Source organism: Candidatus Dormiibacterota bacterium (assembly GCA_035635555.1).
Classification (GTDB): Bacteria; Acidobacteriota; Polarisedimenticolia; order Gp22-AA2; family Gp22-AA2; genus Gp22-AA3.
Window position 1 is genome coordinate 1 of record DASQAT010000048.1, and the last position, 57,671, is coordinate 57,671.

Sequence of the window (57,671 nt, forward strand, 5' to 3'; positions counted from 1 at the left end):
GACGGCGACGTCGCGCTGGGCCAGGGCACGCCGCAGCCCCTGCAGGTCATTGAACTGGGCGATCCGGACCTTGCCCGGGGTCGCCTTCGCCAGCCCGCGCTGCGCGGGAACGAGCTGGCCGTCCTGCAGATCGATGAGACCCTCGTCGAAGTGGCCATGATAGTGGCCATCGAACAGCAGCACGACCTCGCGCCCGGTGGCCGCGCGCGCCACCCGGATGGCCTCGACATTCGCCTGGCTCGCCGACAGGGTGAACTGCCAGAACGGGACCGGATAGCGTCCCGCCAGCTCCTCGGCGACTTCGACCGCCTCGCGGGTCGGCAGCAGGAACTGCGTCCCCTCCCGGACGCGGCGCGCGACCGCCTCCACGATCGCGGGGTTGGCGTAGCCGCAGAACATCGACATGTCGGCGACGTTGACGTCGAGGTAGCGGTGCCCGTCGACGTCGGTGAAGCCCGCCCCTTCGCCGACATCGATGTAGACGGGGACGTCGTTGTCGGTCGCCATCCACGCCATCGGCACGCCGTTCGGCATGTGGGCCCGGGCGCGCTCGAGCAGCCCCATCGTGCGCGGCCGCCCTTCCACGAGCCTCTTGAGCTCATGGTCGTGGACGTGACTCACCTTCGCCGGGTCAACTCCGGGTGCGGGCATGATCGAGTCGTCCCCTCATCGCAGTGGGATCTCTCGAACCTGCGGTCAGGATCACCTTCCCGTGGAGCTCGTCCTCGATCATGTGCCGGAAAGCCTCGCGAACCTCGCTCAAGAGGTAGGTCCTGTCGATGATGGGTGTGATCGTCCCGGCTTCGAGGAGCTTCCTCAAGAGGGCCATCACGTCCTTCTTGGCCGGGATCGGCAGCCCCGGACCCCGCAGTTGCTTCACGAAGCGTGAGAGGACCATCAGCGTGAGGAAGCAGGGGATGAGTCCGAAGAGACGCTTGCCCGACGCTCCAAAACGCTCGTGCCCGATGAGTACGTATCGTCCGTCGGGTTCGAGCGCGCGCCTGCACGCGAAGAAAGAGTGGTTCCCCGGGACGTCGAAGATGAGATCGTAGCGCACGCCACGTCGTGTGAAGTCTTCCCGCGTGTAATCGATGACCTCATCCGCCCCGAGTGAACGGAGCAGGTCCAGCTTGCTCGTGCTGTCCACGGCGGTCACGTGCGCGCCGTGGGCCTTCGTGATCTGCAAGGCGAGAGCGCCCACGCCGCCCCCGCCACCATTGATCAACACCTTCTGTCCCGGCCGGAACTGATCCAGGCCTCGGAGGTTCATGAGCGCGATGTACCCGGAGGAGGGAACGGAGGCGGCCTGCTCGAAGGTGATGTTGTCCGGCTTGAGCGCCAGCAGGTCCTGGTGTACGGACACGTATTCGGCGAAGGCGCCGCCGTTGACCCACTGGTGTGTGACGAGGGTTTCGCCGAAGACCGGGTCACCCGGCCGGAACCGTGTCACCTTTCCGCCGACGGTTTCGACGATCCCCGCCATGTCCGTGCCGGGGATCCGGTTCCTGGGTCTGGAGAACCCGGATCCCGCCAGGCGGAGGACGTAGGGCCTGCCGGTCACGACATGCCACACATCCGGATGGAGGGAGGCCGCCCGCACCCGAACCAGGACCTCATCGTCGCCGGCAACCGGCTTGTCGACTTCCCGGAGCTCCAGATGATCGGGGGATCCGTATCTCTCCTGGACGATCGCCTTCATCGCGTCATCAGGACCGTATCACCTGGTCTCGAAGTCGATGACCATATAGGCGAAGCAGCGGACCGGCTCGCCGTCCAGCCTCGCCGGCTCGTTGTACCGCATTTCCGCGACAGCACTCCGGGCCACCTCGTCAAAGGCAGGATAACCCGATGAACCGACAACTTTCGCGTGGCTGACTGTAGCGTCGCGCTCGACCACGCCCGCTACGATGACACGACCGTGAGCGTGCTGGCGACGAAGATCCGCCGGGACCTCTGGCCCCTTCATCTGACGATGCGATGACCTCTGAATTCGGTCTCGTACTGCCGGGTCCTCTCCGTCGATGATGGCGTCCGAGCCGGCAGTGGCCTTCAATTCTGCGTAGTAGTCGTTGATCGCCGAACGCTCTGCCGGAGTCAACACCGGCGCCGCGTAGGACGGGGTGGCGGCCGGCTGGGCCGAAGTCTTCGCAGGCTGGTTGACGCAGGCCACCAAGGCAAGGGCGAGTGCCACGATGAGCGCGGTCACCTGATACACCGTGAACCTTTCGCCAGAACCGCACCAGTTCGCTTTGCCAGCCAGACGATGAAGTATGCAAGCACTACGTAAAAATAGCCGAAAGCGAGTGTGTACCCTGAGTAGGCCAGCCATGCGGTGTAGACGTCAGTATCGAAGGAAGAACCCTCCATCACGGTCACGCACAGGATAATGAGACCCAGCAGCGCCACCATCAGAAGCGGAGCAATGCACATGGCCACTCGAATCTGTGGCTCGGGCCTCCTCCGCATCCACCACAGCAGGCCGAGGGCGATCAGCACATACGGAACACCGCCCACCATCGCTGAGAGACCGGCGAGACTGATGAACGTCTCGACCATGGGGGGCACGATATGGAACCATGCGAGAGGCAGGAGAAGGAATGGAACCAGAAGCGGCAGGGAAAGCAACGATCGGTAGAGCGTCCTGATCTGCACCTTCGCCCCCGGCTGTTGACTAACGCTCCGGCCCAGCGCCCCATAGCGCTACGCGTCGATAGTGCGTCGACTCGCCGTACAGGGTGCCTTCGTGGATGTGCACCTGCATGAACCGGAGGAATTCGTCCGTTGACCCCACACCGCGCTTGTTCGAGCCGTCGTCCTCGATCGGGGTCAGGACCAATCCGTCTGGAGCCTCGAGCTGGTACCGAAACAAGACATAGCCGGAGACTTGGGGCTCCTGTCGCTTCACGTCGTGGGCGTTCAAGACCCGCACGCCACCGACCTCGACCACGAACCCGGTCAGCTCAAATGCCGTGTCGTCGCCCCCCTCGCGCATCGCGATCTTGTATATCCGGCCGTCGGGTGAGCTGATGGTGAGCTCGGCAGGCTCTTCACCGGCTGTCGGTATCGATCGCCACACGCCGATGAGCCCCGCATCGAACAGCGCCTGACTCTCGGTACCGACCGGGAAGGGCCAGGCCTCAAGAGTGAAGTCGACCCCTTCACACCCGAGGGGGACGACAAGAAGCATGACCGCTGCGGCGACGATCAAAGGGACAGATCTCGCGTCAGCCCCCACTTGCAACCACGTTCGGAGCCGGAATCGGAGGCGGTGAAACCTGGAACAGCCTGACAACAGATGGCCGCGTCAGAACCACAAAGGTGAAAATGCCAAGCAACGTGCCGTACGGGACGCCCAGGCAACACACACCGGCAACCACCATGCACAGAATTCGCGATCGGCGTTGCTTCAAGCGACGGTACGCCAGGAACTTGAGCCCCCCGATCGTGAGCACGAATACAAACATACCGAGACCTATGAGGCCAAACAACCATCCCATAATCGCCGGTGGAGGGGCCTGGCCGGGCGTGGCCGGCATTCGAGCAATCGCGGCCGCAAAGAATGCACCCATGAACGCGTACACAAGACCGAGCAGCGAGAAACACGCACTCATGGCAGCCGACACCAGGTAGGCAATCGATAGAAGGTTGAGATGTTCCTGGTCAACGATGGTCTGCCGGATTTGATCTTCAGGCATTCTCAATGCCTCTCGAAGGGTGCCAGTGGTGGCTATCGCCCCGGCTAAGCTGCGGCGCGCGTGCGCCGCAGCGACTCCGCCCCCGACGTCATTTTCGGTAAGCCTCGAGTTCCCAGTGCATCTCGCGGTTGAGCCGTTCGGCAACCTGTGCCCAACTGTCCCCCGAGCAGTGCGAGATCAAGTTGCGAACGGCTGCTTCGACGCCCGCCCACGAGACATGGTTCAGAATCAGATAGCCGCGACCCCAACGAGTACCGTGGTCCCGAGCCAGTGCACGCGGGGTGATAGCCACGAATGAGAACGCCTCCGTGCCCTCTTGACCTTTCGGGCCAATGCTCGCTTCGAACAGCACCGACGCGTCAGCTGGGTCCACCGGCTCCTGGTCTTGAGTCAGATCGGGACTGGTCAATGATTTCAGCTCTGGGAAAACTGTTGCCATCGTTCCCTTCATTCGCTGTACGTCTAACGCTCGCGCTCAGCGGCGCGCGCCACGTGACCGCTTTACTTTAGCGCGCGGGCCTGGCGCGCGGCCGTTGCAGCGCGTTGTTGGGCGGCACCTGCAGCGAGCGTCCCCCGTCGGGCGACGCGCTCGCCTCGAGTGACATCACTGTCGCGCTCCCAGCACTTGGCGGAGCTTTCGCACTACCACGGCTCTCAGCCGCGCCCATGCACTGCTGCCAGACCTCGAAGCTAAGGCCGGCCCCCGAATTTGCTGTCGCAACTCAGAGAGCGAAAGGCTACCGTCGGCATGCCAGCGGCCGAGGTTCGAGAGCGAGACGCACAGCGGTAGACTGCCGTCGTGCGCCTTGACAAAGAGAGCAGCTTCGTCCGGCATGGGAAAGAACACATCGGCCTCAGAGTTCTGGGGGCCCCAGATGGCCTGAACCTCGTTTAGGACCAACCGCTCTTCGTCGGTGAGCGATCGACGCTGACTACTCATCGTGACTTCTACCCTCTGTCCGCCCAACGCAAATTAGACTGATCCGTCTAATCTAATAGGAGTAGCGACAATGCTGGAGAACATAGATATGACTGCAAGGGCCGTCACTTCCGCATAGCACAATAAGAGTAGCGAAGGCGTCGGATGATTAACGGGATGGCTCCGGAGTTCGTTGTTCACGGCTGTCTCGAGCGAGATCGCTGCCTCGGACTATACGCGCAGGCCCCTCGATCGGCAAGGGAAACGAAGGACTGAGTGCTGCATCTCATGCCGCACTTCGGGTGGATATCGCCCGATGGCGGGCTCAGGTCGTGTAATGGGCGTTGATCTCGATGTACCGGCGTGTGAGGTCGCAGGTCCAGAGGACGGCGCGGCCGAGGCCGGAGGCGAGGTCGAGACGGATGGAGACGCGCGGGGTGGTGAAGAGAGAGCGCAGGTCGTGACCGTTCTGGACGCCCTGGCCGCGGCGGACGACGGGGACATCGCCGATGCTCAGGGTGACGCGGCCGGGTGCAAATGGGACGCCGGCGGCGGAGAGGATGCGCCCCCAGTTGGGGTCGCCGCCGGCGAGGGCGGTCTTGACCAGGGGGAGTTGGCGATGGAGCGGGCGACGCGATCGGCCGCGGCTTCGCTGACGGCACCGCTCACCTCGACCTCCATGATGCGGCGGGCGCCTTCCTCGTCGGTGACGATGTCGAGGGCGAGGGCGCGGCAGACGACGCGCAGGGCGCGGATGAACGAGCGCTCGCGGCGGCCGGCCTGCAGGAGGGCGTGATGCCCGCGACGAGAACCTAAAAGCGGAAATTCGTGCGTTGCTTCACATGCTGCAAAGGGGCGGGGCTGCCGGGGGTGAGTCGCCCCTCCGTCTCCGCACCCGGTCACTCCGGTGCCGAATAACCCGACGGTGTGACATTCACCCGTGGATCCCGGGGCGGTCTGCCGGAGCGCTTCGCGCGTGTCGTGCGGTTTCTGCCGAAGAGGGCCCGGGTGCCCTGAACGATCCAATAGAGGAGGGTCATATAGATCAGGAGCGGCACGGCGACGATCGCCAGGACGACGAGCCAGACGAGGCCGATCGGCGCCCGCACGAAGCGATCGAAAGGACTCAGATTTCTGCGCGGCCGCGGCCGCGGCACCGGGGGGCCGCTCATGACGACGGCGATCTTATCATCGACGTCGCTTGACGGCCCCCCGCGGCCGATGCTACGCTCCCGCCCCTTCCGTGAAGACATGCCGTGGAGGCGACGCGTGGGCACATCCGTCCGGTTGAAGTCGAAGGTCGACAGGCTCAAGAAGAAGCTCGCGGAGAAGGGCTCGACCCTGGCCGCGGACAAGAAGCGGATCCTGACGAAGAAGCTCAAGAGGTTCCAGAGAGCGAGGCGCACCGCCCTGGCGCTCGAGAAGAGGGCGATGGACAAGAAGAAGGCCGGGAAGGACGCGACCCCGGAGAAGCCGCCCGGCGCCGCGCCCGAGGTCCCGGTCCCGGCAGGCTAGGCGCCCGATCAGTCATCGGAAGGAGGAGGCAGGAGCATGCAGGCTGCGCGCAGGGTGACAGTCGCCATCGGCACAGCGCTCGTCGCCGTGGTCCTCGCGGGGTGCGCGAAGAGCATCGACGAGGTCATCATGAACCCCAGCGACAAGGACGAGGTGATCGCGAAACTGCTCGCCGATGACGTGGCGAAGCGCGACATCATGGCCAAGCTGGCCGCCAAGGACGACACCAAGAAGGAGATGGCCGAGACGCTGCTCGGCGACACCTCCATCAAGGCGATGGCTGTCGAGAAAATGGCGGCTGACGCGACCCAGAAGACGGCCCTGATCCAGAAGCTCCTGGCGGACGCCGCGACGCGCGCCGAGATCATCACCGCCCTCACGAGCGACGAGGCCTCCCGCAAGGAGCTTCAGGAAACCCTCAAGAAGCCGCTCCCCAAGAAGTAGGCGGGATCCGCTACAGCGCGTTGACCTGGACGGTGTTCGACATCACGCGGTGCCCGCTCGCGTCCGCCATGCTCAATCGGACCCGATAGGTCCCGGGCCGGTCGAAGCGCATCTCGTGAGAGTAGTCGAACCCGTCGCGCGTGCGCACCAGCGTGCCCGTGGCGCAGAGCGGATCCTGGTGCGCAGGCGGGCCGGTGTTCCGATCGGGACGCTCCGCCATCGGGTCGTCCATGCCGCCGCGCGACCCCGCGACGTCCGCCTGCATCGCCAGCTCCCGGCAGAGCTCGAGCCGCGCCGGCTCGGCGCTTCCGAGCACTTTTCCGTAAAGCGAGACCGTGAACGGCACGAAGCCGACCACGCGATCGGCCGCGATCCAGAGCGCGGGCGGGCCGTCCTTGGCGCGCGAGCCCTTCGACCAGACCGGTCCAATTCCCAGTATCATCGCGGCGACGACGCCCCCGGCCAGCACCGACCGGCACCTCCGCCTCTCACGCATCGGCCCCCCCTCCTGTTCCATCGGCGAGACGCACGAGTCCCGTCAATTGCTTATATGTAACCACATTTAATTACATATGAAACAGTGTGCTAATCTACCAAATTATCAGTTGATGTCAATGCTAATTTTCGTAATCTTGACTGTGGTTTACGACAAACTTATATTCCCAATCCGGCTGTCAGGATGGCCAACCGGTTCGACTGGCGCGACGGGGTCCCTTGCGCACAAGTGCTGGTTCCGAACGACTTGCGGGTTCCGCGGCCAGCGATGCCGGCCGCCGCCGTGCCGCTCGCGCTCAATCCGGGGAACAGGCTTCGAATAAATCGCTGGCGGCCCAGGCCGTGGCCGCCACGGAGCGCGGCTCCCGTTCGAGCGGTGGGGAGGGGGCCGGGGCGGCAGGGGGGAACGGCTCCGGCGACCGTCCCGGATCACGGCGCGACCTGCTTCAAGAGATGGTCGCACTGGGCGACGCCTCGAACCGAATCCTCCGGGAAAACGATTTCGATTCGATCTGTCGGCTGTTCCTGGATGCGATCCGTGAGCACACCGGTTACCGGCGTGCGGTCCTGTCGCTGTTCGGCGAAGACGGGCGGGACGTGCAGACCTTCTTCACCGGCTTCACCGACGAGGAGATCGACTACTTCCACCGCCACAAGCCGACCCTGAACGAGCGGACGGCGATCATCCAGGAACGTTTCCGGATCGGACACGCGTACCTGGCCCCCGCGGCCGAATGCGACGGCGGCGGCCTGCGCCCGGGGTTGGCGCGCGACCTCCTGTTCATCCCGCTGCCGGGCTCCGGGTCCGCGCAGGTCGGCGCCGTGCTGCTGTTCGCCGCGGACGATACGGCCCGGCCCGCAGCCGAGGATCTGGCTCCGCTGGAGCTGTTCGCGGCCCAGGTGGCGCACGCCATCCAGAAGAAGCTGCTCGATCAGAAGATCACCGCCATGCAGGCGCGCCTCCTGACGGTGCAATCGCAGCTCATGCAGGCGGAAAAGATGTCGGCCATCGGCCTGTTGATCTCCAGCGTGACGCACGAGCTCAACAACCCCCTGAGCGGCGTCATGGGATTCGCGCAGCTCCTGCTGCAGGGCGAGCTCAATCCGAAAGTACGCAAGCACCTGGAGCGGATCTACAACGAGGCGGTGCGCTCGCAGAAGATCGTGCAGAACCTCCTGTCCTTCTCCCGCCGCCACAAGCCGGAGAAGACGCAGCAGAACCTCAACGACGTGATCGACGGGGTCATCGAGCTGCGCGCCTACCAGCTCCAGGTGGACAACGTCGAGGTGGTCCGGCACTACGACCCGAGACTGCCGAAGACGATGCTCGACTTCCATCAGCTCCAGCAGGTCATCCTGAACGTGGTGAACAACGCGCACCAGGCGATGATGGAGGTCGCCGACCGCCCCAGGCGTCTCGTGATCACGACCGAAAGGCGGGAAGAGTCGCTGCGGGCCAGCTTCGGCGACAGCGGCACCGGCATCGGCTCCGACCGGCTCGAGTCGATATTCGACCCGTTCTTCACGACCAAGAAGAGCGGCAAAGGGACCGGTCTCGGCCTGAGCGTGTCCCGCGCGATCATCAAGGACCACCAGGGATCGATGAACGCCGAGAGCGTGGTCGGCGAGGGGACGACGATCCACGTGGACCTGCCGCTGCTGCGGGATCCCGGCGCGGCGGCCGGGACGGAGGGGGACGGGAAGAAGGCCGCGTCGCCCTTGCGGCCGATGCGCCTGCTGGTCGTCGACGACGAGTCGATCCTGGTCGAGCTTCTCGTCGAGTTCCTCAAGACCGTGGGTCACAAGGTCGACGACGCCCGCAACGGTCAGAAGGCGCTCGAGCTCGCGACCGCGAACGACTACGACGCCATCCTGACCGATCTGAAGATGCCCGGTCTCGACGGCCAGGGCCTCTACGAGAGACTCTGCAAGATCAAGCCGCAGATGGCCCGCCGGTTCATCTTCTCGACCGGAGACCTGGCGAATCCCCGCACGCAGACCTTCTTCCAGACCGCCGGCTGCCCCTACCTCAGCAAGCCGTTCAAGCTCGAAGCGGTCCTGAAACTGCTCGAGCAGATCAGTCGCTCCACGCGCGCTGCCTGACGATAGCCACGTTGACAGAGGATGCGTCCCGCCGTACTTTAGGGGCTCCGTGACGGATCCTGTCGAACGAACCGGCGCTCTCGGCGCGGGCGGACACACGCGGCGCTGGACCGCTCTCCTCATGACGGGCGCGCTCCTGCAGGGGTGCGCGGTCCTCGCCCTGCCTGTGGATCTGCGCGCGCAGGAGCAGCAGGACGGCGAGCCGCCGGCGGCCGCTCCGGCGCTCGATGCGATGTCGCTCGAGGACCTGGTGAAGCGCGGGAACGAGGCGCGGCACGCCGGTCGGATGCGCGAGGCGATCGCATTGTTCCAGAAGGCTCGCGATCGCGCGCCGCACTCCTACGAGATCCGGGTGCTGCTGGCCGACACGTTACGCCGCGTCGCGGAGTCGGAGCGGGCGCTGCCGGAGTACGAAGCGGCGCAGCGGATCGACCCCGCGCGCCCCGAGGGGTACACGGGCAAGGCGCTCATTCTGAGAACGCGGTACGACGACGAGGCCGCGGCGGCGCTGTTGCAGGACGGGCTGGCCAGGGTGGGGGCAGGGCACCGGTCCGAGCTTCTTCTCGTCCTGGCGGAGACCCGCCGCCGCGAGAGGCGTCTCGACGAAGCCGCGCGGTTGTTCGGAGAGATCCTCGAGGCGCACACTCAAGACGCGCCGGCTCGCGCCGGGCTGGCGCGTGTCGCTGAGGATCGCGGCGACCTGGACGGCGCAATCCAGGACTGGGACGCCTACCTGGGAACCAAGGCGGACGACGAGGCGGCGGCCCTGCGGCGGCAGGAGCTGCGCGAGCTGCGCGCCTCGATCGAGGCGTTGCGCCGGACCGCCGCGCGGCGGGGCGCAGACGCGAACGTCTTGATCGAGCTGGGGCGGCTCTTGTTCGTGGCCGGCGACGCGCAGGGAGCGGCCGGGTCGTATCGTAAGGCCCTGAGCATCGATCCGGAGAAGGTCGAGGCGCGGCGCGGGCTGGCGGTCGCCCTGCGCGAGACCGGTTCCGACGGCGCGCTCGAGGCGGCGCGCGAGTTCAGGCGCCTGTTGAAGCGGCGGCCGGCCGACGGCGTGGCGCTGTACAGCCTGCTGGGGCTCGCCGTCGCCGGGGGAAGCGACGATGACGAGGAGGCCGCCTGGCGGGCCCTCGTGGTGGCCCGGCCGGACGACCTGTTCGCGCTGCGCGGCTGGACGACATCCCTGGAGCGCCGGGGACCGGAGGTCCTCGCCCGCGCGATCGAGGAGGCGCGGGCCGGCGACGACGGACCGGCGGCGCCGATCAGGCTGCGACGCCTGACCCTCCTCCTGGCGACGGCGGGACGCTTTCCGGAGGCGGCCGACGCGCTGTACCGGATGCTCCTCCTCGACCCGACCGATCCCTGGAGCCTCGAGATCGCCAACGACGTCCTGTTTCTCGACCCGGGACTCCAGACCGCGCTGGCCGATCGGCTGGGCGCCGACCTGAAGAAGGATACGACGGCGAACGGACCATCCGTTCCGCCGGACTCGGCCGCGCCGCAGGTCCTCCTGGCGCGGTTGGCGTGGTGGGCCGGGCGCGGCGAAGAGGCGGTCGTGATCCTGCGGCAGGCGGTCGCGGCGCACCCCGGATCGGCCCTCGTGCACTCGGCGCTCGGCGAGGCGTACCAGGGGATCGCCGGCCGGTCCGACCTGGCGGTCACCGAGCTGCAGCACGCGGTGACGCTCGATCCGGCGCGTCCGGCCGCCCATGTCGATCTGGCGCTGACCCTCCTGCGCATGGGGCGGTCGAAGCAGTCCGAGGCGGCCGCGCGGCGCTGCCTGGAACGCGCGCCCGACCTCTCACCGGCGCTGTCGGTGCTGGGCGCCGCGCTCGCGGATCAAGGGAAATTCGAGTCGGCGGCGTCGGCCTATGCTTCGGCGCTCCTGGCCGATCCCGCGGACAACTTCGGCCTGGCGCGCGGTCAGCTCCCGATCGTGCTCGCGGCCTTGGGCCGCAACGTCGAGGCCCGCAGGAATCTGCGGGGAGCGGTGCCGCCGATCCCCGAGATGCTGTACCGCGAGGCGTGGGCCTTCGCGCGCGACTCGTGCCGCGATCGCGCCTTCAACGGCCAGAACTGGCTGGCCTGGAGGACACGCTATCGGGGGGCGCTGCGGACCGAAAACGACGCGTATCGCGCCATCACCGCGATGCTGTCCTCGCTGGGCGATCCGTACACGCGGCTGCGCGACCCGGAGGAGACCGCGGCGCTGTTCCTGACGCGGCGCGGTTCTTCGGTCGGAACCGACCCGCTCGGTCGCGTCTCCGCGCAGAGCAAGACGGTGACCACCGGGGAGCTGCCCGGCGGTCTCGGCTACATCCGGCTGGGCAACTTCACCGACCCGAACCTCGTCGCCGAGGTGCGCGCGGCGCTCGAATCGATGCGCCGGAAGGAAGGGATCGTCCTGGACCTGCGCGGCAACAGCGGCGGCCTGTCGCGCTCGGCGGACGAGATCGGCAACCTCCTGGTCGGTCCCGGCAAGGAGGCGGGCCGGGACGCATCGGACGCCGGGGAGATCTCGCAGGTCACCGGGGGAGACGGAGCCCTGACCGACAGCCCGCTCACGGTTCTGGTGGACGGGCAGACCGGCAGCGCGGCCGAAAGGCTGGCGCGCACTCTGACGAACACCGGCCGCGCCTCGCTCGCGGGAGACCCGACGTTCGGCAAGGGCCGGGCGCAGATGTCGCGCGTGCTCCCGGGCGGGACGACCGTCCTGGTCTCCAACAGCGAGATGCTCGGGCCCGACGGGCGGCCGCTGCAGGGGAAAGGACTGGTCCCCACGCGCCGGTCGCCCCTTCCGGCGCCGCCGGGCGCCGCACCGGCACCGAATCCGGCGCCGACACCCTGAGAACGCACGCGACGACCGGCGCGCCGCGGCCGGGCCGCCGCGTGCCCGTGGAGCCGCGTGATAGACTACGCGGCCCATGAGCGAACCGACGACGCATCCTCCGGCGCCGGGACGCACTTCCGATGGAGCACGAGCCCGGGTCCGGAGGCGCGCCCAGGCATTCCTGGCCGCCCTCGTTCCGGGAGCCGCGCCGGCCGGTTCCGGGGGCATCTGGGCGAACGCCTGGCCCTTTCCGGCCGTGGTCGTCTCCGCCTTCCTGATCTCCTGGGGCGCCGAGTGCGCCCAGTTCCTCGTGTCGCAGGGAATGGCGCTGGCGATCCTCGCGTGGCTGCAGGCGCTGCCCGAGTTCGCGGTCGAGGCGGTCATCGCCTGGTCTCAGCAGATCCACTTCATGACGGCCAATTTCACCGGCTCCCTGCGCCTGCTGGTCGGTCTCGGCTGGCCGCTGATCTTCGGCGTCGCCGCCTTCGGGAACTGGAGGCGCGAGCACCGGCTCCTGAGGCGGATCCACCTCGATGAAGAGCACTCGGTCGAGGTCCTGGCCCTCGGGTTTCCGATCCTCTACTTCCTGGTCATCTACCTCAAGGGAACGCTGACCCTTCTCGACGCCGCCGTGCTGATGGTGATCTACGTCCTGTACCTGTGGGTGCTGAAGAAGATCCCGCCGCGGGAGGTGGAGGAGACCGCCGACCTTGAGGCGGTCCCCCGCCGCATCATGAGCCTGCCGCGTCGCGGCCAGATCGCGGCGATCGTCGTCCTGTTCGCCGGCGGCGGGCTGCTGCTGTACGTCGCGGCGGCGCCGTTCCTTCACAGCATGCTGCGCTTCGCGAAGCGTCTCGGGGTGTCGGAGTACCTGTTCATCCAGTGGGTCGCGCCGTTCCTGTCGGAGTTCCCCGAGAAGCTCAGCGCCATGTACTGGGCGCGCCGGCCGGGGAAGTCGTCGATGGCTCTGATGAACATGGTTTCGGCGAACATCAACCAGTGGACGATGCTCGCCGCGATGATCCCGATCGTCTATAGTTTCAGCGTCGGGTCGCCGACGCATATCCCCTTCGACGAATTCCAGCGGGCGGAGATCCTGCTGACGGTGGCCCAGTCGATGCTCGGTATGCTGCTCCTGTCCAACATGTCGTTCCACATCGTCGAGGCGGGAGGGATCTTCGTGCTCTGGGGGGCGCAGTTCGCGCAGCCCCACCTGCACAAGGAGATCACGATCGTCTATTTCGCCTGGGTCGCCTACGAGCTGTTCATGACGATCGTCGTCCGCCGTCGCCTGGCCGCTCTGGATGCCTTCGGGCGCGTCTGGCGCGCGCACGCGGCGCGGAGCCGCAGCGTTCCAGCAGCCTAGGCAAGATTCCGGTGACGCGTGGTCGTTTCGCAACGCTCTCCCTGACGGTCGTCGCGGTCGCGGCGGCGGCCGTGTTCGGCCTGCCGCGCGCCCGGCGCTGGGGCGAGGAGAGGCTGCGCCGCTCGATCGAGACGCGGGCCACGGCCCTGTTCGGCGGACCGGTGCGCATCGAGCGGCTGCGCACCGAGTTCGTGCCGCCGGGCGTCCATCTCGAGTCGGTGCAGGCGGAGCGCGAGGGAAACCGCGGGTCGCAGGCGCGTGTCTCGGCGGACGAGGTCTCCGTGCGGGCCTCTCTGCTCACGTTCCTGCGGGCGCGGAGCGGCCCCTTCGCCGTCAGGATGAAGCGGCCGCGGATCGCGCTGCGCCTCGCCGAAGGACGTCCCCTGTCCGCCGGCACCGGCCCGTCGGACCCGGCGACGGCACCCCTCGCGGCCGTCCCGGCCGGATCGAAGTTCGAGATCCAGGACGGCAAGGTCGAGATCGATCTCGCCGGCGGTCCGGCCGTCAGGCTGGACGGAGTGCAGATCGAGGCGAGCCCGCAGCCGGGCGGGGGTGTGAGCGGCGACGGCCAGTTCGCCTCCGGCTCCTACGAGGGGCCCGGAGGAGAGTGGCAGGGACTGTCGGGCGACGCGACGTTCGTCGCCGGGGACACGGGCGTGCGACTCGATCCCGTGGCGATCCGCGGAGAAGGGCTGAGTCTCTCCGGGCACGTCACGGCGCGCGACGGCGACGCGCTCGTGCTCGAAGGGGCGCTCGACGTCGGCCTGGACGTGGGGAAGCTCGCGCGGTTCTTCCCGGAGGGGGCGGCGCCGCAGGGCCAGCTCAAGTCCTCGCTCACAGGGAGCGTGCGCGACGGCACACCCGCGGCGACCGGGAGTCTCGAGGTCGAGAACTGCTTCCTGTGGGGCGTGTCGATCGGCACGCTGCGCAGCGACCTGGCGGTGGACGGCGGCGTCCACTTCAAGGGGATTCGCGCGCACCTCCTGGGCGGCGAGGCGACCGGCACGACGGAGGTCCGTTTCACCAAGGACGGCTTCGAGGCGACGACCGATCTGCGGCTCGACGGTGTCGACGCGGCGCAGGTGCTCGAGCACGCCGGCTGGACCGGCCCGCCGCTCACAGGGACCATCCACTACAGCGGCACCCACCGGATCGACAGCACGGGACTGAAGAGCCTGCGCGGCACGGGGGTGGTCGACGCTGTCGGGCACTATCGTTCGACCCGGGGCGAGGACCTTCCCCTCGAGGTCACGGTCGAAGTCTCGGCGGAAGGGGAGACGGTCCATCTCCTGAACGGTGCCCTGCGCGCCGGATCGACACGCGCCAGCTTCTCCGGCCGTGCGGGTCCCGGCGAGGGGATCACTCTGAAGATGAGCGGGGGCACCGGAAACCTGTCGGAGATCCTGCCGCTGTTCGCGCCCCCCGCGAAGAAGGCACCGCGCCCGTCTCCGGAACCGGCTTCCGGTCCCACGCGGAGTCCTCCGTCCCGGGCAGGTCCCACGCCCGCCCCTTCACCCGGTCCGCCGCACCGCTCCCGACCCGCCGCCCGGCGACAGTCGAAAGCCCGTCCAGCGATTCTCTTCGCTTCCTGGCCGCCGCGGCGGTGGGGAGGGGCCGTGGACGGGGCGGGGGCGCCGTCCGTTGCCGGCCGCTCCGCCGCCGGCCCGCCCGCGATCGCGCCGGCCGCGGGCCCGGAGAGTCCCCTGGAGAGGATCGTGCATTCCCTCGGGGGGCGCTGGGAGTGGGACGGTGATCTGTCCTACGCCAGGACCGGTCTCAATTTCTCCGGGACTCTGAAAGGGAGCGACCTGACCTACCGGGGCACCCCGGTCGGCTCGCTGAGTGCCCGGGTCGTCTACCGTGACGACGCGCTTCTCATCGAAGAGGCCGCCGTCGAGGCCGGGAAGGACGCCGCGGCGCGGTGGAGCGGCCGCGTCGATTTCCGCGGCGAGGGATCGGTTCGCATCGAGGGAACCGCGACGCACTTTCCTCTCGCGCCGGTCCTCGCGGTGGCCGGCCTGAAGGCGCCGCTCACGGGCTGGGTGAGCGGCAGCATCGACCTGGCCGGCCGGCCGGATGCACTCACCGGGCACGCGCGCGTCGAGATCGCCCCGGGCACGGTCGCGGGGCTGGAGTTCGATGCTCTACGGGGCGACCTGATCTTCACCCCCGATCTGGTGGAGATGAAGCCGCTGACGATCGTGCAGGGCTCCGGAACGATGACCTTCGAGGGGAGGATCCCGTACCACGGCGCCGACTGGGTGCCGCAGGAAGGGGCCGGTCTGCCGCGCGTCGACGTTCGGGGCTCCGGAATCGACCTGTCGCTTCTGTCCAGGATGGCGGCCGGTCTCCCGCTGGAAGGCACGGCGTCGATCGAGGGCATGGTCGAAGGAACGCTCTTCGAGCCGCACGGGACGATCACGCTGGGCGCGACGTCCCTGAAGGTGCGCGGCTTTCCCCTGGGGGACGTGACCGCGCGCGTCGACCTGTCGGGGGACGCTGCCGACATCGTCCTGAAGGCGCCCGGCCAGGGAGCCGCGCTGACCGGGCGGATCGGATTGCAGGACGGCGCTCCCGCGGACCTGCGCGTCGTCCTCGAGGACACCCGGCTGCGGGGCGGGACGTTCCTCAACGGATCGTCCGAGGACGTGCAGGTGACGGTGGGAGGGGACGTGCGGATCCATGGGCGTCTGGCCGATCCCACGACTGTGGAGGCGAAGGCGACGCTGCAGCGCTTCGAGGCGTCCGTGGCGGGGTTGCAGGTGAGACCCGAGGCCCCGATCGAGCTGAGCCTCGAGTCGGGGAGAATGCGTCTTGCGCCGGTCGTCCTGTCGGGGCCCGGCACGCGCATCGAGGCGCGCGGCGAGCTCGATCCGGGGGCCGCCGGAACGATCGACCTCTCCGCCAGCGGACGGTTCGATCTGAAACTGGTGCGTCTGTTCCTGAAGACCCTGCAGGCGACGGGCGAGGGGACGGTGGTCCTGCACGTCGGCGGTCCGCTGGCGAGCCCCGCCTTCGAGGGACGGCTGGTCGTCGAGGCGGGGGCGATTCGCCATCCCGGCCTGCCGTTCCCGATCGATGACCTGCTCGGCAAGGCCCAGTTCGAAGGGATGCGCCTCAAGATCGAGAGTCTCGAGTTCCTGGCGGGCGGTGGCCCGGTGATCGGGACCGGCGAGATCCGGTTCGGCGATCTGCAGCGTTCGGAATCGCCGTTCCTCGTGAACACCGCCGAGGTCCATGTCCTCGGCACCAGCGTCAAGGGGGAGTTCCCGGAGGGGTTCCGATCGGTGTCGGACATGGACCTGACCGTGCGCTGCGAGCACGGACAGACCTCGCTCACAGGAACGGTCGACCTGGTGCGCGGCGTGTACGTTCGGGACTTCAGGCTGGATTCGTCGATCGGAAGGCCGCGGTCGAGCGAGACGTTCCGCGTCCCGTCCGGCGGCGGCTTCGCGGGGATCGACCTCGACCTGGTCATCCGCGCCACGCAGGACGTCTGGCTGCGCAACGACTTCGGGAAGCTCGAAGGGCAGGGCGACCTGCAGGTGCGCGGCACGACCGACCACCCGTCGATCGCCGGGAGAATCACCGCCGTCGAGGGGGGGACGATCCGCTTCCGCAACGTCGAGTACCGCGTGCTCGGTGGAACGATGGACTTCGCCGACCCGGAGGCGATCAATCCGAGCTTCGACATGCAGGCCGAGACGCGCGTCTCGGCGTACCAGGTGACGCTGCACTTCGAGGGGACGCTGGACGATTTCCACTACGACCTGACCAGCACGCCGCCCCTGCCCGAGCAGGACATCGTGGCGCTCCTGCTCACCGGTCGCACGCTCGGGTCGCTGACGCCCGAGTCGGGCGGCCTGGCGGAGGAGACGGCCACGTCCTACCTGTCCGGCCTGACCGGGGAGCTGACCGGGAAGGTCGCGGGGAAGGCCGGGTTCGACGTGCTCAGCATAGATCCCCTTCAAGTGAACGCGCAGGGGGACCCGACGACCCGCATCACCGTCGGCAAGCAGGTCACCCCGGATCTCTTCGTCGCCTATTCCAACGACGTGGGTTCGACGCAGGGCTCGATCTACCAGCTCGACTACGCCCTCGAGCGCGACTTCCACTTCACGAGCCTGCGCGACCGGGACGGCTCGATCGGCGGCGACTTCAATTACATCCTGCGCGGCAGGCCTCCCGTCCTGCCGGGAGCGGGAGATATCGTCTTCGTCGCCCCGATCGTGGGCAGCCTCAAGATCGAAGGGGACCTGCGCCTCAAGGAGAAGGCGGTGCGCCGCCGTCTGCGGGTCAAGGAGGGCAGGCCGCGCAACCGCGCCGCGGTGAACGACGGCATCGACCGGGTCCTCAAGTTCTACCACGACCGCGGCTACCTCATGGCCGACGTGGACTCCCGCGAGACGCGCGCACCCGGAGGAAAGGTGGATCTGGTGTTCCGCGTCCGCGCCGGGCCGCGCGTGCGGATCGAAATCGACGGGACCCGCGGCCAGGCCGCCCTGCGCCAGGAGGTCAGGCCGTTCTGGGAGAAGGGGCTGTTCCTCGAGGATATCGTCGACCAGGCGCGCGAGCGCATCGAGACGATCTACAAGGACCGCGGCTATCTTCAAGTGGAGGTCCACCCCGAGGTGCTGCACGACGATCCCGGGCAGTTCCGGGTGCGCTTCACGGTCCGGCGCGGCCCGCGGGCCCGGGCCGGCGAGGTGCGTCTGGACGGGGTCCATCACCTTCCCGAAAGGGAGGTCCGGAAGGTCCTGCGCACGTCCCCGGACGGGGTGTTCACGCGCGGCCTGGTCCGGCAGGCGACTCTTCAGGAGGACGCGGCGGCCCTCCGGGCCCTGTACCTGTCACGCGGCTTTCCGGGTGTTACGGTCGAGGAGCCGGAGGTCACGCTCGACTCCAGCGGCCGGCGGGCGGTCGTCAAGTTCGTGGTGCGGGAGGGGCCGCTCGTGAAGTTCGGATCGCCGCGCTTCGAGGGGAATCGTGCCTTCACTTCGGCCGCTCTTGCCAAGACGGCCCGGATCCGTGAAGGCGAGCCTTACACCGCCGCCGCGGTCGACGCCGCCCTGGTCACCCTGCGCCGCCGCTACGACGATGCGGGGTACCCGGACGTGCGGGTCACCTGCCGGCCGCTCGAACCCGGGCCCGATGCCGAGGCGCGGGTCGAGAACCCGTCGTTCACCATCGACGAAGGACAGCCGCAGAGAGTGCGGGACATCCACGTCACCGGCCACGTCCTGACTCACGAGGACGTGATCCGCAAGGCGCTGACCATCGAGCCCGGAAGCGCCTTGAGCCGCAGCGATCTGCTGGCAAGCCAGACCCGCCTCTACGGGCGCGGGATCTTCAGCTCGGTGTCGATCGAGGCGGAGCCACCGGCGGCCGACGGCGCCGCGTCCGGGCCGGGCCCCGCGAGCCCCGGTGTCGTCGTCGAGCACGACGTCCGCGTGTCGGTGCGCGAGATGGCTCCGATCACGCAGGTCTTCGGCGTCGGGTATTCCAGCGACGAGAAGCTGCGCGGACAGTACGAGATCTCCAATCGAAACATCTTCGGCAGCGGGCGCTACGTGGGCCTGCAGACGCGCGCCAGCAACCTGATGCAGCGCGGCACGCTGTCGTACCGGGAGAAGGGCCTGTTCGGAGGAAGCTACGACCTCCTGGCGTCGGCCTTCGGAGAGAACGAGGTGCATCCGGGGTTCGACGTGCGGACCATCGGCTCCTCGATCCAGCTCAGCCGCCGGTTCACGCGCGCCACCCGCACCCTCTACCGCTACTCGCTCAAGGACGTGAACCTCTCCGACACCACGGCGACATTCGAAGGATCGACGCTCAGACTCTCGAGCTTCGCCGCCTCCGCCATCCACGACACGCGCGACGCGCCGTTCGATCCGAGCCGCGGCCACTACCTCGGCGGCGAGGTGCAGTACTTCGACAGCGCCATCGGGTCGGAGGCGGACTTCGTGAAGATGTTCGCCCAGATCTACCGCTTCAGGCAGGTCTTCCCGCGAACCGTCTGGGCCCAGGCCCTGCGAGCGGGCGCCGCCGTTCCGTTCGGCGTGTCGAAGACGGGCCCCCCCCTGACGTGCGTCGAGGGGACGTTCACGGATTCCGGCGTGCCCCCCTCCGAGCGTTTCTTCGCCGGCGGGGACACGACGGTGCGCGGCTTCGCGCGCGACCGCCTGGGCGCCGAGTGCAACGGCGATCCGCTGGGCGGCGAGGGATTGTTCATCCTGAACGAGGAGCTGCGCTTCCCGATCGTCCACTCCCTGGGAGGCGTGCTCTTCTACGACGCCGGCAACGTCTATCGCACGCTAGGCGACTACGACCTCGGCCATCTGCGCCAGGTCGCCGGCGCCGGCCTGCGTTTCGCCACCCCGATCGGTCCCTTCCGGCTGGAGTACGGCGCCCTCCTCGATCGCAAGGAAGGGGAGCCGCGCGGCGCGCTGTTCTTCTCGATCGGCCAGGCGTTCTGAACAGGCCGCCGTCGACCGCCCCGCGGCCCCCACAGCACCTCCGGCTCAGTGCCGGCTGAGACGCTCCGCGAGCGTGCGGCCGCCCGGGGCGCGGCCGGTGCGCTCGCCGGTGTCGTCCATCCGGCTGAAGGCACGCTGCACGTAGCGCACTCCGAGGAAGCGCAAGGGCTCCGGCTCCCAGAGGGGCGAGCGGTGCCCGACGAGCGGCAGGGCGGTCAGCCCGGTCGTCCGACCGGTGACCAGATCCGCGAGAATGCGTCCGGCCAGGTTCGAAGCGCCGACGCCGTGCCCGGTGTAGCCGCGCGCCCAGGCTATGCCCGCGGCCCGGTCGTGGTCGACGCTGGGCATCCAGTCGCGCGGCATCCCGAGCGGTCCACCCCAGGCGTGAGTGAAGCGCGCGTTCTGCAGGGCGGGGAACCAGTCGCGCGTCATGCGCCGCAGCATGTCGTGCGTCGGCTCGTCGCGATCGTAGGCGTCGGCGATGGCCGAGCCGAAGCGGTACGGCGCGCCCCGGCCGCCGAACAGGATACGGCCATCCTGCGTGCGTGAGAGATAGTCGATCGAGAGGCGGAACGAGGCCAGGCACTCCCCGCCACGCCAGCCGATCTCCTTCCAGACCTCCTCGCCGAGCGGCTCGGTCAGGACGATCAGGGAGTAGACCGGCAGGAGGCTGCGGCGCGTCTTCTTGAGGCGGGCCAGGTACGCCTCGCCCGCCAGGACGACGACCCTCGCCCGGACGTCGCCGCGCGCCGTGCGCAGCACCGGCGCCTTTCCCGCCACGACATCGGCGACCTCGGTCTCCTCGTAGATCCTCCCGCCCAGCCGCTCGACGACCCGGGCGAGCCCGCGCGCCAGCCGGGCCGGGTGGACGCGGCCGTACTGCGGGCAGAACCAGGCGCCCCGCGTTCCACGGACCCTGACTCTCCGATCCGTCTCCGCGGCCGTCAGCAGCGACTGCTGGTCGCCGAAGCCGAAGCGCTCGAACATCGAGGCGTACTCGCGCATCATCGGCTCCTGGTAGGGATGACGCGCCACGAACAGGGCGCCGACCTTCTCGAACCCGGCGTCGATGCGTTCCGCGGCGCAGACCCGCGCGATCTCGTCCACGGTGTCGTATAGCGCCCGCTGCAGCGCCTGCGCCTTGTCACGGCCGTACATGCGGGCGACGGCGTCCAGGCCGATGTTCAGCTTGCTCGAGACCCATCCGCCGTTCCGGCCCGACGCGCCGAACCCGGCGATCCTCCGCTCGAGAATCGCGACGCGCAGCGAGGGCTCACGCTTCAGGAGGTAGTAGGCGGTCCAGAGCCCCGTGTACCCGGCACCCAGGATCGCGATGTCGACATCAATCGATCCATCCACCCCCGTCCGCGGCGCCAGTTCATCCCCGCAAGTCTCCAGCCAGTAGGAGTACTTTGAATATTCGGACGTCGCACCCCGCGCAACAGCAGTGTTGTTCATGGGAGCGGAAGTATCGCACACACATCACCCGCGGAAGGCTGTGGCTGTTCGTCGAGGCCGACGGGACGGGGGGCGCAGCCAGGCCGCGCGGTCGTCTGAGACCTCGCGCCGGGGCCCCGCCGCGCGCACCCCAGCGCGGTGGGCGGCGCGAGGCGAAGCGAGGGGAGGGTCGCGCAGCAAGCCGGACCCGTGCCGCGCGGCCTGGCTGCGCCCCCCGCCCCGTCCTCGGGCGGAGGAGGAGCACCGGTTTCTAGGAGGAGGGCTTCCGAACGACGACCACGGTCTGGTCATCATGCGGCCGCAAGCGGCGCGAGAACGCCTCGACCCTCTGAAAGATGAGATCGACCAGCCCCCTGGCGGGAAGCGACTGGTTCTCCGCGACGATGCGCTGCAGCCGCGCCACACCGAAGTCCTCGTCGTCCGGATTGGTGGCCTCGGTGATGCCGTCGCTGTAGATGACGACGACGTCCGACGGCCGCAGTAGCACATAGCCTCGTTCGTAGCGCGCATCAGGATCCGGGCCTAGGACCAGACCGCCGTGGTCGAGCTCCTGGAAGCGCCCGTCCTGGTAGAGGAGCGCGGGCGGGTGGCCGGCGTTGCAGTAGATGAAGTTGCCGTTCCTCTCGAGCTCGCCGTAGAACAGCGAGACGAAGCGGGTGCTGAGCGTCGAGCGGTTGATCACCTTGTTGAGCCGCTCGATCGTGCTGACAATCTTGAGGTGCTCGGCCATCCCCATGCGCAGACCGGTGATCGCGTCGCGCACCTGGAGCGCGGCCGGCAGCCCGTGACCCGAGGAGTCGGCGACCGCGATTCCCAGGACACGATCGGAAATCGGGATGAAATCGTACAGATCGCCGCCGAGCGCCTCGGCCGCCACGGCGCGCCCGTGGACGTCGAAACCCTGGAAGGTCGGCGAGGCCTTCGGCAGGATCGACATCTGGATCTGACGCGCCTCCTCCATGATGTTGTGGAAGCGCTGCTGGCGGATCTTCTGGCCGATGACATGCTGGATGGCCGATAACAGATAAAGCGTCTTCTCGCGGTCGAATTCCCCCTCGATGCTGAACGACAGGAGGTACTCGTTCCCCTGACCGATGGTCATCGCGGCGAACACGGTAACGCCGAGGGGGTCCTCGATGGTGTGATCGAAGCCAGGGTCGCTCTCTCTCATGATGATGAGGCCGCGCTCGATGAGCTGCTGCACCGCGGCGTAGGTGATCGGCACGGTGTAGCCCAGCTTGTCGGGAGGGTTGTCGCCGTACCAGCGGCGCAGGACGTAGCGATCGCCCGCCTTCTCGTACAGGCGGCCCGCCACGAAGCCGAGCTCCTGGCCGAACTCCTTTAACAAGATACGCAGCATCTCGTCGAGCGAGGAGGTCAGCGCCTGCTCCTCCTCGACGGAGTTCAACGCCTGGTCGAGCTTGCGCCAGAAAGAGCGGTAGACGGCGGAGCGCTCGGCGACCGCGGGCCTCTCCGGGCGGGCCTCAGCGCCGGTTTCCGGCTTGATCGCTTCCATGATGAAAGAAATCGTATCACACGCGGTGGAGCCGCCCGCAGGCGCCGCGCGCGCCCGGCCCCACGATCCGGAGACGCTCCTAGCCGCCGAGGCGGCCGAGACCGGTGCGGGCGGACGTGTCCTCCGGGTCCAGGGCGAGCGCCTTGCGGAACTCCTCGCGCGCCGCGTCGCTCTCGCCGAGACCCGCATGAATCTCGCCCAGGCGGGTGTGCGCCCTGGCATAGGTCGGGTTGAGCCGGATCGCCGCCTCGAGGGCGCGTTTCGCCTCGTCGATGCGGTTCTGGTTCTTCAGGGCGATCCCGAGGAGGTAGTAGGCCTCCTCGCCGTCCGTCTTCAGTCCCCGGCGGTAGACCGCCTCTTCCTCGTCATAGCGCTTGCTCCGGTGCAGGATGATCCCCTGCGCCTTGTAGGCCCTCCAGGAGCTGGGGTTCGCCTCCTCGGCGCGCTGGTAGGAAGCGAGCGCCTCGTCCGGGCGCCCGAGCTTGTCCAGGCTGTTGCCTCGATTGATCCAGGCATAGTCGTTGCCGGGCCACTGGGCGAGGGAACGGTCGAAGGAGGCGATCGCCTCCTCGTAACGCTTCTGCTCCATCAACAAGTTGCCGATGTTGTAATGCACGTTCGCCTCCGCCGGGACGACCGGGCGGCCCAGGGGGAAGAACGACACGAGCGCCAGCCCCAGCGCCAGCGCCGCGGCTCTCGTCACGCCGGGTGAGAGCGCGCCGGTGGCGCGCAGCTCCGACCACAGTCGGTCGCCGAACGCGGCGCCGTAGATCAGAAGGGGGGGCACCAGCGGCAGGCGGTAGCGTCCCGAGACATAGAAGATCAGGGGGATGGCGGCGGCGTGCGCGCCGTACAGGAGCAGGGCCGCGGCGGGCGGACGTGGACGCCCGGCCAGGATCATCCCGGCCACTCCCGTCGCGACGATCGCCGCGAAGGGGAGACACAGAATGCGGAGCCAGGGGATCTGCTGGCGCTCGAAGTACAGGCTGTACTCCGTGGAGGCCTCGTAGTCGCCGAACAGCGCGAGCAGCTTCTTCCCCTCGAGCTTGAGCCAGGCGAAGGGGGACGAGGCGATGAAGGCCAGTCCCTTGCGCAGAAAATGGGCGCTGACCTCCGACCGGCGCATGATGCGACCGGTCTCGTGCTCGGCTATCGACTGCTCCTCTACGGCCTGGCTCTCGGGCGAGCCGCTGAAACCCGGTGGCACGCTGTAGAGCCCCGAGGCGCCCGGGTTGTTCCCCTGGTAGAACGTGAGGCCGCCCTGTCCCGACAGCGGCAGCGGGTCCGAGGCCACGTACAGGTTGTGCGACAGAACCGGCACGGTCGCCAGGAACGTCCCGGCCAGGAGGACGAGGGCCGCGCGGGAGCGAGTGAGCCCCAGGCAGGCGGCGTAGATCGGGGCGAGCAGGATCGTCCCCGGAACACACTCGGCCGCGAGGCCGATGACGACGCCGGCCAGGAACCACCGGCCCAGGACGGTCCGCCCCGCCAGGGAAGCCCGCTCGGCGCCGACCAGGAGGACCAGGGCCAGTAGACTGAGCGTCAGACCGAGGGTCGTCCCGAGCACTTTCATCTCGAAGAAGGGGAACGGGGCGTACAGCGCCGCGGCGCCCGCCGCCAGGAGGCCGACCCTCTCGTTGAAGGCGGCCATGCCGATCCGGTGGATCAGGAGGAGATTGACGAGTCCCAGGAGCGCCTGGAGCAGGTAGACGGGGGCCAGCGAGTGGCCGACCTCCCTGAACAGGACCGCCAGCAGGTAGGGATAGAGCGGCGGGAAGTAGAACGCCTCGCGGCCGATCCACGACCCCCGCGCGATGGCGGCCGCCCACGAGTCGTACACCCTCGAATCGAGGATCAGACCATCGAAGAAGATGCTGTTCTGGGCGTAGAGGTGGAAGTAGACCGCCCGGAACAGCGCGGCGGCCAGAAGCAGGACCGCCAGGGACCCGGAAATAGCCCACGGGGGAGGCAAAGGAGGGTCCGGGGCCTTGCCTTCTCCGCGCCCGCGATTTATTGTCTCGTCATGCCGCATCGTCCCGTCCGGCCGCTGTCCCCCGGCAGAATACCGCACGTGCAGCCGCGCATCGCGGTGTTTCTGGCTTTCGTCGCCTGCTGTCTCCTCGCCGGGTCCCGCACGGCGCTCGCGCAGAGTGCGGGGAGCACCGGGCCGGTCCGGCCGGGTATGGTGTCGGCGCTGGTCGTGCCGGTCACAGGAATGACCTGCGCTCTCTGCACGCGCGGGGTCGAGACGTCGATCAAGCTCCTGGACGTCGTCGAGGGTGTGTCGGCGGATCTGTCCACGGGGCTGGTGAGGGTGCAGGCGGCCGCGGGGAAGTCGCTCAACATCAAGGACGTGAAAGAGCGGGTCCAGAAGGCGGGCTTCAAGGTCGGGGGGGAATGCGATCTGGAGGCGACAGGGCGCTTCAGCCTCGGACCGGACGAACGGATCACCTTCCGGATCCCTGGGACGGCCTACTCCTTCCAGGTGCTGGAAGGAAGCGAAGTCAAAAGGCTGTTCAAGACGGACCCGAAGTTGAGGGGGGAATACTTCCTGGCCTTCCGCCTCCACGAACACCCTCGCTGGAAGCCGCCCGCCATCTCGATCGAGCGTGGTGAGTCGCGCGGCACGCCCCCTGGGGGCGCCGCCCGATGACCCGCCGCCTCGATCGAGGACGCCTCCGGACGCTGGCATCGCTCTCGTTGCTCCTGCCCGCATTCCTGTCGTGTGTCGGCGCGAACGAAGGAGTCGCGGCCACGGTCCCCGTCGTAGCACCGGCCGTCAGGGAGGATCCTTACGCGAAGATCTCCCTGCAGGACCCGCAGGGCCGCATCATCCGGTTCTCCGACTTCAAGGGGAAGGTGCGGCTGATCGACGTCTGGGCCTCCTGGTGCGGTCCCTGCAGGATGACCATCCCAGACCTGAACCGCCTGTACGACCGCTACCGCGGCCAGGGACTGGTGGTCGTCGGCGTGTCGGTCGACAGCAGCCCGGCCGAGGTCGTGGCCTTCACGCGCAAGACGCCGCTCAAATACCCTGTCGGAATGATGAACTCCGAGATCGGCACTCTTCTCGGCAATCCCGACGCCCTGCCCACCACCTTCCTGGTGGACCGCACCGGACGACTCCGCCGCAAGTTCATCGGCTATGTCGAGCTCGCGACGATCGAACGCGAGGTCCGGAAGTTCCTGGAGACTCGCTGAGGGGCGGTTCGACCCTTCACCCCGGCCCCAGGAAGCGCTCGACCTGCAGAAGGTAGCGGACGGCGAAATACAGGAACGAGACTGTCGGCAGGATGAGCGCCGCGAGAACGCTCGCCAGACCGCGCACCGGGCGCCGGGCATGGACCTCGATGATCACGACGAAGAGCGCGATGATCCCGGTGCTGATCAGCACGAAGTGGATCAGGAACAGCCCGCCGGCCAGGAGCGCGTACGCCCTCCCGCCCCGCTCGATCCCGAGCACATCGATGACGTCGGGGCCGAGCAGGTACAGTGTCCAGAGCGCCAGAAAGATCCAGTCGAGGTGGAAGCAGGCGCGCGCGATCCCTGGATACCGCGTAGGCATGGCCGCCCTATCTGCCACACGCCCGCGGCAATGTCAATCGCGACTCCGAGCGACTCGCCGCCGGTGTGCGAGGCAGGCCGCCGCGCTGCGGCCCGCCTCGCACGCGGGATGCGGTACGGATCGAGGCGCCGGAGAGAGTGCAGGCCGGACCGTGCGAGACCGAGCGACGGTGACCCGACGCGCGCTCTTGTGCGCGTCGGGCGGAGCGAGGCGAGCCGAGGGGAGCGTCGCGCAGCGACGCGGACCCGTGTCCGGCCTGCACTCTCTCCGGCGCCTCGGCTGGACGAGCCCCCGGCGGCGCGACAACGGGCCGGGAGTCTGTGGTAGCATGCCGTTTCCCGCGCTCCGCCGCTCCGGAGGTACCTCCTGATGGAGTCTCGTCGCGTCCGGCTGGGGGATGTGATCGACGATTATTGCCCCAAATGCCGGCTGATCATGAACCACGGCGTCGTCAGCATGATCGGCGACGAGGTGAAGAAGGTCCGCTGCAACACCTGCATGTCCGAGCACCAGTTCCGGCACGGGCAGCTCCCCGCCAGCCGCCGCAAGGCCCAGAACAAGCTGTTCGAAGAGGTCCTGAAGGGTATCGCCGGTCCCGGGGAGCCGCCGGCCGCCGAGACGCCAAAGCCTCAGCCGCAGCCGCAATCGACGCAGCGCAGGCTGTACACGATCCACCGCGCCATCGGCAAGACGCCCGGCAAGGGTCCGAAGAAGACTTGATGGATCCGGGGCGGGATGCCATCGACTACGACGAGATCATCCAGCGCTATGGCCGCAGGCTGTTCGTCCTCGCCTATCACCTGACAGGGACACCGGCCTTGGCGGAGGAGTTGTGCCGCGAGTGCCTCGTCCGCAGCCTTCTCGCACCCGACTTCCCGACGACGGAGAAGGAGGCCGGTGTCTTCCTGCATCGCGGCCTCATCTCGCTGTGGAGGGAGCGCGCCGCAATGGCGCCGAGACCGGCGGAGATCGCCCCCGCGAATCAAGCGTCGCTGTTCCGGGCTCTGTCACGGCTCGATCCGGTGTCTCGAGCCGTCCTGGTGCTCCGAGTCGCCGAGGGATTGGAGTACGAGACGATCGGGAAGGTGCTCGACATGGCGCCGGACGTCGTGTACGCCCGGCTGCTGCAGGCGCGTGGCGGCCTGCGGGAGGGGGAGCGGGCGCTGGAGTCGTCGCTGTTCGAGACGATGAACCGTTACCTCGACGGCCGCCTGCCTGCCGATCAACGCGGAGTCTTCGAGCGCTGCATTCAGATCGACGCCGCGCTGCGCGAACGGGTCGAGTTCCACCGCGGCCTGACTCTCGAGCTGCACGAGGAGGCGCCGCCCCTGCCGCGCGACTTCATCCCCCGGCTGCGCGAGCGGCTGGAGAGGACGCTCGAGACGCTGCTGCTGGTCGATCAGGCAACCGAGGGGGTCATCCTGGAGACCGGCCCCACGCCGGCGCGGTCCGGCCGGGTGCCGGCGCCGATCGAGCGCGGCCTGTCGCCGTGGGTCTTCGCCGCCGGCGCGCTCGTCCTCCTGATCGCCGGCGTCGCGCTGGGTTTATGGATATCGCGGCGCGGGGCGCCCGGGGCCCCGCAGCCCGGTCAGCGGGTGAACGCCGCGCGCCCGGCCACAACACCGGACGAGGCGACGACCGAGGCGCTGCGCTCGCTCGGATATCTGGCGCCGGGAAAGGACAAAATCAAGGAGACGAAACCAGGAAAGGTGACGCCCACCCCGACCAGAGCGCCAACGCCGGCCCGGACTCCGAAACCGACGCCCGCTCCCGCGACGGGCGCGCGAGGACCATCCCCTTCCCGCACGCCCACCCCGACCGCGGCCCGGCCCGCCCCGATGGCTCCGGCCGCGACCCCCTCGCCGGCACCGGCGGAGTCCGCGCCCGCCGCCGCCCCCTCCCCCGCGCCGCCGGCCGAGACCCCGCCCCGCGAGGTGGAGGTCGCCTGGCGGGTCATTCCGATCACGATGGAGCCGGGGACGGAGACCGACCCCCGGGTGCTCAGGACCGCCGCGGAATGGGCCGCGCTGTTCGCTGGAGCGGGGACCCCGCCGCCCGAGGTCGTGTTCGAGCGGGACATGGTGGTCCTTCTCCCCGCGCGGCTCGCCATCGAGAGCGTGAAGATCTCCGGCGAGGCGCTTCTGATCTCCTGTCACCGAGAGCAGGTCGATCCCGGCGCAGGGCCGGCCTCGGCCGCCGGCATCCGCCTCGCGGTCGTGGTGCCAATATCGGCGCTGCAGGTCCGGCTCGTCGTGAGGTGAGCCCGGGGCCTACATCCTGAGAGCGGGGCCGAACAACTCTCTCCTGCCGTCCCGGTGCATGACTTCCACGAACACGCTCTTCCCGCTCTTGTGTTTCGGCACGACATAAAAGTAGATCCGGCCCAGGTCTGTGATGCACTCCTCACAAGGGATCAGCGCGGTGTTGAGCTGGATCCTGCGTCCCTGATTGTCCAGCGCCACCAGGTTGAATCCGAGCAGGTCATGCTCCAAGGAAGTCTTCCAGGACAGAAGACCGCCGCCGTGGTCTGCCGGACCGCCGAAGGTGATGGAGATATCGGTGACACCGCACGCCAAGCATACGCATGGATCCTGATCCAGGTTGGGCACCTGCGGGCAAGTGTCGCAGAGATCGCCGAACGTGTCCGCGTCGGCATCGGCCTGGTCCGGGTTAGCGGCCAGGGGACAGTTGTCGCACGCGTCGCCCATCGAATCCTTGTCGGTGTCGGCCTGGTCCGGATTGATGATTACGGGGCAATTGTCGCAGGAGTTGCCGACGCCATCCAGGTCGTCGTCGAGCTGGTCCGGATTACGCTGGAGCGGGCAGTTGTCGAGTGGACAGGTGTTTGCGGGATGCCCCGGGTCGCCGTATCCGTCCCCGTCCAGGTCGGTGCACGGATCGACGGGATCGAGAACTCCGTCCCCATCCGCGTCCACCGCCTGGGGGAGCAGCAGGACGCCATCGAACTCCGTCCCTGCGGCGAGGTCCAGCCGGCCGTCACGATCGAAATCGAGCAGAGCCGTCGATTTGAGACCGCCCTCGGTGAGGCGCAGGAGAGTGTTTCTGGCCGGCAGGAACGAGCCGTCGCCGCGACCGAGAAGCACCGTGACGTCGTTGTCCGGAAAGTTTCCTGTTGTCCCCGCGACGAGGTCGAGTCGGCCGTCGTGGTTGAGATCGGCGGCGAGGAGGGTCGCGGGAAATGCAATCCCGGCGACGGGCGACGCCGGCCCGAATGAGCCATCGGCACGTCCAGGCAAGAGATTGACGGCATTGCCTCCGGACTCGAAATTGACCGCCACGGCCAAATCAGTCCGTCCGTCGCCGGTGAAGTCGCCGGCGGCGAGGAAGCGCACCTCGCCTCCGGCGGGGGTCCTCGACTGCGGGTCCAGCGTGCCGTCCCCGCGACCGGGATAGATCGAGACGTCCTGCGAGAGTAGGTTCGCAACCGCAAGGTCGGAATGCCCGTCACCATTGAAATCGGCGACCGCCAGCCCCAGCGGGCCGTCGCCCGCCAGGTACGCGGTTTCGGGGGCGAAGGTCCTCCCCGGGCGACTCAGAACGACGGAGACGCTGTCCAGGAAGTAATTCGAGAACACGAGATCCTGCAGCCCGTCTTCATCGAGATCGGCGACGGTCATGACGTCGGGCAGGGCACCGACCCGCACTTGCGTCGGCGCCGCGAAGGTGCCATCCCCGTTTCCAAAGAAGTAGCTGACAGCCGACAAAGGTGGAGTCAGAGCGTAATTCGTGCTGGGCACCGCCAGATCCTGCCGTCCATCGCCGTCGAAGTCTCCAGCGACGAGGCGCGAGATCGCGCCCGCGACGTCCAGGATGCGCGGCTCTGAAAAGGCCCCAGCCGCCGTGGCGAGGTAGACGGCGGCGACGTTTCGGCCCCCGAGCGAGCGAACGTTCAAGGTGGTCGTCGCCAGGTCGGGCAGCCCGTCTTCGTTGAAATCCGCCGACACGACGAATTCCCCGAACGGCAGCGCCGGGGCCGGCTCGAAGCGACCGTCGCCGCGTCCCCGGTAGGTTGTGAGCGCGTCGGTGAGGTCCAGAATCCCGTCGCCATCGAAGTCGGCGAGCGCCTTTCCGATCCGGGAGATCGGGAAGTAGGGAAGAGCCGTGAAGGTTCCACTTCCGTCGCCCAAATAGGCCAGGAGCGAATCGCTGAGCAGGTCCTTTCGGCCGTCAGCGTTCAAGTCGGCGATCATCACGTCCGGGGAGCAGCACGTCGCGGGGGTTGCGCTGCCGATGAATGTGCCATCGCCGCGGCTCAGAAAGAGGTTCCGATCGACGACGATGTCGTCGAGGCCGTCGGCGTTGAAGTCACCGGCCGCAGGAACGGCCTGCGGCTCCAATGTCACGAAGTGATTCGCGAGCCGGAATGGGAGGCTTCCATCGCTTCCCTGCAACGCGACCAGAAAAAAGTAGTCCCATGTGCCGTCGATCCGCGGAAACGGATCCCGCCTGACCAGCGCGATGTCCTTGAGGCCGTCGCCGTTGAAATCACCGCTGGTGATTCCTTCCTGGCCGGCTGCAGCGCCGGGTTCGGAGAGCGAGAAGGTGCCGTCGCCCAGGCTCGTGAGGACCACCATGCTGACAGTGGACGATTGCCAGTTGGAGGCGACCAGGTCGTCCAGCGCATCGTGGTTGAGATCCAGCGCCGCGACGAAGAGCCCACGGGCCAGACCAGGGACACTTTTCTCCACGAACGTGCCGTCTCCATGATTCAAGAGAACGGACCCGGCGAATCCAGGGTCCAGGAGCGCCACGTCCGGTCTGCCGTCGCCATTGAAGTCTCCAAGAGCAAATCGGACCGGCCGCGTGGCGACCGAAAAGAGGCTGGGGAGATTGAGATGACCGTCTCCGTCGCCGAGCGCGATGCCCACCTTGCCGCTCGCCTTGAACATCAGGACGACATCCTGTCGTCCGTCTCCGTCGATGTCCGCCGCCAGCACCCCGCTCGGGGTCTCGCCGGTACCCAGATCCAGCTTGAGATTCAAGAAGAACGGAGCCGCACCGATGGAATGGAAGGGGAGGAGCATGAGAAAAAGGAACGGCGGGATTGAATTCCGGATGCCATTCTGGAGAGGCCGCATCGATTCACCTCCTCGTGACCGCCAAGCCGGAGGGAGGTGGGCCGGACACGTCGCGCGTCGGTTTGAAGTGGGCGGACAATCGCCTGCATGACAATTTACCGCGATGGGCGGGGATGTCAACCACTTTCGCACGCCAGAGGAGGCGGTTCGCCGGTCGATGTGCGGCGCGGTCCTGCGGCTCAGCGCACCGACGCCGTCATGTGGTCGATGAGATCGATCTTGGTGACCACGGCGGTGATCGTCCCATGGTCCTGCACGAGCGCCACCTTCCCCTGCGTGAAGATCTGCGCCAGGCGGCTCACGGGGGTGTCGGAGGGGACGAGGACGTAGTTCTGGTCGACCAGATCGCCGACCGGGCGGTCGAGGCTGTCCGGGTCCTTGAGAAGAGCGTTCAGCAGGTCCACTTCCGAGATCATCCCGACGAGCCTGGCGCGGTCCAGGATCGGGAGCTGCGAGATGCCGTGCTTCTTCATGAGCCGGATCACGTCCTGCACGCCGTCCGAGGCCTCGGCCGTGATCACCGGGTGGCGCTGGCGCTCGACGATGTCCTTGAGGTGGCCGTAGGCCGCCTCGTCGTCCAGGAACGAGTTCGCGCGCAGCCAGTCGTCGTCGTAGACCTTGCTCAGGTAACGCGACCCTGAGTCGGGCAGGATGACGACGATCGTCCGGCACTGCGGGTACTCCTTCGCGAACTTGATGGCACCGCACACCGCGCCGCCGGCCGAGCCGCCCGAGAACAGGCCTTCCTTGCGCGTCAGCTCGCGCGCCGTCAGGAAGCACTCCTTGTCGGTCACCTGGTAGCACTCGTCCACGAACGCAAAATCGAGCGTGGTCGGCAGGAAGTCCTCGCCGAACCCTTCGACCTTGTAGGTCTTGAAGGAGCTGATGATCTGCTTCGTCTTGAAGTAGTCGTACAGGATCGAGCCGACCGGATCGATGAGGACGAACTTGACGCCGGGTTTCCGCTCCTTGATGTAGCGCGCGATGCCGGTGAGCGTTCCGCCGGTGCCGGTCGCGATCACGACCGCGTCGACCTTGCCCTCCGTCTGCTCCCAGATCTCCGGGCCTGTAGTCCTGTAGTGCGCCTCGGGGTTGCTCGGGTTGTGGTACTGGTTCGCGAAGAAGGAGCTCGGCGTCTGCGCCGCGATGCGCTTCGCCACCGAGTAGTACGAGCGCGGGTCGTCCGGCGAGACGGCGGTCGGCGTCGTGACCACCTTGGCGCCGAAGGCGCGCAGCGCCTTGATCTTCTCGTCGCTCACCTTGTCCGGCATGATGAAGATCATCCGGTAGCCGCGCGCCGCTCCGACCATCGCCAGACCCATGCCCGTATTGCCGCTGGTGCACTCGATGATCGTCCCGCCCGGCTTCAGGGTCCCCTGGCGCTCGGCGTCGTCGACGATCTGCACCGCGATGCGGTCCTTCACCGAGTGGCCCGGGTTGGTGTACTCGAGCTTGGCGTAGAAGGTGGCGCCGGTGTCCAGGCCGACGCGGTTGAGACGGACGAGCGGGGTGCGTCCGATTGCCTGGGTGATGTCGTCGAAAGAGTCGATCATGCGGGCATTCTACTACGGCTGCAGATGCAGGAAATCCTCCAGGCGGATCGAGGCGAGATGAATCCGGTTGGCGACCAGGGACCAGGTCAGGTAGGCGGCCAGGGTCTGGCGATCGGCCACCCACGGCGGCTGGTGCCGGGGAGGGGTGATGAAACCGGAGCGGAAGAACGGCTCGAGCGCGATCACGTCCCCCCAGGTCAGCCGGCCGGCGAACAGGCTGGACGGATAGTCGATCTTCCGCGCGGCAGCGCGGGCCGTCCGGCCTTGAAGCCCCGCACGAACTCCTCGTACACGCGCGCCGGCCAGTTCAGGTTGCCGAGGATCCGGATCGGCCGGGCCGCCTCGACCAGACGGCGGTCGAGGTCGGCGAAGCGGGCGAGGTCCGGGTCCGGGATGCCTGCCTGGCCCACGATCCTTGCTTATGGCTGCCCGGTGGCGGCCTTGCCTCCGTCCGCCTTGAGGTACTTGCCGTACCAGGCGACGTAGCGCTCGAGTCGATCCTTCAGATAGGTCGGCTTCCTGATTCCGTGGTACTGCCCGGGGTAGATGACGAGCTCGGTGTCGATCCCCTGACTGCGCAGCGCCTGGTACATCTGCTCGGAGTTCAGGAGAGGGACGTTGAAGTCCTTGTTGCCGCACAGGAACAGCGTCGGCGTCTTGATCCGATCCGCGTGCAGGAACGGGAAGGAGTTGTGGACGTAAGTGTCGGTCGCCTTCCACGGCAATCCCAGCTCGGCCTCGTATTCGACGACGTATTGATCGGTGCCGTAGCCGGCGAGGATGTTGGAGATGCTGGCGCCGCTGCACGCCGCCTTGAACCGCGTGTCCTGGCCGATGACGTAGTTGGTCAGCATGCCGCCGTAGCTCCAGCCCCCCACGCCCAGGCGGTTCGGGTCGGCGATCCCCTTCGCCACGGCGTAGTCGACCGCCGCCAGGACGTCCTGGGCGTCCTTGTTCCCCCAGTCGGCGTAGATGGCGCGGCAGAACTCCTCGCCGCGGCCGGAGGAGCCGCGCGGGTTGGCGGCCAGGACGACGTAGCCGCTGGCGGCGAGGATCTGCCATTCAAAATCGAACTCGTTCTGGAACTGGCCGACCGGGCCGCCGTGGATGCGCAGGATCGCGGGGTATTTCCTGCCGGTCTGGAAGTCGGGCGGCCGCACGATGAACGCGGTGACGGCCGTGCCGTCCTTGCTCTTGACGCTGACCTGCTCGGTCGATCCGACCTTCACCTGCGTCAGGAACGCCTGGTTCTGCTTCGACAGCGGTCGCAGCGTCGTCCCCTGCAGCGCGAACACCTCGGCCGGCTCGTCGGGCGTGCTGCTCAGGACCGCGATCCGGTCCCCCTTCCCCAGAACGAAGTCCGAGATCGTCCGCGCTCCGGTCAGGACGCGATCGACCTTGCCGGTGGACGCCTGGACCTTCGCCAGGTGGACCGAGCCGTCGTCCTCGAGCGTGCAGTAGATCGACTGGCCGTCCGCGGACCAGTGCAGGAGGCCGACGCCGCGGTCGAGCGAGCCGGTGACCACACGCGCGGCCCCTCCCGCGACAGGCACGATCGCCAGCTTCGGCAGGACGTAGTAGATGTACTTGGGCGGTCCGCCCTGCAGGTAGGCGATCTGCTTGCCGTCGGGGCTCCAGGCCGGCGGCGTGCTCCAGCCCGGCTCGTCGTCCCCCCCCTCGAACGTCGTGAGCTGCCTGAGTGCCGCCCCCGCCTTCGGCTCCATGACGTAGATGTCCCAGTTATCGTCGCGGTCGGGGTCCTTCTCGGCCCGCTTGCTGACGAAGGCGAGCGAGCGGCCGTCGGGCGACCAGGAGGGGAGCGCGTCGTCGTACTCGCCCGTCGTGGTCTGCTCTCCCTTGCGGGCGGCGACGTCGAAGACGAACAGGTGCTCGTGGCGCTTCCCGAGGTAGCCGATCTGATCTTCCTTGAATTTGTACCGATTGACGACGATCGGCTTCGGCGTCTTCTCGTCGCACGCCGCCTTTCCCCCTTCCTTCGCGGGATCGCAGGCTTCCGGGTCGGGATCGAGCACCACGAGCGCCAGACGCTTGCTGTCCGGCGACCAGGCGAGGTCCGACACGCCCCCCTTGAAATCCGTGAGGCGCTCCGCCTCGCCTCCCGTCCGGCTCAGGAGCCACACCTGATCCGTCTCCTCGTCGTAGTCGCGGCTGGACAGGAAGGCGAGCCAGCGGCCGTCCGGGCTGAATCGCGGCGTGGTCTCGGCCCCCTTGCTGGTGGTGACGCGCACCGTCTCCTGCCCGTCCCAGCGCGTCATGTAGATATCGGTGTCGCTCTTGTCCGCCTTGAGGTCCGGCTTCCTCACCGTGTAGGCGACCCAGTCCCCCTCGGGGGAGATCTGCGGGTCGTTGACGTCCTTGATCTCGAACAGGTCGTCGACCTTCAGGAGGCGCTTCTCGGCGGAGAGAAGGCGCGACCCGGCGCCGAACGACAGGATGACCGCCCCGCACAGTACAGACAACACGAGCCGTCTCATGAGTGACCCCAAAGGAGATGAATCGCCCGACTACTCGAGTCCCGACAGCCGCTCCAGAACCTTCGCCAGCCCCTGCGTCCCCTCGCGCCCCGACCCGTGCGCCTGGGCCGACCCGAACAGCTGGTGCACGAGCCCCGTTGCGGGGAGTGAAACGTCCGCGCGGGAGCAGGCTTCCAGGACCAGCCGCAGGTCCTTCTGCACCAGGTCGATCATGAATCCCGGGGCGAAGTCCCGTTTGATAATACGCGGGCCGAGATTTGTCAATTGCCACGACTGGGCGGCCCCGCCCGAGACCGCCTCGATCAGGGTCGACGGGTCGAGATCGTTCTTGCGCGCGAACACCAGCGCCTCGCTCACCGCCAGGAGGGTGACCGAGACGAGGATCTGGTTCGCGAGCTTGGCGATCTGCCCGCTGCCGGTCGGGCCGCAGTGGGTGATCGTCTTCCCCAGGAGTCTCAGGATCGGAAGGACGCGCTCGAACGCCTGCCTTTCGCCGCCCGCCATGATCGCCAGAGTGGCGTTGCGCGCCCCCACGTCCCCCCCCGACACCGGCGCGTCGACGAGCGCGGCCCCCCGGGCGCGCAGTTTCTCGTCGAGGGTCCGCTCGGTCTTCGGAGAGATGGTGCTCATGTCGACGACGATCGATCCCGGGCGGATCCCTTCGAGAACCCCGCCCGGCCCCGCCACGACCGACTCGACGTCGGGCGTGTCGGTGACCATGGTGATGACGATCGTGGAGCGGGCCGCGACCTCGGCCGGCGAGCCGGCGACGGCCGCGCCCTGCGCCTGGAGCTCCGCCGTCTTCGAGCGTGTCCGGTTGAAGACGGTGAGAGGGTGGCCCCCCTTCAGGATGTGGCCGGCCATGGGCCGGCCCATGATCCCCAGTCCGATGAATCCCACCGGCTGCCTGCTGGTCTCGGTCATGCTCGGTCCTTTCCCTGAATCGACAGGATGATGAGTCCGTCGGCGCCCGTTCTCTCGACCACGAACCCCTCCTCCTCGTACAGCCGCTTCGCCTTCGGGTTGTTGCTCCGAACGTCGAGCCAGAGTCTCGACGCCTCCAGGTCACGGAGGGCCATCGTCTTGATCAGCCGCAGCGTCCCGCGTCCGTACCCGCGCCCCTTGTCGGTCACGACGATGCGGCGCACCTCGATGCCGTGGCGCGGGGCCGCCAGCCCGGCGAGAATGACGTAGCCGACGGCGCGACCGTCCGGGACGGTCTCGATGACGAGATGTCGCATTTCGGGATGCTCGAGGGCGGCCGCGTGCTCCCCGCGCGTCCACTGCGTGACGAACGGTGCGTTCTCCGGGTGGGCCTCCGCGTCGAGGACCCAGTCGAGATCGGCCGGCGCCGTGGGCCGCAGCCGGACGGTCACGGTTTCTCGAGGTGCCTGGTCATCAGGTATTGATCGTGATCGACGAAACCGAATTTCCGGTACAGGGCCTGCGCCGCCGCGTTCGCACGCTCGACCTCCAGGTGCAGCGCCCGCACCTCGAGGTCGCGGCACGCCTGCTCCATGATCGCCATCGCCTTCCGCCCGATGCCGCGGCGGCGCCGGTCGGCGCGGACGAACAGCTCGTCCACGAAGGCGTCGCGGCCGCGATACATCAGGCTGTAGCCGAGCGTCAGGACCATGTAGCCGATCGCCTCCGGTCCCTCGTCGATCATCCAGACCAGCCCGAGCGACCGGTCGCGGACGATCCCCGCGAGCGCCGCGCGCGCTGCCGGCTCGTCGAACGCCAGGCCGTCCTGCGCGTAGAGCAGACGCATGAACCCCAGGATCGTGTCGACGTCCCGATCCGCCGCCGGGCGAAAGGTCGCTTCCATGAGGCCTTCACTCTACCCGATCGGCGGAAGGAGGGGGCCGGGGCGATGTGTTATCCTCCGCGCATTGCACGTCCCGTTCTTTCCCGATCCCAGTGAAGCCATTGCGCCCGGAGGCGCTTCCTGTGAACGTCCGTATCGAGCAGAGGAGGGGCCGTGAGCCTGGTGCCTGATCTCAAGCGCAAGGTCGGCTGGAAGGACATCGTCATCGCGGCGCTCGCGTTCGTGGTGGTGCTTCTGGGGACGGTCGTCTTCCGCGAAAACGTCTCCTTCGCCACCTGGATGGCCCGCTTCGGCGCCGGCGGCAAGCCGGTGGCGGTGTTCGACGTCCAGATCGATCGCGAGGGGCGGCGGTTCATCGACGTCCTCTTCGACATGCCGATCGGCGAGGGGCATGAGGGGGCGGCCCTCGATCCGCCGCCGGCGAAGATCGACCCGCCGCTGGCCGGCGTCTGGCGCTGGCGCGACCACAGCGTCCTGCGCTTCGAGACCTCCGACCGGCTGCCGATCGCGACGGAGTTCACCATCACCCTGATCCCCAAGGTCGTGATCCCGGCCGGTTACCGTCTGCAGGGGGATCGCAAGGTCACGGCCAAGACCGACCGGTTCCTCGTCGAGCAGCTCGACGTCCGCGAGGAGCAGGGGCTGGCGGGGAAGAACGAGACCCTGCTGCGCGGCACCGTGCGCTTCAACTACCCGGTCGATCCGCGCATCCTGCTCGCGAAGTTCAAGGTCATCGATCCGCTGAAAGGCCAGTCGGCGCCGATCGACGTCGAGCTGGAGACCTCCTACGAATCGAACGTGTTCGGCTTCCGGACGCCTCCGTTCGCCAAGCAGAAGAGCGAGCGCACCCTGCGCCTGGTCGTGGCGAAGGACCTGACACCGCTCGGCGGCAACGTCACCCTCGGGGACGATTTCGTGCGCGAGCTCATCATCGGGTCGAACGTGACGCTGACGGTGCGCACCGTGAAGATCGACGCGGGAGAGAAGGAGACCACGTTCCGGCTCGACCTGTCCTCGCCCGTGAACGCCGGTGTCGCCTCGACCTACGTCAAGATCGATCCCGACGTGAAGGTGCGCCTGAGCGTCGATCGCAACGTGCTGTCCCTGACCGGCCCGTTCCGGCCGGGCCAGACCTACACGCTCAGGGTCGGAAAAGGGCTGCCGGCGGTGGACGACGCGGTCCTCAAGGAGGACTGGTCGAACCAGCTGAGCGTCCCCAATCTCGCTCCCTCCCTCGTCTTCCAGAGCGAGGGGATGTTCCTGTCGCGGACCGGCTACCGCACCGTGGCGATCGAGTCGATCAACGTGCCCGGGATGCACGTCGCGGTCGACCGCATTTACCTGAACAACCTTTTCTTCCTGTTCCAGTACTTCGCCTACTCCTATCAGGGAAGCACCTACTACCCGCAGCGCGTGGCGCGGCTGCTCGGCGACCGGCTCGTCGAGAAGGACATGCCGATCCACGGCGCGGCGAACACGCGCGTCGTGACCCCGCTGCAGATCGACAAGATCCTCAAGGAAACCGAGCCGGGGCTGTACCGCGTGATCGCGACGGGCGGCGCGGGGGGCGTCGGCGGCGGCAGGGCCGGAGGGGACGAGGGGGACGATGAAGGGGACGACGAAGGGGAAGGCGGCGGCGGCTACGGGGGGTACTCGGGACAGGCCGAGCAGCGTCTCGTGCTCCTCACCGACCTGGGGCTGGTCGCCAAGCAGTACGACGACGGTTTCATCGTCTGGGTCTCCTCCTTCAAGGACCTGTCGCCGGTGTCGAACGCCCTGGTCCGGGTGATCAGCGATCAGAACCAGACGCTGGCCGAGGGGCGCACCGACGGGACCGGCGTGTTCCGCATCTCGGGGTTGCGCGATCGTCTGAAGAAGTCCCCTCCCTACCTCGTGACCGTCGAATCGGGAAAGGACTTCAGCTTCCTGCTCCCCGGCCAGATGCGCGTCGATCTCACCGGACTCGACACGAGCGGGGCGCAGGGAGGGGCGACCGGGTACACAGCCTACCTGTACGGCGAGCGCGACCTCTACAGACCCGGGGAGACGCTGAAGGGGGTCGCGGTGGTGCGCGACGCGGATCTCAACGCGCCGCCCCCCATGCCGGTCTCGCTTCGGCGTCGCGATCCTCAGGGGCGCGAGCGCGAGACCCTGGCGTTGCGCACCGACAAGCGCGGCATCGCAGAGTTCACCATGGAGGTGCCCGCGGAGACGCTCACCGGCAAACACAGCCTTGAGCTGATGGTCGCGAACGAAACCATCGGACGCTACCTGTTCCAGGTGGAGGAGTTCGTCCCGGACCGGATCAAGGTCGAGATCGCGCCCGTCAAGAAGGACGTCGGTCCGGGGGAGGACCTGGCCTACGACGTTGTCGGCGCCTACCTGTTCGGCCCGCCCGCCGCAGATCTGCCGGTCGAGACCCGCGTGCGCGTGATGGACGCCGATTTCACGCCTTCCGGGTTCAAGGAGTTCACCTTCAGGAACACCCAGCGCATGCTGGCGGCGCGCGAGATCCTCGAGCAGGACACGACGCTCGACGACAAGGGACGCAAGCGCTTCAGCGTCCGCGTGCCCGAGGGGGCCGCCGTCCCGGCGTCGCTCGAGGCGGAGGTCACGGCGCGCGTCTCGGAGAAGGGGGGACGCGGCGTGTTCGCGATGCAGAAGGTCCGCCTGCACCCGTACCCTTACTACGTCGGCGTGCGGCGCCTCGACAAGGGGTACGCGACCCCCGGGCACGAATCGTCCTTCGAGTACGTGGCGGTCGATACGACAGGGAAGGAGCGTCCCTCGGGAGGGCTGCGCGCCGAGCTGCTCCAGGACCGCTGGCACACCGTCCTGCGACGCACTCCGAACGGGACGTTCCGCTACGAGTCGAGCCGCGAGCCGGTCCTGATCGACAGCCGCGCGGTCGCCGCCGGCAAGGGGCGGGGGACGGTGACGTTCCTGGTCCCGTCTTCCGGATCGTATCGCGTCGTTCTCACCGATCCCGACACGCAGGCCTCCACCGAAGAGTCGTTCTACGCCGCGGAGTACGGCTACGCGCCGTGGGCGATCGAGAACCCGGCTCGCGTCGAGCTGCAGCTCGACAAGGACGAGTACCAGCCCGGCGAGAGCGCCAGCGTCCTGGTCAAGGCGCCGTTCGCCGGAAAGCTGCTCCTGACGGTGGAGCGGGACCGCGTGTTCTACACCTCGGTCCAGATGCTGAGCGGCAACACCGCGAAGATCGAGGTGCCGGTGCGGGAGGAGTACCGGCCCAACGCCTACGTCACGGCGACCCTGGTGCGGGCCGTTGGGGACCTGGAGGTCGGATCGGCGGGCCGGGCGTTCGGGGCCGTGCCGATCGGCGTAGACCGTACCTCGAACCGCCAGCTCCTCACCGTGTCGGCGCCGGACCAGGTGCGCAGCGAGACGACGCTCGGCATCAAGGTCAAGGCGGACCCGGGAGCGACGTTGACGGTGGCGGCGGTGGACGAAGGGATCCTGCAGCTCGTCGCCCAGCCCACGCCGGATCCGTTCGCGCACTTCTACCGGAAGCTGGCGCTCGGAGTGGTGTCGTACGACACCTTCACGATGCTCCTTCCGGAGGTCAAGCCGGAGGGGAAATCGCCGGCCGGCGGCGGCGAGGCCGAGGCCGGCGTGGGGCAGTTCGTGCGCACCGAGGGGATGCGCCGCGTCAAGCCGGTCGCCCTGTGGTCCGGGGTCGTCGAAACGGACGGACAGGGGGATGCGGCCGTCAGCTTCAAGCTGCCCGAGTTCCAGGGGGCGCTGCGCGTGATGGTGGTGTCGTCGCGCGGCCGCCGGTTCGGCTCGGCCGACCACATGGTGCGCGTGCGCGATCCGATCGTCGTGCAGCCGACCTTCCCGCGCTTCCTGTCGCTCGACGAGACGTTCCAGATCCCGGTGAGCGTGCGGAACGATACGGGGAGGGACGCCCCCTTCAAGGTGACGCTGGCGGTCACCGGGCCGGTCGATCTGCCGCAGGGGAAGGTGCTTTCGATCGACGTCCCGAACGGTGCGGAGAGGCTGGTCTACTTCCCGGCTAAGACGGGCGAGAACGGCGGGGACGTCCACTTCGAGGTCACGGCCGAGGGGAACCAGCAGAGCATCCACGCCACGGCCGACCTGCCGGTCCGCCCCGATCTCCCGGCCCGCACGCGCGAGAGCGCCGGGGCGTTCCAGGAGAAGACGATGTCCCTTCCGATCGAGGACAGCGCCTGGGCCCGCCCCGGGACGCTGCGGCGCACGCTTCGGATCGGGCCGGTGCCGCTGCTGCAGTTCTCGGGGAAGCTCGAGTACCTGCTGCACTACCCCTATGGCTGCATCGAGCAGACGGTGTCCACCGCGTTCCCGTTGATCTACCTGGAGGACCTGGCGCGCCAGCTCACCCCGGAGATGTTCGGCAAGGGGAAGCCGAGCCCGGCGGTCTTCGTCCAGCACGGCATCCGGCGGGTCGCGACCATGCAGCTCGTCGATGGGTCGTTCACCCTCTGGCCCGGGGGCACCCTGCCGCATCCGTGGGGCACGGTCTACGCCACCCACTTCCTGATCGAGGCGAAGCGCGCCGGCTACGAGGTCCCCGACTACATGCTGACGAACGCCCTCAAGTACCTCGCGTCGCACACCCAGGCGAAGCAGGAGTACGGCTCGGACGAGCTGCAGGAGACCGCCTACGCGCTGTACGTCCTGGCGCGCGCCTCCAAAGCCGACCTCGGGACGATGGACTTCCTGCGCGAGCGCCAGAACGCCAAGCTCACCTCGGAATCGCGCGCCCTCCTGGCGGCCGCCTACGCCTTCGCCGGGAACCCCGAGGCGGTCGAGGCGCTGGCTTCGCAGGTCGGCGAGGTGGCGAAGATCGAAAGGCAGACGGGGGAGAACTTCAACTCGACGGTGCGCAATCTGGCGCTGATGCTCCTGGCCCTGGTGGAGGCGCGCCCCTCCGACCCGCGCCTGCCCGGTGTCGTCGACCGCCTCGCCCGCGAGACCAAGGCGGACTATTACTGGACCACCCAGGAGACCTCCTTCTCCCTCCTCGCGCTCGGCCAGTTCTTCCGGCAGCAGGCCCGGAAGCCGGCCTATTCCGGCGCCGTGTTCGCGGGGAGCCACAAGATCGGGACCTTCACCAGCGAGCCGGCCGTGTTCCCGGGGATCACGGGCACGGAGCCTCTGCGCGTCGAGATGAGCGGGCCCTACGAGGCCGGCTCGGCGTATTTCAACCTGCTCACGCGCGGCGTGCCGACCGACACCGCGTTCAAGCCGGACAACGCCGGGCTCGAGATCGAGCGCACGTTCACCGATCGCGACGGACGCGGCATCGACCTGGACAACCTCAAGCAGGGGGACCTGCTGATCGTCAAGGTGCGCGTGCGCCCCCTGAACGGCCCGGTGAGCAACGTCGTGGTCACCAACATGCTTCCCTCCGGTCTCGAGGTCGAGAACCCTCGCCTGCAGACGACCGAGGCGGTGGCGGGCGGCGCCCCGTCCGATCTCTCGCCTTCGTATCTCGACCTGCGCGACGACCGCGTCCTCCTGTTCGTCAACCTGTACAACGCGGGACAGTGGCAGACCGGCTACGCCCTGCTGCGCGCCGTCACGCCGGGGACTTTCCGGCTGCCGCCGCTGCAGGCCGAGGCGATGTACAACCCTGCGCTGAGCGCCACCGGCCCGCGCGGGCAGATCACCGTGAAGACGAGGGAGGCCAAGTAGCGTGCTGCGCGGCAGGGTGCGGCTCCTGGCGTGGACGATCGGCGGCTGTTTTCTCGCCTTCCTCTGCCTCGACGCGCTCTTTCCTTTCCCGATCGCGCTCCTGCACCGGGAGCCCGCCACCGTCGTGGCCGACCGGGAAGGGAGGCCGCTCGCGTTCTTCCTCCCGCCGGACGAGAAGTGGCGCCTGCCGGTGCGTTACCGGGACCTGCCGCCCCTTCTGGTGCGGGCGCTGGTCTCGAGCGAGGACCGCTGGTTCTACTTCCATCCCGGTGTGAACCCGCTCGCCGTGGCCCGGGCCGCGGTCGCCAACCTGCGCGCCGGGCGCGTCCTCTCGGGGGCATCGACCCTGCCGATGCAGATCGCGCGGCTGACCGAGCCGAAGGAGCGGACGCTGTGGGCGAAGGTGCGCGAGTCGTTCCGGGCGGTGCAGCTCGAATGGCACTTCTCCCGGTCCGAGATGATCGAGTTCTACCTCAACCTGGCCCCCTACGGCGGCAATCTCGAGGGGATCGGCGCCGCCTCATATTTCTATTTCGGCAAGCGTCCGGCGCAGCTGTCGCTCGGCGAGATCACCCTCCTCACCGCCCTGCCGCGCTCCCCCAGCCGCTTCGACCCGACGCGCAACCTCGACGCGGCCGAGACGGCTCGCCGCTCGGTCGTGCAGGCGTTGCGCTCGCGCCGGACGATCACCGAGGCGGAGGCGCGCGACGCCCTGCGCCAGCCGCTCCCGTCGGAGAAGCGCCCGCCGCCGTTCCTGGCCCCGCACTTCGCGCGCTACGTCGCCGACACGCTCGCGGGGCCGGCCGCCGGGGGACGGACGGAGCGCGTCCTGCGCACGACGATCGACGGCCGCCTGCAGAGGATCGCCGAGCAGGTGGTCGAGCGCCGCGTGGCCGATCTGCGGGGAGCCGGGATCGGCAACGCCGCGGTCGTGGTGATCGAGAACCGCGGCCGCTCCCTGCGGGCGATGGTCGGATCGGCCGACTTCTTCGACACCGAGCGCCAGGGACAGGTGAACGGCGCCCTGGCGCCCCGCTCGCCCGGCTCCACGCTCAAGCCCTTCCTGTACGGCATGGCGCTCGATGACGGCACGCTGGTCCCCGACTCGTACGTCCTGGACGTCCCGACCGATTTCTCCGGATACCTGGCGGAGAACTACGACGGCACCTACCGCGGGCGGGTGAGCGTGCACGAGGCGCTCACGCAGTCCCTCAACAGTCCGGCGGTGCGCGTCCTGTCCCAGATCGGCGTCGAGCGTTTCCTCAGACTTCTGAGGACCGGCGGCCTGACGACACTCGACCGGCCCGCCTCCGCCTACGGTCTGCCGCTGATCCTGGGCGCGGGGGAAGTCAGGCTTCTCGACCTGGTGGACCTGTACGCCACGCTGGCCGAGGACGGCCTGCACCGGCCGGTCGAGGTCCTGGAGCGCGAGGACGAGAGCGCCGCGGCCCCGCGCGGCGAGCGCCTGCTGTCGCGCGAGACGGCCTTTCTGGTCTCCGAGATGCTGACCGGGATCGAGCGCCCCGACCTGCCGCACGCCTGGGACCTGACACGCGCCGATCCCTCGGTCGCCTGGAAGACGGGGACGTCGTACGGGCACCGCGACGCCTGGGCGGTCGGGTTCACCGCGCGCTACACGATCGGAGTCTGGGTCGGCAACTTCGACGGCGCGCCCTCCAAGGGAATCTCCGGCTCGCGTCACGCCGCGCCGTTGTTCTTCGATCTGGTGCGCGCGATCGAGAGCGGCGGGCCGGCGTCCGCCCTGGCGCGCGACCAGGACATCCTCATCGGCAGGATGGAGGTGTGCGCCCTCAGCCACGAGCGAGCCGGCCCCGACTGTCCGGAGCGCGTCTGGGTCGACTACCTGCGCGGCCGGAGCCGCCTCCCGATGTGCACCTACCATCGCCGCGCCTTCGTCGACGCGCGCACCGGCGACCTGCTCTCGGGCGACTGCCTCGCGAGCCACCCGCACCGGGCCGAAATCCTGGAAGTCTACCCCGCGGAGCTGATCGCCTTCTGGCGCGGCCAGGGTCAGAGCGTGAGCCGCGTGCCGAGGGCCAGCGCGACCTGCCTGGGAGCGACGCCGGTCGGCCCGCCGCAGGTCGTCTCGCCCGACCCCTCGACTCCCTATCGCCTGCGGCGCGACGCCCCGGCCGAGTACCAGAAGATCGCGCTCGTCGCACGAGCCGACGGCGGCGCCGACACCCGCCCCCGGAGCCTGTTCTGGTACCAGGACGGCCGGCTGGTGGCCCGCGGCGCCCCCGGAGCGGCCCTGTTCCTCCCCCTGGTCCCGGGAGAGCACCGGCTCGTCGTGGTCGACGAGGCCGGCCAGTCCGACAGCGTCAGCTACAAGGTGGAATCGGGGCAGGGGGCGGCGGGGGGCTGAGCACCGGGGCCCTCTCAGGCGATCCGGATCCGCATGATCGGCCGCGTTGCGCTGCGGCGCGCGACTTCCTTGAAGCCGGCCTTCCGGAACGCGGAGACCAGCCCGGTCCAGGCGAAGGCCGAAGGGAACGGCGACGCTCCCGGATCGATCGGGTATCCCTCGACGACGCTGCCGCCCCGCTTCCTGACATGTTCGACCGCTGCATGCAGGAGCGGGACGGTGACGCCGGCGCGACGATAGTCCCGGTGGACGTAGAAGCAGGTGATCGACCACACCGGCCGCTCGTCGACCGGGGCGAGGATGCGCGAGTTCGCGAGGACGGGGTACACGGCGCGCGGCGCGACAGCGCACCAGGCGACCGGCCTGCGCCCGTCGTAGGAGAGGAGGCCCGGCGCCTCGCCCGCCGCGACGACCTTCCGGAACGCGGCCCGGTTGTCCGCCCCCTTCCCGCGCACGTACTCGGATCGCTTCCGCCTCCAGTACATGCACCAGCAGCCGCCGCTCGCGCCGCGCGGCCCGAACAGGCGGACGAGGTCCGGCCAGCGCGACGGGGTGAGGGAACGGACGACGAGCCGCGTCGGCTGCGCGCTCCGCGTCGTTGACGCGGAGGCCCGGGCCGGGCGCCTCATGCCCGGGCGGCGGCGCCCTCGGCGCGCGCCACGCCGGGAGCGGACTGGGCGCGCTGCGCCCGGGCGAAGATACGCTTGAGGAAGGCGCCGGTGTGCGACTTTGTGTTACCTGCGATCTCCTCCGGCGGCCCCTCGGCGATGATGAACCCCCCCTCGTCCCCCCCCTCGGGACCCAGGTCGAGGATCCAGTCGGCGGTCTTGATCACGTCGAGGTTGTGCTCGATGACGATGACCGTGTTGCCGGCGTCCACGAGCTGGTTGAGGACTTCGAGCAGGCGGCGGATGTCCTCGAAGTGCAGGCCCGTGGTCGGCTCGTCGAGGATGTAGACCGTCCGCCCGGTGGCGCGGCGGCTCAGCTCCTTCGACAGCTTGATGCGCTGCGCCTCGCCTCCCGACAGGGTCGTGGCCGACTGGCCGAGCTTGATGTACGACAATCCGACGGCGTCGAGGGTCTCGAGCTTGCGATGGATGAACGGGAGGTTCTCGAAGAAGTGCAGCGCCTCCTTCACCGACATCTCCAGGACGTCCGCGATGCTCTTCCCCTTGTACAGGACCTCCAGGGTCTCGCGGTTGTAGCGCCGCCCCTTGCAGGCCTCGCAGGTCACGTACACGTCGGGCAGGAAGTGCATCTCGATCTTGATGATGCCGTCCCCCTCGCACGCCTCGCAGCGGCCTCCCTTGACGTTGAACGAGAAGCGGCCCGGGCGGTAGCCGCGCATGCGCGACTCGGGGACCGATGAGAACAGGTCGCGGATCGGCGTGAACAGGCCGGTGTAGGTCGCCGGGTTGCTCCGCGGTGTGCGGCCGATGGGGGACTGGTCGATGTCGATGACCTTGTCGATCTCCTTCACGCCCAGAAGCCCCCTGTGCCTTCCGGGTCGCATCGGCGTGCGGTAGACCGAGCGCGCCAGGGCCTTGTAGAGCGTCTCGTTGACGAGCGTGCTCTTGCCCGAGCCGGACACGCCGCACACGCAGGTGAACAGACGGAGAGGGAAGCGGGCGTCGATGCTCTTGAGATTGTTCTCCTGCGCTCCCTGCACCGTCAGCCAGCCCTTGTCCCCCTTGCCGTTCTGCGGGAGGCGGCGGCGCTCGGGGATCGGGATGGCCCTGCGGCCGGAGAGATACTGCCCCGTCAGCGACGCGGGGTGCCGCGCGATCTCCTCCGGCACTCCCTGAGCCACGACGCGCCCGCCGTCCTCACCCGCGCCGGGGCCGAGATCGACGACGTGGTCGGCCGAGCGGATCGTCTCCTCGTCGTGCTCGACCACGATGACGGTGTTCCCCAGGTCGCGCATGGCGCACAGCGTGTCGAGCAGCTTGCGGTTGTCGCGCTGGTGCAGGCCGATCGACGGCTCGTCCAGGACGTACAGCACACCGGTGAGACGGCTGCCGATCTGAGTCGCCAGCCGGATGCGCTGCCCCTCCCCCCCCGACAGCGTCGCGGCAGTGCGCGACAGAGTCAGGTAGCCCAGGCCGACGTTCAGCAGGAAGCCCAGCCGCTCCTTGACCTCCTTCAGGACCTGGTGGGCGATCTGCCGGTCCTTGTCGGACAGGCTCAGATCGTCGAACGCCTTCACCGCGTGCTTGATCGTCAGACCGGTGTAGTGGGCGATGTTGTGGCCGGCGACCCTGACCGCCAGCGACTCCGGCTTGAGACGCGCCCCCTCGCACGCCCCGCACGGCTCGAGCGACATGTAGCGCTCGATCTCCTCGCGCAGATGCGACGACTCGCTCCCCTTGTAGCGCCGCATCATCGCCGGGATGACCCCCTCGAAGGCCTTGCGGAAGTAGTAACGGTTGCGCCCCTCGAGGTACTCGAAATCGAACTCCTGGTCGCCGCTTCCGTACAGCAGGATGCGCTGCGCCTCCTTCGGCAGCCTGGCGAACGGCTGCGCGGGGTCCAGGCGCATCTTCTTGGCGACGGCGTCCGCCGCCATGTGCAGCATCGACTTGCCGTATCCCCAGGTCCCCTCGATCGCCCCCTCCTTCACGGACACGCTCGGGTTGGTGATGATCTTGGCCGGGTCGATCTCGAGGTGCGCCCCCAGACCGTCGCACGACGGGCAGGCGCCGTAGGGGGAGTTGAAGGAGAACATCCGGGGAGCGAGCTCGGTCAGGGACGAGCCGCAGTTGATGCAGGCCATCTGGTCCGAGAACAGCAGGTCGCGCCCGCCCTTCTCCCCCAGGATGTTGATCGTCACCAGCCCCTCGGCGATCTTGAGCGACGTCTCGATCGAATCGGTGAGGCGGTTCTTCACGTCCGGCTTCAGCACCAGCCGGTCGACGACGATGTCGACGGAGTGTTTCTTCTTCTTGTCCATCGGGATGCCGTCGGCGATCTCCATGACGTGCCCGTCCACGCGCGCCCGGACGAACCCCTTCCGCGTCGCCTCGACCAGCTGCTTGCGGTACTCCCCCTTGCGCCCGCGCACGATCGGCGCCAGGACCTGGAGGCGACTGCCTTCCGGCAGTTCCAGGATCTTGTCGACGATCTGCTGCACCGTCTGGCGCGTGATCGGCCGGTCGCACTTGTGGCAGTAGGGGACGCCGATGCGCGCGAACAGCAGGCGCAGGTAGTCGTAGATCTCGGTGACGGTGCCGACGGTCGAGCGCGGGTTGCGCGACGTGGTCTTCTGCTCGATCGAGATGGCGGGGGAGAGCCCCTCGATCGACTCGACCTCCGGCTTCTCCATCATCTCCAGGAACTGCCGGGCGTAGGCGGAGAGCGACTCGACGTAGCGGCGCTGCCCCTCGGCGTAGATCGTGTCGAAGGCGAGCGACGACTTCCCCGAGCCGGACAGGCCGGTCAGGACGATCAGGCGGTTGCGCGGCAGCACGAGGTCGATGTGCTTGAGGTTGTGCTCGGCCGCGCCCTTGATGACTATGGAATCTACGGACATGGCGGTGCTTGGGGCCCTCTTGTGGAACCTGCGATCTTAGGGCACGTGTTGCTCGCTGTCAACGCGGGGGAGCGGGCCGCAGCCCGCCCGCGCGGCACGGGTCCGGCTTGCTCGCGCAAGCCTCCCCTCGGTTCGCCTCGCGCCGCCCACCGCGCGAACTCCGCGCGGCGGGGCCCCGGCGCGAGGTCTCACACGGCCGCGCGGGCGGGCTGCGGCCCGCTCCCCCTTGAGATCGACGGTACAATCCCGGACTATGACCGCTCCTCGCACGAAGACGCTCGTCGTCTCCTTGGCGACGGGAATACTCGCGCTCCTCGCCATCGGCGCGTACTTCTACTTTGCGCCTCGGAGTGCGCCCGGTCGGCCGAGCCTCGTTCACCTGGACGCGGGGAACATCAACGCCCTGCGGGATGACTTCAATGCGGCGGCGGGGGGGACGCGTGTGGTGCTCTTGCTGTCGCCGACCTGACCGATCTGCGTGGGGGGGGCCTCCGCGATCGGGGACGTGCTGCGGCGGACGCCGGGGGGGTCGCTGCGTGTCTTCCTCGTCTGGGAGCCGGTGCTGGCGACCGACCTGTCGCCGCCGCTCCCGAGCGTCCTCGCGCGCGTCGCCGATCCGCGGGCGCGGCATTTCTGGGATCGGGGGCGCCTGGTGTCGGCCGGGCTCCTGCGCGTCCTCGAGGCCGGCCGCGCGGGTGGAGAGGGGGCCGATCCCCCCGAGCAGGACGGAATCGTCTGGGACACCGTGGCGGTCTACCCGCCGGGGGTGGTGTGGGGGGATGCCGTGCCGGCGCCCGGCTACGTCGATGGTCCGGTGGTCCGCGTGATCGAAGAGGTCGCCCGGCGGCTGGCATCAACTCCCGAAGCTCCGGGCCGTTAGCGTAGAATGTCGCCCGTTTGACCGGGAGGAATCCAGGCATGCCCGCGCGACAGCGCCGTCTCGTCATCTACCTGCCTCACCGCCAGCCGATCTGGATGCTGCCGGAGGGGTGCCTGGAGACCATCAGGCGCCGGGCCCTGAAGTCCTTCCAGATCGACCTGCCGATGAACGAAGACGCGTTCGTGCGCGTCCTGCCGGGGGCCGAGGTGCTGTTCGCCTGGGGGATCGCGCGGCGGCACGTGGACAAGGCCGACACGCTGCGCTGGATGCACACGCCTCTGGCCGGGGTCGACCGGGTCCTGAGCCCCGAGCTGGTGAAGAGTCCCATCCGCATCACCTCGTCGCGCGGCGTGAACTCCGTCGCCGTGGCGGAGCACACGCTGGGTCTCATCCTGTCGATGACGCGCGGCATCGCCGACTCGGTGCGGGCCCAGGGGGAGAGCCGGTGGGCGCAGCACGAGATCTGGGGCCGCAGACCGCCGGTTCAGGAGCTGCACGGCCAGGTCCTGGGCATCCTCGGCCTGGGGGACATCGGCCGGGAGCTCGCGGTGCGCGCCCGCGCCCTGGGGATGACCGTCTGGGGGCTCGTCCGAACCCCGCGCGCCAAGCCGGACTATGTCGACCGCCTGCTCGCGGCGGGGAAGGAGGAGGCGCTCATCCGCGCAAGCGACGTCCTGGTGCTGGCGGTGCCGCTGACGCGCGACACCAAGGGGATGATCGGCGAGCGGCAGCTGAAGCGGATGAAGCACACGGCCTGCCTCATCAACATCGGGCGCGGTGAGCTGGTGCAGGAATCCGCCCTGGTCCGCGCGCTGCGCGAAGGCTGGATCGCCGGCGCCGGACTGGACGTGTACGCCGCCGAGCCGCTCCCCCCCTCGAGCCCCCTGTGGCGGCTGCCCCAGGTGGTGATGACGCCGCACATCGCCGGCACCCACCCGCAGTACATGGGGCGATCCGCCGAGATCTTCCTCAATAACTTGAAGCGCTACCTCGCGGGCGAGCCTCTCATCAACGAAGTCGACAAGCAGGCGGGGTACTGACGGGCGTTCCGCGGAATCAGCGCCCGGCCCGATCGGCGGCGTGATAGCGGCGCACCGTTCCCAGGACTTCGTCGAAGTCGGCGAGCGAGTCGAGGACGACCCGGCGGCCGGAACGCAGGACCAGGAATACCGCGCTGGCCCGCGGCTCGAGGCGGCCGAGCCGCAGCGCGCGGTGCTCGCGCACCTGCACGACCTCGTCCCACCGCACCAGACGGGGCCGGGCGCCGAACAACGCCAGGAGCGTGTTCCGGTACTCGATGCCGGCGGCGCCCAGCGAGTAGCGGTCCGCCCACGCCCCCAGGGCGTTCGCCAGGCTCAGGAGAGACAGCCCGGACAGGACGAAGAACCCGGCGGTGATCCCGGAGGCCGCGGCGACGGAGATCGTCGCGGCCACGAACAGGAGGGCGCAGGCGGCGCTGAGCAGTCGCGTCCCTGCGGTCCGGCGGAACGTGCGCGGCGCTCCGGCCGCGGGAGGACCGTCCTCGTTCATCCGGGCGGCCAGGTAAAGCGGCGGCCGCCGAGCAGGTGCAGGTGGATGTGGAACACCGACTGTCCGGCCCCCTCCAGGCAGTTGGCGACCAGGCGGTACCCCTCGGTGTGCAGACCCTTGTCCTTGGCCACCCGCGCGGCGACCAGCATCATGTGCCCCAAAAGCCCTTCCTGCTCGGCGCCGACGTCGTTCAGCGTCGCGAAGTGGCTCTTCGAGATCACCAGCGTGTGCGTCGGGGCCTGGGGATGGATGTCCTCGAACGCCACGACCTGCCGGTCGTCGTAGACGATCTTCGCGGGGATTTCCTTGCGCGCAATCTTGCAGAAGAGACAATCGGCCATCGCTGTCCTCCCGGCGGGTGCCCGGCGCTACGAGATCCTCTCGATGCGCGCGCCGAGCCCCTGGAACTTCGTCTCCACCTTCTCGTACCCTCGGTCGATGTGGTAGGCGCGGTGGATCGTCGTCTCCCCCTCGGCCGAGAGACCGGCGACGATCAGGCAGGCCGAGGCGCGCAGATCGCTCGCCATGACCTGCGCGCCCGAGAGCGGCGCCGGCCCGGCGACGATGGCGGTCTGGCCGTCCTCCACGATACGCGCCCCCATGCGGCGCAGCTCGCCCACGTGCATGAAACGGTTCTCGAACACCGTCTCGGTGACGATCGACACCCCCTCTGCCCGTGCCGCCAGCGCCATGAACTGCGCCTGCAGATCGGTCGGGAAATCGGGGTAGGGGCGGGTCGTGACGTTGGCGCCGCGCAGGGCTCCGTCCGGCTCGACGGTGATGCTGTCGGGCCCCCGGCGCAGGACGACGCCGCACTCCTGCAGCTTGTCGAGGACCGCTTCGAGGTGCGACGGGTCGCACTGCTCGATCCGGATGCCGCTCCGCGTGGCCGCCGCCGCCATCAGGAAGGTGCCGGTCTCGATGCGGTCGGGGATGACGGTGTGGGCGGTGCCGCGCAGCCGCGCCACCCCCTCGACGACGATGCGGCCCGTGCCCGCCCCGTCGATGCGCGCCCCGCAGGCGTTCAGGAAGCGGGCCAGATCGACGACCTCCGGCTCCAGGGCGCAATTCTCGAGGACCGTCCGCCCCTCAGCGAGAGTGGCGGCCATCATGATGTTCTCGGTCCCGGTGACGGTGCGATCGTCGAAGACGATCTCCGCCCCCTTGAGCCGCCGGCACGAGGCGACGACATAGCCGTGCTCGATGGCGACGTCGGCCCCCATCCGGCGCAGCGCCTCGATGTGGTAGTCGATCGGCCGCGCCCCGATCGCGCAGCCCCCGGGGAGGGACACCTTCGCCCGTCCGAGACGCGCCAGGAGCGGGCCGAGGACCAGGATCGACGCGCGCATGGTCCGGACGAGGTCGTACGGCGCCTCCGGATCTCCCGCGGCGCCCCCCTCGGCGCTCAGGCTGTTCCCCTCCAGCTTCAGCGACCGTACGCCGAGATGGCGCAGGACCTTGACCATGGTCTGGACGTCGCGCACCACGGGGACGTTGCGCAGCGTGACCGGTCCTTCCAAGAGAAGCGTCGCCGCCATCTCGGGAAGCACGGCGTTCTTGGCGCCGCTGGCCCGGACCGTTCCCCTCAGCCGGCACGGGCCCTGGATGCGGATCTTGTCCATGGAGGCGAATTATACGCGCACGCGGGCGGAGCCAGAAGCGCCCCGGATCAGCGCTTCGTCCCGGCCGCGATCTCCTGCCGGACGCGCTTCAGCAGCGTCTCCGTCTGCTGCAGAAGCTTCGGGTCCTTCGCTTCGCCGGCGAGCGTCTCCAGAAGCGCCGCGGCCTTCCGGTAGTCCTTCCGGTTCGCCAGATCGACCGCGCGGTTGAATGTCTCGACCTGGCGGTTGAAGGTCCGCGTCTCCTCGATGCGCTCCAGGTGCTCGCCGAGCTGACGCTTGAGAGCGGCGTTCTGCGTCTTCGCCTGGACGTCCCTGATGATCGCGATCCCGGCGTCGATGTCCCCGGAGTTGACGAGCCCCTCGGCGCGCTTCAGATCGGATTCCAGGAGGATCTCCTCGCCGGTCTCGATCGTCTGGCGGTTTCCGGAGCGGCGCAGAACCCGCTCGACGATCTCCTGCGCCTTGGAGCGCTCGCCGTTCCGGGCATAAAGCCCCGCGAGGTTCAGCGCGACGTCCATGCGCGACGGCAGCATCCGCCGGGCCTTCTCGAGCGCCCCGATCCCCTCCTTCGGGCTGGCATCGTCGAGCGTGAAGGTTCCGCCGAAGCCGGCGTAGGCCTCGGCGACCTCCGGACGCAGCCTGATGCTGGCGCGGTACAGGTCGCGCGCCCGGGCCAGATCGGGCGGAGGTCCCTCGGCCGCCGAGCGGCGTGTGATCGTGCCCGGGGGCATGAAGCGATCCATGAGGCTTTCCGCGTAGAGGAACATCGTCAGCGCATCGTGGGGCGCCAGCGCAAGCGCCTTCTCGTACGCGGCGGTCGCCTCCTGGCGCCGCTTCTGCAGATCGCGCAGGTATCCCAGCCCGGTGTAGGCGGAGGCCAGGGAGGGATCGGCCCGGATCGCCGCCTGAAAGTGCGCCTCGGCGTCCGCCTCCCGGCCGGTCTGACTGTGCACGAGATAGTCTCCGAGCCGCGACAGTGTCTGCGCGCGGGTCATCACCGCGGGCTCCGACTGGGGCTCGATCGTGAGGTCCTTGAGATCGACGATGCTGTAGGTCATCTTGTTGCGCTTCACGTACGCGACGAGCCTCGTCTGGAGGTCCCCCCAGTCCGGCCCCAGCAGGGGCCTGAGCGCGTCCCGGAGGCCGGTGCGCGGCGGGAACTGCGCCAGGAACTCGACCCCGCGGAATCTCTCCTCCGTCCGGCCCCACGCCAGGTAGTGCGCGAGGGCCCAGGACTCGGCGTAGAACATCCCCTGGCGGTCCCCCTCGTTGTAGTCCTTCGAGTCCGGGTCGATGCCGAAGAGATCGGAGAGGGGGATCCACGTGCCGGTCCGCAGCAGCCGGAGATGCTCCTCGATCGGCCGGCCGATCTCGACGTGCTCGGCGTCGGCCGCGAAGGTGCCGTAGCACTCGGCCATCCCTTCGTTGAACCACAGCGGGATGTCCTCGAAGTTGTTGTTGAGGAAGTAATGCAGGTACTCGTGGTACACGACGCTCCAGGGATCGGTCGCCGGGCTGGCGTCGAGCGCGACGTAGTTCCCGTCGCGGTGCCCGGCGAACGCCCCGGTGACGTTGGCCGGGCCTAGACCGACGCGCTTCTTGTACGGGTTGAAGGAGGCTTCGTTCTTGAAGACGTACACCCAGGTCGGGACCGGAGAGTTGACCTCGAGACCGGTGACGACCCGCGCCAGGGCCGCGCGGAAGCGCTCGAGGCTGCCGCCGATCTCCCTCGTGCGGTTGTCGGAGGCGTTGCTGAACAGAGTGAAATGGGCCGTCCGCACCTCGATCCAGCGCTCGCCCGGATCGGGCAGGGAGATATCCGCCGAAGCGACGAAGGATCCGGCCGTGACGAGGAGCGCGAGGACCGGGAGGACGCCGGTCGCCCGTCGAGCCATGCGGCGATTATAGGACATTTGGCCCTATAATCCTGGAGCCTGCGGCGGGATTTTCCGCCGCGCTTTGATGTGTGGCGGGAGGAATCCGGTGCCGCTGTACGAGTACGAATGCGAGGCGTGTCATCACCGCTTCGAGCGGATCCAGCAGTACAGCGATCCGATCGTCAGGAAATGTCCCAAGTGCGGCAAGAAGAAGGTGAAGAAGCTCCTGTCGTCGCCCGCCATCCAGTTCAAGGGGTCGGGCTTCTACATCACCGACTACCCGCGCAAGGGAAGCACCTCGAGCCTGCCGGACCACTCCGAGTCGGAGAAGAAGAAGGACAAGGACGACAAGGCCGACAAGACCGACACCTCGAGCAAGACGCCCAAGACGAAGCCCGAGAAGAAGGACTGAGCCTCCCCGTCAGGCCCGACTCCCGAGCCGGCGCGCCGCACGGTACAGCCTCGCCCAGTAGGGATCGTCCAGCCGGTCGACGCGCACCGTCGGCGCGCGGTAGGTCGTGGCGCTCACGAACCTGTCGCGGTCGAGCGCGATGCCGACGTGCGTGATGCTTGTCCCGTCCGGGCCGAAGAAGACGAGATCTCCGGAGCGGAGGTCCGCCCGGTCGACGGCGTGCAGCCCGGTGTGGGAGTGCTGCAGATCGGCGTCGCGCGGCAGAAGGTGGCCGTGCATCCTGTAGACCAGCTGCGTGAGGCCGGAGCAGTCGATGCCGAACGGCGTGGTGCCGCCCCAGAGATAAGGGAGACCCAGGAAGCGCAGCGCGGTGGCGGCCACGGCCGCGCCGTCGAGGAGGTCCGGGGGAAGCCGCCGCGTCACGGGCTCGACGTCCCCGCCCTGGACCCAGCCGCGGCGGCCGTCGGGAAGGCGGACCCTCTTCCATTCCGGCCGATCCTCGACGACCTCGACGACCGCGAGCAGGGGCGCCGTGGCGATCGGCGAGGCGGAGGTCACGTCCCTGTCCCGGTAGATCTGGCACATGAAGTTCACGACGCGCCAGGCCCGATCGGGGCGGGGATAGGGGGCCGAGCGCGGGAGGATCGATCGGAGCGCGGCCGAGCGGATCCAGCCGCGATAGCGGTCGGCGGTCTCGACCAGGTCGTAGCCGCGCGCCGCGTCGAGGACGGCGACCCCCGCACCCAGGGTCGCCTGACTGACGACCGGCGACGCGGCATCGGGCCGCTCGAACAGGTTGACGATCGGAGGCAGGACGACCGCGGCCCGGCGCGCACCGGACGGCCGGCGCCCCAGGAGGGCGCGGCGGCCGGGCGCCAGGACGCGTCTCTCCGGGTGCGCGCCGAGCCCCCGCGCGCTGCGCCTCCTCTCGGGGGCGTGGCCGCGCGTCTTCGGTCGCGGTGCTATGCGACCGCGCCTCACCTTGCGCGCTTTCGCCGGCGCGCGGACTTCGGGGAGGCGGGCGCGCCGCCGAGGTCGAGGTTCTTGAGATAGACCCGGAACGCGGCCCCCAGGTCGGGCCGGCGCAGGGCGAACTCGACCGTCGCCTTCAGGAAACCGAGCTTGTCCCCGGTGTCGTAGCGCCGGCCGCTGAAACGGTAGGCGTAGATCCGGCGCCGGCGCAGCAGCGAGCGCAGGCCGTCGGTCAGCTGGATCTCGCCGCCGCGCCCGGCGGCGGTGGCCTCCAGGTGCTTGAAGATGTCCGGGGTCAGGATGTAGCGCCCGATGATCGCGAGGTCGGACGGCGCCTCTTCGGGGCTCGGCTTCTCCACCAGGTCGGTGACCTGGTACAGGTGATTGCCCGCCGGCCGCGCGGCGACGATGCCGTAGTCGCTCGTGCGCTTGCGGCTGACTCGCTCGACCGCCACGATCGGACAGCGGAGTTTCTGGTAGACGTCGATCATCTGGCGCATCACCGGGACCTCGGCCTCGATGACGTCGTCCCCCAGGAACACGGCGAACGGCTCGTCCCCCACCAGATCGCGCGCCATCAGGATGGCGTGCCCCAGCCCGAGCGGCTCCTTCTGCCTTACGTACGACACGTTGATCATGTCGGTGATCGAGCGGATTTCCTTCAGGAGGTCGACCTTGCGGCGCTGCTCGAGGAGCTGCTCCAGCTCGAACGCCACATCGAAGTGGTTCTCGATCGCGGTCTTGCCCCGGCCGGTGACGATGATGATCGACTCGATGCCGGAGGCCGCCGCCTCCTCGACCACGTACTGGATGATCGGCTTGTCGACCAGCGGCAGCATCTCCTTCGGCTGCGCCTTGGTCGCGGGCAGGAAACGTGTGCCCAGCCCGGCGGCGGGGAACACCGCCTTGCGGATCGGAGCGGGGGTCGTCACGCGGAGGGTCCTCTCGATCGGCTCCCGGGAGCCGCAGTGTCCTCAGAGCCGCCGGATTATAGACCAGAGGCGGTCGAACAGCGGCAGCGGGGAATCCGCCTCGCGCTCCGGGCGGGCCGCGGCGGCGGGGCGTGCGAGGGGCACGCCGTCCGCCTCGAGCAGGCCGTCGCCCGCGCCCGCCTCGATCTGGTCGCGCAGGTGGCGCAGACGCGCGTAGAAGCCGGAGGTGTGGAACGACCGGACGAGCCCGAGCGCCTCGCCGTCGTGATGGTGGCAGAACTCGTGCAGCAGCGTGTTGAGGAACGCGGTCGGCCGGACCACATCACCGCGCGCCGGCGTGCGGTTCGGGACGCGGATGCGGCCGAGCGGCCGACCGCCGCGCGCCACGCGGGGGTTCTCGGGGGAGGGCAGCCGTCGCCGGTAATCCCCCTGCAGACTGTAGACGATGCGGCCGCCGCTGCGCCGGTG

At 68.7% G+C, this 57,671-nt stretch carries 47 protein-coding genes (1 of these 47 running past the window's edge); 17 read left to right on the top strand and 30 right to left on the bottom strand.

The window, feature by feature from the left end:
* The 7 genes from VEW47_14600 to VEW47_14630 all read right to left on the bottom strand — a co-directional run.
* A partial coding sequence (locus VEW47_14600; GenBank protein ID HYS06412.1) for an aminotransferase class III-fold pyridoxal phosphate-dependent enzyme occupies positions 1-651 on the bottom strand: 651 nt, incomplete at its 3' end.
* A complete protein-coding gene (locus VEW47_14605; protein ID HYS06413.1) occupies positions 632-1,699 on the bottom strand; it encodes an NAD(P)-dependent alcohol dehydrogenase in 1,068 nt (355 codons plus the stop codon). The genes VEW47_14605 and VEW47_14600, both read right to left, overlap by 20 nt.
* 18 nt (positions 1,700-1,717) lie before the next feature.
* Positions 1,718-2,206, bottom strand: a complete 489-nt coding sequence (locus VEW47_14610; GenBank protein HYS06414.1) for an energy transducer TonB — start codon at positions 2,204-2,206, stop codon at positions 1,718-1,720.
* The gene (locus tag VEW47_14615; protein ID HYS06415.1) at positions 2,203-2,652 is read right to left on the bottom strand and encodes a hypothetical protein; all 450 of its coding nucleotides are present in this window, start codon (positions 2,650-2,652) and stop codon (positions 2,203-2,205) included. The genes VEW47_14610 and VEW47_14615 overlap by 4 nt, the downstream gene beginning before the upstream one ends.
* Positions 2,653-2,671: 19 nt before the next feature.
* Complete coding sequence (locus VEW47_14620; protein HYS06416.1) at positions 2,672-3,208, bottom strand: hypothetical protein; 537 nt, start codon at positions 3,206-3,208, stop codon at positions 2,672-2,674.
* A 16-nt stretch (positions 3,209-3,224) separates the two neighbouring features.
* A complete protein-coding gene (locus VEW47_14625; GenBank protein ID HYS06417.1) occupies positions 3,225-3,695 on the bottom strand; it encodes a hypothetical protein in 471 nt (156 codons plus the stop codon).
* A gap of 88 nt (positions 3,696-3,783) precedes the next feature.
* Complete coding sequence (locus VEW47_14630; protein ID HYS06418.1) at positions 3,784-4,146, bottom strand: Imm8 family immunity protein; 363 nt, start codon at positions 4,144-4,146, stop codon at positions 3,784-3,786.
* A gap of 928 nt (positions 4,147-5,074) precedes the next feature.
* Between VEW47_14630 and VEW47_14635 the strand changes: the two genes are divergently transcribed.
* Entirely contained in the window at positions 5,075-5,410 is a 336-nt protein-coding gene (locus VEW47_14635; GenBank protein HYS06419.1) for a hypothetical protein, read from the top strand.
* Positions 5,411-5,513: 103 nt separating this feature from the next.
* Here the strand turns inward: VEW47_14635 and VEW47_14640 are convergent, their stop codons facing one another.
* Positions 5,514-5,786 carry a hypothetical protein gene (locus tag VEW47_14640; GenBank protein ID HYS06420.1) on the bottom strand — a complete coding sequence of 91 codons (273 nt, stop codon included), beginning with the start codon at positions 5,784-5,786 and terminating at the stop codon, positions 5,514-5,516.
* Positions 5,787-5,883: 97 nt separating this feature from the next.
* On the opposite strand from VEW47_14640, the gene VEW47_14645 reads away from it, so the two are divergent.
* The gene (locus VEW47_14645) at positions 5,884-6,129 is read left to right on the top strand and encodes a hypothetical protein (protein ID HYS06421.1); all 246 of its coding nucleotides are present in this window, start codon (positions 5,884-5,886) and stop codon (positions 6,127-6,129) included.
* A gap of 36 nt (positions 6,130-6,165) precedes the next feature.
* The gene (locus VEW47_14650; protein HYS06422.1) at positions 6,166-6,573 is read left to right on the top strand and encodes a hypothetical protein; all 408 of its coding nucleotides are present in this window, start codon (positions 6,166-6,168) and stop codon (positions 6,571-6,573) included.
* Between the two features lie 10 nt (positions 6,574-6,583).
* Here the strand turns inward: VEW47_14650 and VEW47_14655 are convergent, their stop codons facing one another.
* Positions 6,584-7,069, bottom strand: a complete 486-nt coding sequence (locus VEW47_14655; protein ID HYS06423.1) for a hypothetical protein — start codon at positions 7,067-7,069, stop codon at positions 6,584-6,586.
* Positions 7,070-7,410: 341 nt separating this feature from the next.
* Here VEW47_14655 and VEW47_14660 point away from each other — a divergent pair, with 341 nt between their 5' ends.
* The 4 genes from VEW47_14660 (at position 7,411) to VEW47_14675 (ending at position 19,846) form a co-directional block, all read left to right on the top strand.
* Positions 7,411-9,171, top strand: a complete 1,761-nt coding sequence (locus tag VEW47_14660) for an ATP-binding protein (protein HYS06424.1) — start codon at positions 7,411-7,413, stop codon at positions 9,169-9,171.
* Positions 9,172-9,220: 49 nt separating this feature from the next.
* Positions 9,221-12,022 carry a S41 family peptidase gene (locus VEW47_14665; protein ID HYS06425.1) on the top strand — a complete coding sequence of 934 codons (2,802 nt, stop codon included), beginning with the start codon at positions 9,221-9,223 and terminating at the stop codon, positions 12,020-12,022.
* Positions 12,023-12,098: 76 nt separating this feature from the next.
* A complete protein-coding gene (locus VEW47_14670) occupies positions 12,099-13,370 on the top strand; it encodes a hypothetical protein (GenBank protein HYS06426.1) in 1,272 nt (423 codons plus the stop codon).
* 11 nt (positions 13,371-13,381) lie between these two features.
* Positions 13,382-19,846, top strand: a complete 6,465-nt coding sequence (locus tag VEW47_14675) for a translocation/assembly module TamB domain-containing protein (protein HYS06427.1) — start codon at positions 13,382-13,384, stop codon at positions 19,844-19,846.
* Between the two features lie 45 nt (positions 19,847-19,891).
* Here VEW47_14675 and VEW47_14680 read toward each other — a convergent pair whose 3' ends face one another.
* The 3 genes from VEW47_14680 to VEW47_14690 form a co-directional block, all read right to left on the bottom strand.
* Positions 19,892-21,304 (bottom strand): FAD-dependent oxidoreductase, encoded by a 1,413-nt coding sequence (locus VEW47_14680; protein ID HYS06428.1) that lies wholly within the window; start codon positions 21,302-21,304, stop codon positions 19,892-19,894.
* Positions 21,305-21,554: 250 nt separating this feature from the next.
* Positions 21,555-22,820: a PP2C family protein-serine/threonine phosphatase gene (locus VEW47_14685; protein HYS06429.1), complete on the bottom strand. Its 1,266-nt coding sequence runs from the start codon at positions 22,818-22,820 to the stop codon at positions 21,555-21,557.
* A 79-nt stretch (positions 22,821-22,899) separates the two neighbouring features.
* Positions 22,900-24,792 carry a tetratricopeptide repeat protein gene (locus VEW47_14690; protein ID HYS06430.1) on the bottom strand — a complete coding sequence of 631 codons (1,893 nt, stop codon included), beginning with the start codon at positions 24,790-24,792 and terminating at the stop codon, positions 22,900-22,902.
* A 99-nt stretch (positions 24,793-24,891) separates the two neighbouring features.
* Between VEW47_14690 and VEW47_14695 the strand changes: the two genes are divergently transcribed.
* Positions 24,892-25,473, top strand: a complete 582-nt coding sequence (locus tag VEW47_14695; protein HYS06431.1) for a heavy-metal-associated domain-containing protein — start codon at positions 24,892-24,894, stop codon at positions 25,471-25,473.
* On the top strand, positions 25,470-26,021 hold the full coding sequence (locus VEW47_14700; GenBank protein ID HYS06432.1) for a TlpA disulfide reductase family protein: 552 nt from the start codon (positions 25,470-25,472) through the stop codon (positions 26,019-26,021). The genes VEW47_14695 and VEW47_14700 overlap by 4 nt, the downstream gene beginning before the upstream one ends.
* A gap of 16 nt (positions 26,022-26,037) precedes the next feature.
* On the opposite strand, the gene VEW47_14705 is transcribed toward VEW47_14700, so the two are convergent.
* The gene (locus VEW47_14705) at positions 26,038-26,385 is read right to left on the bottom strand and encodes a hypothetical protein (GenBank protein HYS06433.1); all 348 of its coding nucleotides are present in this window, start codon (positions 26,383-26,385) and stop codon (positions 26,038-26,040) included.
* A gap of 369 nt (positions 26,386-26,754) precedes the next feature.
* Between VEW47_14705 and VEW47_14710 the strand changes: the two genes are divergently transcribed.
* Both VEW47_14710 and VEW47_14715 read left to right on the top strand, forming a co-directional pair.
* A complete protein-coding gene (locus tag VEW47_14710; GenBank protein HYS06434.1) occupies positions 26,755-27,105 on the top strand; it encodes a hypothetical protein in 351 nt (116 codons plus the stop codon).
* A complete protein-coding gene (locus tag VEW47_14715; GenBank protein ID HYS06435.1) occupies positions 27,105-28,646 on the top strand; it encodes an RNA polymerase sigma factor in 1,542 nt (513 codons plus the stop codon). Before VEW47_14710 ends, VEW47_14715 begins: the two co-directional genes overlap by 1 nt.
* 9 nt (positions 28,647-28,655) lie before the next feature.
* Here VEW47_14715 and VEW47_14720 read toward each other — a convergent pair whose 3' ends face one another.
* From VEW47_14720 to VEW47_14755, 8 genes are all read right to left on the bottom strand, one after another.
* Entirely contained in the window at positions 28,656-31,484 is a 2,829-nt protein-coding gene (locus tag VEW47_14720) for an FG-GAP-like repeat-containing protein (protein HYS06436.1), read from the bottom strand.
* A 179-nt stretch (positions 31,485-31,663) separates the two neighbouring features.
* The gene (locus VEW47_14725) at positions 31,664-33,037 is read right to left on the bottom strand and encodes a cysteine synthase A (GenBank protein HYS06437.1); all 1,374 of its coding nucleotides are present in this window, start codon (positions 33,035-33,037) and stop codon (positions 31,664-31,666) included.
* 12 nt (positions 33,038-33,049) lie between these two features.
* A complete protein-coding gene (locus VEW47_14730; GenBank protein HYS06438.1) occupies positions 33,050-33,223 on the bottom strand; it encodes a hypothetical protein in 174 nt (57 codons plus the stop codon).
* A gap of 11 nt (positions 33,224-33,234) precedes the next feature.
* Positions 33,235-33,447, bottom strand: a complete 213-nt coding sequence (locus tag VEW47_14735; GenBank protein HYS06439.1) for a hypothetical protein — start codon at positions 33,445-33,447, stop codon at positions 33,235-33,237.
* Between the two features lie 9 nt (positions 33,448-33,456).
* Complete coding sequence (locus VEW47_14740) at positions 33,457-35,532, bottom strand: S9 family peptidase (protein ID HYS06440.1); 2,076 nt, start codon at positions 35,530-35,532, stop codon at positions 33,457-33,459.
* Positions 35,533-35,562: 30 nt separating this feature from the next.
* Entirely contained in the window at positions 35,563-36,456 is an 894-nt protein-coding gene (locus tag VEW47_14745; protein HYS06441.1) for an NAD(P)-dependent oxidoreductase, read from the bottom strand.
* Positions 36,453-36,908: a GNAT family N-acetyltransferase gene (locus tag VEW47_14750; GenBank protein HYS06442.1), complete on the bottom strand. Its 456-nt coding sequence runs from the start codon at positions 36,906-36,908 to the stop codon at positions 36,453-36,455. The genes VEW47_14745 and VEW47_14750 overlap by 4 nt, the downstream gene beginning before the upstream one ends.
* Entirely contained in the window at positions 36,905-37,360 is a 456-nt protein-coding gene (locus VEW47_14755) for a GNAT family N-acetyltransferase (protein HYS06443.1), read from the bottom strand. Before VEW47_14755 ends, VEW47_14750 begins: the two co-directional genes overlap by 4 nt.
* Before the next feature lie 153 nt (positions 37,361-37,513).
* On the opposite strand from VEW47_14755, the gene VEW47_14760 reads away from it, so the two are divergent.
* Positions 37,514-43,063, top strand: coding sequence for an alpha-2-macroglobulin (locus tag VEW47_14760; protein HYS06444.1), 5,550 nt, complete (start codon positions 37,514-37,516; stop codon positions 43,061-43,063).
* A gap of 1 nt (position 43,064) precedes the next feature.
* Positions 43,065-45,449, top strand: a complete 2,385-nt coding sequence (pbpC, locus tag VEW47_14765) for a penicillin-binding protein 1C (GenBank protein ID HYS06445.1) — start codon at positions 43,065-43,067, stop codon at positions 45,447-45,449.
* A gap of 14 nt (positions 45,450-45,463) precedes the next feature.
* On the opposite strand, the gene VEW47_14770 is transcribed toward pbpC, so the two are convergent.
* Together VEW47_14770 and uvrA are read right to left on the bottom strand one after the other, a co-directional pair.
* Entirely contained in the window at positions 45,464-46,078 is a 615-nt protein-coding gene (locus tag VEW47_14770; protein HYS06446.1) for a GNAT family N-acetyltransferase, read from the bottom strand.
* The gene (gene uvrA / locus VEW47_14775; protein ID HYS06447.1) at positions 46,075-48,978 is read right to left on the bottom strand and encodes an excinuclease ABC subunit UvrA; all 2,904 of its coding nucleotides are present in this window, start codon (positions 48,976-48,978) and stop codon (positions 46,075-46,077) included. Before uvrA ends, VEW47_14770 begins: the two co-directional genes overlap by 4 nt.
* Before the next feature lie 253 nt (positions 48,979-49,231).
* On the opposite strand from uvrA, the gene VEW47_14780 reads away from it, so the two are divergent.
* The 3 genes from VEW47_14780 to VEW47_14790 are packed head-to-tail and all read left to right on the top strand — an operon-like array spanning position 49,232 to position 50,898.
* On the top strand, positions 49,232-49,447 hold the full coding sequence (locus VEW47_14780) for a hypothetical protein (protein HYS06448.1): 216 nt from the start codon (positions 49,232-49,234) through the stop codon (positions 49,445-49,447).
* 36 nt (positions 49,448-49,483) lie between these two features.
* Entirely contained in the window at positions 49,484-49,858 is a 375-nt protein-coding gene (locus VEW47_14785; protein ID HYS06449.1) for a hypothetical protein, read from the top strand.
* Between the two features lie 38 nt (positions 49,859-49,896).
* A complete protein-coding gene (locus tag VEW47_14790) occupies positions 49,897-50,898 on the top strand; it encodes a D-2-hydroxyacid dehydrogenase (GenBank protein HYS06450.1) in 1,002 nt (333 codons plus the stop codon).
* A 16-nt stretch (positions 50,899-50,914) separates the two neighbouring features.
* Here VEW47_14790 and VEW47_14795 read toward each other — a convergent pair whose 3' ends face one another.
* Genes VEW47_14795 through VEW47_14810 form a run of 4 tightly spaced genes read right to left on the bottom strand, consistent with a single transcriptional unit; the run spans position 50,915 to position 54,905 of the window.
* On the bottom strand, positions 50,915-51,388 hold the full coding sequence (locus tag VEW47_14795) for a hypothetical protein (protein ID HYS06451.1): 474 nt from the start codon (positions 51,386-51,388) through the stop codon (positions 50,915-50,917).
* Complete coding sequence (locus tag VEW47_14800) at positions 51,385-51,729, bottom strand: histidine triad nucleotide-binding protein (GenBank protein HYS06452.1); 345 nt, start codon at positions 51,727-51,729, stop codon at positions 51,385-51,387. The genes VEW47_14795 and VEW47_14800 overlap by 4 nt, the downstream gene beginning before the upstream one ends.
* A gap of 27 nt (positions 51,730-51,756) precedes the next feature.
* Complete coding sequence (gene murA, locus VEW47_14805) at positions 51,757-53,010, bottom strand: UDP-N-acetylglucosamine 1-carboxyvinyltransferase (protein ID HYS06453.1); 1,254 nt, start codon at positions 53,008-53,010, stop codon at positions 51,757-51,759.
* A gap of 47 nt (positions 53,011-53,057) precedes the next feature.
* A complete protein-coding gene (locus VEW47_14810) occupies positions 53,058-54,905 on the bottom strand; it encodes a hypothetical protein (protein HYS06454.1) in 1,848 nt (615 codons plus the stop codon).
* A gap of 88 nt (positions 54,906-54,993) precedes the next feature.
* Between VEW47_14810 and VEW47_14815 the strand changes: the two genes are divergently transcribed.
* Positions 54,994-55,299, top strand: a complete 306-nt coding sequence (locus tag VEW47_14815; protein ID HYS06455.1) for an FmdB family zinc ribbon protein — start codon at positions 54,994-54,996, stop codon at positions 55,297-55,299.
* 9 nt (positions 55,300-55,308) lie between these two features.
* Here the strand turns inward: VEW47_14815 and VEW47_14820 are convergent, their stop codons facing one another.
* The 3 genes in view from VEW47_14820 to VEW47_14830 are tightly spaced (at most 42 nt apart) and all read right to left on the bottom strand, a layout consistent with a single transcriptional unit that may run on beyond the window.
* Positions 55,309-56,280, bottom strand: a complete 972-nt coding sequence (locus tag VEW47_14820; GenBank protein ID HYS06456.1) for an NlpC/P60 family protein — start codon at positions 56,278-56,280, stop codon at positions 55,309-55,311.
* Positions 56,277-57,203 (bottom strand): UTP--glucose-1-phosphate uridylyltransferase GalU, encoded by a 927-nt coding sequence (gene galU / locus VEW47_14825; GenBank protein HYS06457.1) that lies wholly within the window; start codon positions 57,201-57,203, stop codon positions 56,277-56,279. Before galU ends, VEW47_14820 begins: the two co-directional genes overlap by 4 nt.
* 42 nt (positions 57,204-57,245) lie before the next feature.
* Positions 57,246-57,671, bottom strand: partial view of a hypothetical protein gene (locus VEW47_14830; protein HYS06458.1) — the 3' portion only. Its footprint extends 216 nt past the window's final position; 426 of the gene's 642 nt are visible here — the last part of the coding sequence; the start codon falls outside the window, past its right edge; the stop codon is at positions 57,246-57,248.

Bases quoted from the DNA above. Each gene is read 5' to 3' on its own strand.
- VEW47_14605 (HYS06413.1), bottom strand. From the start codon at position 1,699: ATGAAGGCGATCGTCCAGGAGAGATACGGATCCCCCGATCATCTGGAG.
- VEW47_14625 (HYS06417.1), bottom strand. From the start codon at position 3,695: ATGCCTGAAGATCAAATCCGGCAGACCATCGTTGACCAGGAACATCTC.
- VEW47_14630 (HYS06418.1), bottom strand. From the start codon at position 4,146: ATGAAGGGAACGATGGCAACAGTTTTCCCAGAGCTGAAATCATTGACC.
- VEW47_14640 (HYS06420.1), bottom strand. From the start codon at position 5,786: ATGAGCGGCCCCCCGGTGCCGCGGCCGCGGCCGCGCAGAAATCTGAGT.
- VEW47_14650 (HYS06422.1), top strand. From the start codon at position 6,166: ATGCAGGCTGCGCGCAGGGTGACAGTCGCCATCGGCACAGCGCTCGTC.
- VEW47_14655 (HYS06423.1), bottom strand. From the start codon at position 7,069: ATGCGTGAGAGGCGGAGGTGCCGGTCGGTGCTGGCCGGGGGCGTCGTC.
- VEW47_14670 (HYS06426.1), top strand. From the start codon at position 12,099: ATGAGCGAACCGACGACGCATCCTCCGGCGCCGGGACGCACTTCCGAT.
- VEW47_14680 (HYS06428.1), bottom strand. From the start codon at position 21,304: ATGAACAACACTGCTGTTGCGCGGGGTGCGACGTCCGAATATTCAAAG.
- VEW47_14685 (HYS06429.1), bottom strand. From the start codon at position 22,820: ATGGAAGCGATCAAGCCGGAAACCGGCGCTGAGGCCCGCCCGGAGAGG.
- VEW47_14700 (HYS06432.1), top strand. From the start codon at position 25,470: ATGACCCGCCGCCTCGATCGAGGACGCCTCCGGACGCTGGCATCGCTC.
- VEW47_14705 (HYS06433.1), bottom strand. From the start codon at position 26,385: ATGCCTACGCGGTATCCAGGGATCGCGCGCGCCTGCTTCCACCTCGAC.
- VEW47_14710 (HYS06434.1), top strand. From the start codon at position 26,755: ATGGAGTCTCGTCGCGTCCGGCTGGGGGATGTGATCGACGATTATTGC.
- VEW47_14715 (HYS06435.1), top strand. From the start codon at position 27,105: ATGGATCCGGGGCGGGATGCCATCGACTACGACGAGATCATCCAGCGC.
- VEW47_14720 (HYS06436.1), bottom strand. From the start codon at position 31,484: ATGCGGCCTCTCCAGAATGGCATCCGGAATTCAATCCCGCCGTTCCTT.
- VEW47_14725 (HYS06437.1), bottom strand. From the start codon at position 33,037: ATGATCGACTCTTTCGACGACATCACCCAGGCAATCGGACGCACCCCG.
- VEW47_14740 (HYS06440.1), bottom strand. From the start codon at position 35,532: ATGAGACGGCTCGTGTTGTCTGTACTGTGCGGGGCGGTCATCCTGTCG.
- VEW47_14745 (HYS06441.1), bottom strand. From the start codon at position 36,456: ATGACCGAGACCAGCAGGCAGCCGGTGGGATTCATCGGACTGGGGATC.
- VEW47_14755 (HYS06443.1), bottom strand. From the start codon at position 37,360: ATGGAAGCGACCTTTCGCCCGGCGGCGGATCGGGACGTCGACACGATC.
- VEW47_14770 (HYS06446.1), bottom strand. From the start codon at position 46,078: ATGAGGCGCCCGGCCCGGGCCTCCGCGTCAACGACGCGGAGCGCGCAG.
- uvrA (HYS06447.1), bottom strand. From the start codon at position 48,978: ATGTCCGTAGATTCCATAGTCATCAAGGGCGCGGCCGAGCACAACCTC.
- VEW47_14780 (HYS06448.1), top strand. From the start codon at position 49,232: ATGACCGCTCCTCGCACGAAGACGCTCGTCGTCTCCTTGGCGACGGGA.
- VEW47_14790 (HYS06450.1), top strand. From the start codon at position 49,897: ATGCCCGCGCGACAGCGCCGTCTCGTCATCTACCTGCCTCACCGCCAG.
- VEW47_14795 (HYS06451.1), bottom strand. From the start codon at position 51,388: ATGAACGAGGACGGTCCTCCCGCGGCCGGAGCGCCGCGCACGTTCCGC.
- VEW47_14800 (HYS06452.1), bottom strand. From the start codon at position 51,729: ATGGCCGATTGTCTCTTCTGCAAGATTGCGCGCAAGGAAATCCCCGCG.
- murA (HYS06453.1), bottom strand. From the start codon at position 53,010: ATGGACAAGATCCGCATCCAGGGCCCGTGCCGGCTGAGGGGAACGGTC.
- VEW47_14810 (HYS06454.1), bottom strand. From the start codon at position 54,905: ATGGCTCGACGGGCGACCGGCGTCCTCCCGGTCCTCGCGCTCCTCGTC.